The organism is Bacillus pfraonensis, from assembly GCF_050768835.1.
Taxonomy (GTDB): domain Bacteria; phylum Bacillota; class Bacilli; order Bacillales; family Bacillaceae_G; genus Bacillus_A; species Bacillus_A pfraonensis.
Genome location: NZ_JAHCDO010000009.1, coordinates 173,014 through 230,684, shown reverse-complemented (window position 1 = coordinate 230,684; position 57,671 = coordinate 173,014). Strand labels below are relative to the sequence as shown.

The window sequence follows — 57,671 nt, the reverse complement described above, 5'->3', positions numbered from 1 at the left end:
TGTTACATCATCCATTGGTGGATTGTGTAAACCAGCGCGAACATTTAAATAATAGCGGTGCAGTGGATTCTTTTCAGATAAACTTTTTGCTCCTACAATTCTCATTGCCTTATCAACAATTGATATCGCCGCATTCGTCGCAATATATTTCGCCGCTGCTAATTCCGCTTGCAGGGATTGTTTATCTTCCGCCTCATCATATTTTTTCGCAACTTGGTATAAAAAAGTACGAGCTTGCAAGAGTTCGAGCTCTAATTCGCCTACTAATCTCCTAACGTTTGGAAGTAAACTGATTGGATGATTTAAACTATTCGGTTGATATGATTTCGCAAAATGAATTGCATAATTTCTTGCAGCCTGCGCAATTCCTAAATAGCATGCTGGTATGTGAAGTAACCATCCAATTCCTTTCGGTTTCGACTGTGAACCTTTTACATCTGTAAAAAATTTATCTGGGATTTCAACATTCTGCAGTACAAGATCATGGCTAGCGGTTCCACGCATCGCAACACTATCCCATGTCTCTTCAATCAACACACCCTTTTCATGTCTTGGAATCACAAATTCTCCTATCTCATCTCGCCCTTCAATGCTCGCAGATATAATGAAATAATCAAGTACTGGCGCCATTGTTGTGAACGTTTTTCTTCCATTTATAATCCACTTATCACCTTTTTGGACAGCGAGCGTTTCTGGCTTTCCTCCCCGCGTTGGACTCCCTGTCTTTGGTTCAGTTGCTGCCCGGTTAAAAAGAGCGCCTTTTTTTACTTCTTCACAAAACCAAGAAAACATCTCAGGTTTCCATGAGCGATTTTCCGCAAGTTCTTTCACTATTCCAAGATGCCAACCGATTGATAAAGCTGTTGCTCCGTCTCCCTCTGCAATCTTTTCTTGAAATAAAACAAAATCATACAATGAAATGGCCTTTCCTCCGACATCTTTTGGTAATGTTAACTTCGTATAACCGATATGCTGCAACTCTTTAATATTTTCAAAAGGAAAAGATCCGAGTTCACTCAGTTGATGTTCCCTTCCTGCAAATTGCGGAACTAGCTCCTTTAGTTTCTCCAATACGAGAACTTGTTCTTCTGTTTCTATAAATGATAATGTCATATCAAGATCTCCTTTACTTTAAGTAATCAGGAAGCACGAATCCTTCAAATTGTTCTTCAGATTGAATCATCTTTTTAAATTCTGGTGAATGGTACGCTTCAATTAAGTCTTTCGCAAATTGTTTTGCTTTATCTTCATCACGAACAGTAACAATAATTCTGTGTTGCGAAGGTGTTTTTTCTAATTCCAATGCTTCTTTTAACTTATGTCCAGATGAAATGACAAGGTTTCCGTTAATAATACCGTAATCTAAGTCTTTCATCGCTCTTGGGATCTGTGGTGATTCAAGCGGTACTAATTTGAAATCTTTCTTTTTAAACGTAATGTCTTTTTCAGAGATTGTTAAAATATTTACATTTTCTTTTAATTTCACCCAGCCAATCCCTTCTAAAATACGTAATGCTCGTTCTAAATTAACTGGATCATTTGGTACCCCAATCTTCATTCCATCTTTCAAATCATCTAATGATTTATGTTTTTCAGAGTATACACCTTGAGGTGCTGATGGAACTTGAATAACACTTGAAATTTTCGCATTATTTTCTTTTGCGTAAGACTTCATAAAAGCAGTACTTTGAAATATATTTGCATCAATATCCTTATTCGTTAATGCTGGATTTGTTTCGTTTGGTGAATTAAACTCAACAATTTTAATTTTGTACCCCTTTTTCTCTAAGTACGGTTGTACTGCTTTTTTCACTTGATCGCTATATGGGCCAGGTGTAAAGCCTAAACGAATCTCTTTTTGATCGCCCCCTGATTTCTGCGTACAACCAGTAATAATAAATAAACTACATACAATACTTACAAGTGCAAAAAATAAACGCTTCATCCCTTCTCCTCCTACTAAAAAACAACCTTACATATAAGAAGGTTGTCATCTCTTTTCCTTCTTATCTACTCGGAATTAGCACCTTTTTTATTAACAGATAGGTTGCTGAAGTTTCATTGGGCCGTTCCCTCCACTTCTCTCGATAAGATTATATTTGATTATGCATTCTATTGTGTCACTATTCCGATGAAAATACAAGGTTTTTTATTTAAAAATTTTCTATAATTTGTAAAGTCATAAAAAATCCGCATCATATTTGCATAAAAAAGGATAGACTCCGTAGAACCACTCTACCTTTGTCTATCCTTTTCTTTATTTTTTAATCGCCTTTCAACATACGTAAAGGTAACGATGCAACATACCCAATATAAGAACATAATTCTTTAAAGAAAAATGGAATTTCTGTATCTAATGTTTTATACGCTGACGTTGGCGTTGGTGATGCATATGCATCCATCCCAATATGCTTCGCTATTTTCATCGCTCGCTTCATATGAAGAGGATCACTTACAATCGTGTATGTATGTAAGCCATTATCAATTCCGACCTGCTTTGCATTCTTTAAATTATCTTCTGTAAAACGCGACTGTGTTTCAATTAATATATCTTCATCCTTTACGTTATGCTTTAATGCATACGCTTTCGCAGTGCGTGCTTCTTCCTGCTCTGCTTCAAATTTCGTACCACCTGTAAAAATAATTTTTTTAATACTTCCATTCTTATACAAAGAAATTGCATGATTGATTCTTTCACGAAATACAGGAGACGGTTTTCCGTTCCAAGAAGCCGCCCCTAGTACAATAGCAGCATCTGTATCCACCTCATCTGTTTTAAAACGATAACTCCAAATATCGTAAGCTGCATAACTTATAAATAGAATGATAGAACTAACCATGAGTAAGAACACTTGCAAAACTCTTCTTTTTTTACTTTTTTTATTTTGTTTCATTTGTACTGGCCCCCGTGCATTATCCATACTTCTAAAAAATAATCTATTTTAAATCATTATATTTGAGTTCATTTGAAAGAAGGCACGTTTCTAAACAATTGATTCGTGCTATAAAGGGTTTTCATTCAAATAGAGGATTTTTCATTTACTATTTTTTGTGGTTCATATTTTATGAATTTGATTTATGTACAAAATTTCTCATACAACTCTATTGTAACGAATTTCTTCACAGAAGGGAATGATGAAACAAAAGTATATAAAAAAAGGAATCACTTTGTAAGAAAAAAGAAGTGATTTTCCTAATTTCATAGAAACACACCTCTTTTTTCTATCTACTTTATAATCCAATATTTCATATGCTGTTCTTCCAGTACACATTTGAATCCTGTTTTTTCTAAAACCTTACTTGAGGCAATATTACTCTTGAAACAATCCGCTTTAATGATTTGCACCTCATTAGTCTGCTGTAGCCATTCAACGAAAGCTTTTGCCATTTCAGTTGCATAGCCATTCCCTTGATATTCTGGCACAATACTATATCCAATCTCTACTGTATCCCTTGAATCAGGTGCACCTTTACAACCCATATCACCAATAATTAGATTATCTTCCTTATGAATAATGAGCCCACTCCATTTACTTTGCTTTAGATTTTTTCGTAAACCTTCCGCAATCCACGGCAAGATATCTTTATAATCAGGCATGGGCCATTCTAAAGATACTTTATATGGTATGATTTCTTGCAGCTCTTCTCTTCCTTTTATCGTTGCCTCAACAAGTTCTAATGTAAAGGGAATCATTTTTAGTCTCTTTGTTTCAATATTTGTCATGTATGCCTCCTATTTATGTAAATCCATTTTTTTCAGTAGTTGCTCTTTCACTACTGGCCACTCACTCGAAATGATGCTATATACTACCGCATCCCTTACATAGCCACTCGGTAACTTTCTCTCATTTCGTAGTACACCTTCTTTTACAGCACCAAGCCTTTCAATCGCTCGCTGCGCTTTTTCATTTCGTAAATCTGTCTTTATTTGCACGCGTAGCATTTGCAACTCTTCAAACGCATATTGCAATAACATGTACTTACATTCCGTATTGATACTCGTTCGTTGTACACTCGGATGATACCATGTTTGGCCAAGTTCAACCGTTTTGTTATCATTTGAAATACTATACAAACGTGTACTCCCTACAACTTCATTCATTTTTTGATCTATCACAACAAATGGTAAATCCGTTCCTTTTTTATAACGTTTTACTGCCGTTTCAACATATCGCTCCATATCTTGATAGTTGTCCATTTTAGCTATTAAATACGTCCATATTTCTTTATTTCCTTCCACAATAGCAAATAATTTTTCTACATCATTTGCACTCATTAATCGTAGCATTGCTCTTTCGTTTACTATTTCCATAAACAATTCCCCTTTTCTCTGTATCTAGCTATATTATAATTCGCCTTACAACATATATCAAAATATTCAAAACTTTATTTTCTATCACTTAAAATCCAATCATACAGAAAAAAGGCTCACTTTTATAACGCAAGTGAGCCTTTTTCATCTCTCAAAGTAAATTTAATCCCTTTCCTCCGAATTATTATTTTTGTGCTCTACAATTTTTTCTAACAAATTTTCAATAGATTGCAATTTCCATTTAATTTGAAGTCCGATCGTGATGATACTAAATATGATTCCTCCCAACATTCCAAATAACAAAGAATCCATATTATCTCTTCCATTATTTATTTCAATAACCGTATACATACCGAATCTTGTACATGGTGAATGGTTCGTACCCAAAAATTTCTTTCACTAGAAATTCAAAAGGAATCACTTTAATAATATAAGAGAGACCTTTACACCCTTAAAGCAAAACATATGCAATTGGCGTAATAATCACCAATGCTAAAATTGTTCTTTGCACATACAAAATAATAAGTTCGGAAACTTTTAACGGAATATCTGTAGACAAAATACATGGAATCGATGCTGAAAAAAATAAAATAGACGATACGGATACAACTGCGATGACAAACTTAGTTACAAGTGGCGCACTCACAACAAGTAATGACGGTAAAAACATCTCCGCAATTCCAACTGATGCTGCTTTTGCAGCTAGTTCGGCTTCTGGAAGCTGCATAATCCATGTAAACGGATAAAAAATATAACTAATCCAATCGAATACCGGCGTATATTTCGCTAGTAAGATACCGATTAATCCAACGGACATAATGGATGGCAAAATCCCCATCGTCATAATGAACCCGTCTTTTAAGTTAACCAAAATATTTTTCATCACACTCGGCGCCAATTTCGATACTTCTAACGCATCTTCCCAAGCACGCTCTAACATCTTCTCTTTATAAACTGGTTCTGGAAAACCTTCTTTCGTAATATATGTATCTGGTTTCGTTCGTAGTGGCGGGATTCTTACGGTGATAGCGGTTACAATGAATGTTACGATAAGTGTGGTCCAAAAATATAAATTCCATAAGTGCATAATGTTTAACGTTTTAGCGATGATGATCATAAACGTTGCTGAAACGGTTGAAAAGCCTGTCGCAATAATGGCAGCTTCTTTAATTGTATACTTTCCTTCCTTATACACACGGTTCGTAATTAATAAGGCAAGCGAATAACTCCCCACAAAAGAAGCAACTGCATCAATTGCTGATCGCCCTGGCGTTTTCCATAATGGTCTCATAATTGGTCTACAAAATGTCCCGATAAATTCTAATAGGCCATATCCGACTAATAGTGCTAAAAATGCTGATCCAATTGGTACAAGTAAGCTTACCGACACGACTAGTTTTTCATAAAGAAACGGTCCAACATCAGGAGCAAAAAACCAAGCGGGTCCTATTTTAAAGCAGTACAATACTCCGAATACGACTCCAATAACTTTTAAGAATGAAAAACAAATATCTACAATTGATGCACTCCATTTCTTTGTATAAAATGGATATATTGCACCAATTGTCATGACAAATAAAGCATAATATGGTACAGCTGTTGGAACCGCTCCTCGAATCCAAGATACAATGTGATCAATCATGATTGATGACGTACCGTTGATTGTAACAGGTACAAAAAACATAAAGATACCAACCAAACTAGCAAGGATAAAACGAAGAATGATTTGTTTCTCCTGCCTTGTTTTTACGATTTTGTTTTCTAATTCAATTTGGCTCAATTCCTTTACACCTCCAGTTATCTAAATATTCTGTATAAATATTTCATAATCCTCTTTTTTCTGTATATAGTAAATAACAAACTTAATGTGTAAAGTGTTAACAAGCTATCCGAAAAAAGAATGGGAGCTATTTCCTCATCCTTTTTCGATACTTATTATGACCATCAACCACACCGAAATGCTCAAAACCATTGTTTTTGTAGAAGTTGTTTAGTTTCGTATTATTTGCAACACAATCCAACTTTAAATACTCTTTATCACCTTGCATATTTTCTTGTATCCAGCGCAATATCATTTTACCTATGCCATACATACTTCATATTTTTAGGTATAACAGCAAGTCTATGTAAATAAAGTGAATTAGAAATCTCTTATTCTCCAATAAATATGTCGATCCCATTCACTTTGTATAGGAGATACTGTAAAAGTAGCTATTATTTCATTAAACTCAATTTTCTAATGTGATTAAGGTTTCATAAATAGTATGAGAGACAGATACATAAAAATCATAAAAATTAACAACGAAAAAAGGATTGATACAAAAATAATAGACTGATTAGCCGGAATAAAGATACCTGCTTGAATTTCTCTTCTTTTTCTTGCATATTGAACAGTAGACAACACGCTAGTTATGAAACCAATAACACACGCAAAAATTCCAAGAACTATTACTAATATATTAACATATGAATTAGAGCTAATTTTAATAGTAAAATGTAATGAAGTCGTTAAAAAACCTACTCCTGTAATAGATATAGCAGTTCGTATCCATGCAAGATAAGTTCTTTCATTAGCTAAATACTGTTGGGCATATTTCACACTTTCTTCTGGTAATCCTTTCTTCTTATTTAAAGCTTCCATAATTAAGAAATCCCCTCCTTTATTAGCGAATTTTTATAAAGAGACATAGCAAAAACCATTACTTAATAAAAGAATCCAAAGTTTCGAAGCAAAATAATAAGATAAAAAAATAGCCCTTCGTTATCAAGCGGCAACTGTCGGGGCTAAATAGATTTTAGGAAGCTATTGACTTTTAATAGGATTGCTCTCCTCTGGAATTGGACAAATATAACTAGCACCATTTAACCTTTCTTTTAGCTCAGCTTTTGCTTTGTTGACAAGTTCCGTACTTTGCAAAATTTCGATAGCAGTAGCTGCCATTACTTTTCCAGCATGAAGCATACCTTTATGAGCAATAGATGTCCCTCCTTGCGCTACAACTTGCCAAGTATGAGGCTGCGTCCCCATCGCAAAGCAATTAGTCGCGCACTGTACAGTGGGGACTATCCAGCTGACATCTCCTACATCGGTCGAACTCTTCATTTCAAACGTTTTGTTTATGTAAGGTAAGAGTACAGTAGAAAGCTCCTCTTCTTTCAGCTGATTCATGAAATCTTTATCTACCTGTATTGGAAACATATTTTGTTTATCCGCTTCCGATAGGGTAGAGCGAATTTGACGAGCAAATTCCTTTTCTGCTTCATCAAAAGTAGGAACACCTAGCTTACGGAAGTTATTGTACATAATAGTTTCTAGCGTTTGGTTAGGAATCAGGTTGGAACATCCCTTGTCAAAAATGATATCCACTTCTGTTTCAGTCATCATGGCTGCACCGTGGGCAACCTTACATACACGCTGATACAATTCTTCTAATTGAGACATTTTCGGGGTGCGGACTTTATAGAGTACTTCCGCTTCCGCCTGCACAACATTTGGTGAGAATCCCCCTGGATTAGTAATCGCGTAATGAATACGAGCCTCTGGAACAATATGTTCACGAAGAAAGTTAACCCCAATGTTCATTAGCTCTACGGCGTCCAGTGCACTGCGTCCAAGATGAGGAGCAGAAGAGGCATGTACTGCTTTTCCCTTAAACTTAAAATACACTTGATAGTTTGCCAGATTGGTCACCGATACTACCGCGTTTATAGGAAAGGGATGCCACGAAACAGCAATGTCCACATCCTGAAACAAGCCTTCGCGAACCATAATCGTTTTTCCAGCTCCTCCCTCTTCCGCTGGACAGCCATAGTAACGAACTGTTCCTTCTATTTTATTCTCTTCCATATAATGCCGTACAGCGACTGCAGCGGCCAATGAACCCGCACCAAGCAAATTATGCCCACACCCATGACCGTTTCCTCCTTGCTGAATCGGTTGATAAATCGTCATTCCACGCTCTTGACTTAAACCATAGAGAGCATCATATTCTCCGAGGATAGCTATGATAGGACCTTCACTTCCGTAACTTCCAATAAATGCAGTTTCCATACCTGCGACTCCACGTTCCACAGTAAATCCTTCCTCTTCTAGTACCTCGCAAAGTAGATTGGCAGAGCGAAACTCCTCAAATCGAGTTTCAGCGTAATCCCATATACGGTCGCTTATATGAATAAACATTTCCCTCTTATCTTCAATAATTTCTACAATTCTTTTATGATTTAACATAGTAAACACCCCTTCTTTTGAATAATAAAACGGAGTAATTCAACATTTAGCTCACTCATCGTGACTATACCTATTTTTAGATTTTACCTATCTATGCTTTTGACCCTCGTGTATGTATTATAATAGGCAAGATTTATAAAATTATCCCGCCAAGAAGTGAAACACAAAGTTACATCATATAGGAGGTGAGGATGACCAGATTTGCTAATTCTCTCCTCTCATAATTAAATTGATACTGTCTTTTCAGCCTGTTTTCCAGATAAATGCATTTTGTTTGTATTTATAGTAAACCCGGCAATTGCAACTAAAAACGCAGAAACGATTAAAAACCAAAACGCTGCATCATAGGAGCCATTAAACAGACTAATAATGAATCCAATCACAGCTGGGGAAATCGCGCCGGCAATTTGAGCAACAAAACTTATAACCCCTGTTACAGAGCCGATGAGTTCCTTTGGCCCATATTTTAATATAATAGTAAGAAGCGTTGTTCCGATGAAAGATATAGCCATCGCAGTTAATGTAAAAAACGTGATAAAAAGCGTTATGGATGTAGCATTAAACATGAAGCTGATAAATAATGCAGTGAAAAGGGAACCTATGATAATAAGATACTTCTCTCGGCCTACCATATATTTATCAAGAAGCCAACCACTTATATTAAACATTAGAAAGCTGGCAATATACGGAATAACTATTAACCCACCTGCAGATACCAAATCAAGCCCCTTCTCCTTCACCAAGTACATCGGCATCCAAGAGATAAGACCCCAGTTTACGATACTTGAAAAAAACTTGGCAAAAATGATTTTCCCTATGTTATCTACTTTAAATAACACTCTTAAAGAAACTTTATTTAAGCGTTGGTTACTTTTTTTGGGAGTTTGGACTTCTTGAGGTTTCAAGACAAACCAGAATGCTATAGCTACTAAAATCCCCGGAATGCCAAGGCTGATAAACATCCACCGCCATCCTAGAGTTACTACCATTGATGCAGCAACTATGCTTCCCAAAACGCCTCCAATACTTTGAGCAGACATAAAAAATGAATTTGCTCTTCCTCTTTCTTTTTCATGAAAATTCTCATGAATAGACAATACTGCTGCCGAATGGAACGGCCCTTCCCCTAATCCAAATAAAAAGCGAATAAATAATAAGGAGGCAAAGGACCAAGCAAAACCTGTCATCATTGTGAACACTGACCAGCTTATGAGAGAAATAATTATCATTACCCTTGCACCAAATCTATCTGTCAGCCATCCACCTAATAGCTGCATAAAAGAGTAACTAATAAAGAATGCACTTATCAGCAATCCAGTCTGGGAAGGGCTAAGTTGAAACTCTTCTTCAATAGGAATAATCCCCACATTAATTGCCAAACGATCAAAAAAACTTAAAATCATTGCTATAAATAGAAAACCCAAAATAATAAATTTTCGCTTACCGCCCGAATAACTATCCATTCGCTTTCACCTCTTTTTTAGAAAATACTTCTAAACAAAAAGAGCTTATAGCCGAGAATATAATAAGCCTCGGCTTTTAAGTTATCCATTAGTTAATATTCGTTGCAAGCACATCTGTTTTTAACGCCTTCTTATCGATTTTTCCGATTGTTGTGAGCGGAAAGGTATCTCGGAAATAAACTTCTTTAGGTACCATATATTTAGAAGTGTTCTTCCTACAAAAATCGATGATTTCCTCTTCCGTACAGCTAACTCCATCCCTTGGAGACACAATTACACAGACTGCTTCACCCCAATCAGGATGAGGAACACCGATGCAAGCACATAATGAAACAGCCGGATGCTGATTTACCACGCGCTCCACTTCTGCTGAATATACGTTCATTCCTCCTGAAATAATCATATCTTTCTTTCGATCCACAATATATAAAAAACCATTTTCATCCCGCTTACCGATGTCACCGGTGTAAAGCCAGCCGTCACGGATTGTCTCTGTAGTTAGTTCAGGTTTTTGATAATATCCCTCCATCATAGTTGGAGATTTCACAATAATTTCTCCGAGCTCTAATGGCTCAACATCATTCCCATTGTCGTCAATAATACGTACTTCGGTCATCAAACACGGCTGTCCGCAACTCTTCAATACTTCCATGTTATTATGATAAGCCCAAATATGAGCGCTTTTAGAAAGTCTCGAAATAACGATATTACATTCTGTCATCCCATATTGCTGACGGATAACTGGTCCAAATACTTCAAAGGCTTCCTTCAAACGCTCTTGAGAAATAGGAGAAGCACCATAATAGATATTCTTGACGGAGCTCACGTCATAGTCTATTTCCTTCGCCAAATCAAGTAGTCTGTACAACATGGTCGGTACCATGAATGTAGACGTAATTCTGTATTGCTTAATTGTATTCATAATATATTCAGCTTGGAATCCACGCATAATATACACGTGTACTCCTGAAATAAGAGACCTCCAAAGTAGCGAACCAGCTGAATGTACGAGTGGGGTGCTCAGTAGCAAACGATCTTGGTCATCAAGTGAATCCTCGATGCTAGCTGAGATCATAGCAGCTCCTAGTCCTCTCTGAGAATGCATTACTCCTTTAGGTGTACCTGTTGTTCCACCTGTATAAGACAAAAGTGCGATATCTTCTGGCAAGACAGTCGGTAAATCTGGACGAACTGTCTCTTCTGGCCATTGGAATACCTCAAACTTATTAGGATAGTCGATACCGAATTTAGACAGACCGATAACGCGTACAGAACCATCTTCCGCTCCCTGCAAGTATTCAAGAACTGTTTCGACATGAGGTTGTGTTGCCATAATGACAACTTTAGGTTTTGATTCTTTCAAAATAAAATCAACCTCATGAACCCCTAGCTTTTCTCCTAACGGAACCAAAATAGCACCGCATTGCGAAATAGCTACATTGAACAGCACATTCTCCAGGCTATTTGGAATAATGGTAGCAACATGGGTGCCTCTCCCTACACCTAAACTGAGTAAATATTCAGTTATACGTCGTGATTTTTCTAACAACTCCTTGTACGTTAATGTTTCCTCTGCTGGTAATAAGGTTATCGCCGGCAAGTCCCCAAACCTGTTCATTCCTTTCAAAAGCAGTGACTGAAATGTCGTCTGTTGCATAGAAATTTAATACCTCCCTAATAGTCTATTTGTAGATTCCAACAGCTTTTATTTCTCGTAAATGATCCACTGTTGAAGATTGATAATTCAAGCTTTGTAATATTTCTTCGGTATGTTCTCCTAACGCTGGAGCTGCACTTTGACAAGTTGGAAGTGATGTAGAAAATAATGTAGGGAATCTGACATGAAGCTCTTTCTCACCTGTTTCCTGATTAAAACAGTGATAGAATATCTGTCTTGCTTTCAAATGTGGATCTCTAATAACATCAATGGCACTGTTAACAGGAGTCCATGGAATATCCGATGAACCAAAAATTTTCTCCCAATAACTGAATGGCTTAGACAGAATAATTCCTTTTATCAAATGGTGTAGCTCTATCTTTCTATGCATTCTTTCCACCGGGCTTCTCCATTGCTTCAAACTGAGGGCTGGAAATTCCTCCTGCAGACAATGTAGGAATTTCGCCCAAAATTTATCTTCATTTAATCCGAGAGCAAGCCATTTCCTATCTTTAGCTTCATACATGTCATTTCCAGGCATCACCAATGGAGACTCCCTTCCAGAAAGCGCTTTCTCGTTTTTGATCAGAGCAGGCAAGAATAATCCCACCCAAGTGACCAAAACATCTGTCATAGAAACATCGACATACTGCCCCTGCTTTGAATGTTTGGACTCCATGAGGGCAGCAAGAATTGAAAATGCGGCCATCATCCCTCCAGCCAAATCGGCTATCCGAGTAGCAGGACGTGTCGTAGGCATTTCCATTTGTGATGGAATACCAACCATACCGGCTAATGCCAAAAAATTTAAATCGTGGCCGGCGCGATCCTTATAAGGACCCGTTTGTCCGAACCCGGAAAGAGAACAATAAACAATCTGTGGATTTATTCCTTTCACCTGTTCATATCCGAATCCTAAGCGATCTAAAACACCAGGGCGGAACCCTTCCAAAAAAACATCCGCCTCTGCTACCAGCTGACAGAGAACTTCTCTCCCTTCTTCCTGCTTAAGATCAATAGCGATTGACTTCTTATTGCGATTCACCATATTGAATATCGGTTTTGCCATATCTCTTGTGATATCCTCATGCGCAATATCTTCAACCTTTATGATTTCCATTCCTAAATCACCTAGCAGCATGGTACAGTAAGGTCCAGGAAGTATCCGAGATAAGTCAATGACTTTTATCTGCTTAAAATATTCATACATTATACGTCTATTCTCCCTTCATTGTCTTATTAAAAAATTATTAGAGATCTGTTCTTTCAATAACTCTTTCGCAATCGTATTTTTTTGAATTTCAGAGGTGCCGCTAAGGATCCGAAACATACGTGCACTTCTATACATTTTTTCTACAGGATGCCCTTTTTCCAACCCTTGTGATCCGAAGATTTGGATTGCCTTATCAGCTACGCGGTTAACCACTTCCGATGCAAACAGCTTGGCCATCGATGCACCGGCACGATCTTCTTCTCCCCGATCGATTTTTTCAATCACATCATAAACCATGCATCTAGCTGCATAGATTTCCGTAGTCATGTCTGCAAGCATATGCTGGATAGCCTGAAATTCTGCAATATGGCGCCCAAATTGAACCCGTGTTTTAGCTTGTTCTATCGATAAATCAAGAAGATGTTGAGCCATCCCGACAAATCCGCAAGCATGTGAAGCGCGATTCGCATTAATTCTTTTCATTCCAAGAAGCAATCCTTTTCCTGGCTCTCCAATAATATTGGAAGCTGGAACTCGACATTGATTAAATATTAATTCAGCATGAATGCGTTCTCCTGAAATTGGGACTTGAATATTTCCTAATTCGAAACCGGGAATATTCGATGTTTTTTTGTCTACAAGAAAAGCAGTGATTCTCTCTTGCTTTTCATCCATCAATTCCTTGGCTATCACAATGGCAAAATCAGCATAAGGAGCTGCACTAATAAACCGCTTCTTTCCATTTAATATATAATCATCTCCGTCTCTAACAGCTGTCGTCTCAATTGCAAATGCATCTGAGCCCGCATTTGATTCCGTGAGAGCAAAACAACAACTAGATTCTCCAGTAACAATTGGAAGAAGATACTTTTCTCTCTGTTCTTGTGTAAAACTGTCCAGCATTTGTCCAATTCTTAGTGGTCCCCCTATTTCTCCGATAACCTGCCCCCATAATACTGCTCCCGAACGAGCCAGTTCTTCTTTCAACAAGCACAGCCCTTTTAAGCTAAGATTTTTTCCTCCAAGCTCCTTAGGTAGGTTAATCCCGTAAAACCCTAATTCTCTTGATCGTTTTCTAACCCATTTAATCGCTTCCATCGGAATATCCTCTTCGGCATTCAATTTCTGTTCTGCTTCATAAGGAAGTAATTCATTTTGAATAAAACTACACAATTGGGTATGAAGTACCTTTAAATTCTCTCCATTTGCTGTTATCATATTTTTCCCTTCTTTCTACTTGTTTGACTTCATATAGTTACATAATTAAGTGAATACCAGAATTATAATTTGTTAACTTACCTTGTATTATGATTTAAATCCCTTTATCTTTTCTGAATCTTTAGTTAATTATAGTTATAAATTTTATTTAAGTAAATTAACGATTAGTTATAATAACTTAAATAAAATTGATGTAAAAAAATAAAAAATAACATTCAACCTTGTTCCAAAAATATGATGAATAATCATTGAATAAAAAAATATTAGTACAAATATCACGAAGATACCGTACTAATATTTATAAGTAGATGCATAGAGTTCAAGACACTTGATAAACTCTTTGGCAGCTTTCGACAAGCAATGTTTCTTTGATTGTACCCATCCCATATCTAGGGAATTGTGTTCCATATTGATTAATGGAATAGGAATAAGTTCACCGCTTAGATAATATGGATCGGTGTTAATTCCAACGTCATAAGAAAAAGAAATAGCTAAACCTTCAGCCACAGTTTTTTTCATAATTTCTGTATTGTTTGTAGAAAATAAAATATTCATTTTACCAAAACGATTAAAAAAATATCGGATGAATGCATGCATGTTCGGTCCGTTATAGACTACAAGGTTCTGCTCAAGCAAATCCTGTGGAGTTACATTTTTTCGATTAACTAATGGAGAATTCCTACCAACAGTAACGATTAGTTTTCCTTTCAATAGAATTTGAAAATCTAATTCTTCTTCTTTCGGGTTCTTTTTCGGGATATGCATGAGTCCAATGTCAACTTTTTCCTTTACAACATCATCGATAACATAATGTCCTCCCTTTTCCTCGATAATAACGTTTACATTCGGATACTTTTTCTTGAATAAGGCTAAAGCTTTAGGCAAAATGGTCAGAAACAATCCTTGAGTTGATGATAGTCTCAATTCCTTCTCCATAGTATCTGAATAAGTCTGAGCCTTATCTCTTATTTCTTGAAGTTTGTTCACGACCTCATAAGCTTTTTGGATGATTTCCTTCCCCTCTTTTGTCGGTATTGTACCTGTTCGCGATCGCTTGAATATTTTTATACCCAGTTCTTTCTCCAGGTTTGTAATAGCCATACTGATTCCAGCCTGAGAGATGTGGAGGATTTCTGATGAACTAGAAATAGAGCGTGTCTCAGCAACCTTGATAATATATTGTAATTGTTCAATATTCATTGCAACCCACCCTTTTTAAGTTCCTTTTCCGAATCATGCATCTAAACAAATTCTCTTTCAATTATGTTTTTTCTAATTTCTTATAAAGTAGCTGAGTGCAATTACTTTTTTACCCAAATAGACTTTCGGAAGACTACTTTTACAAGGTTAATCCCATTACTGATTTCGTTGCACCTTTCTAAACTCCTCCTTAATAACAACTGTAAGATGTAAGTATAAACCAACTATCCGAAAAAAGATGGGAGCTATTTCCCCATCCTTTTTCGATACTTATTATGACCATCAACCAAACCGAAATGCTTAAAACCATTGTTTTTGTAGAAGTTGTTTAGTTTCGTATTATTTGCAACACAATCCAACTTTAAGAACTTTTTATCAGCGTGTTTATTATCTTGAATCCACATCAAAGCCTTTTCACCTATTCCGCTCTTCATATACTTTGGGATAATCGCTAGTCTATGTAAGTATAGTGAATCAGAAAAAACATCTTCTCCAAAAATATGGCGATCCCATTCATTTTGTATGGAAGACACTGTAAAAGTTCCTATCATTTCATTTTCTTTCAAAATGATGTAAGTATTTTTATTTATTACAGCTTCCATGATTTCTTCGTCATCTCCACCTTCTAAAAGATACTGCCACTGGTCGATTTCTTTTTCTTTTAACCACCGTGCAACTTCTTTTAGCATATGAATAATAAGAATACTTTCCTCGCTATGCGCAGTTCTAATTTGATAGCCTTCAAGGGTATTTTGATACATTGTTTCTTCCTCCTTTTTAGTCTCTCGACTTTTTATTAGAATAAAAAAGAAACAATCAATCTCCTTTTAATAAGGAATATAAAATTTCTCCTCGTAGCTTAAAAAATTCTAGATGTTCTTCAATTAACCTTTCACAATTTTTTCCTTCTAAAATCTCAAGTGTCTTCTTAACAAAATTCCAATTCAAGCAACCAGACAACCATAATAATGAGGACAGTCTTTCGTAATCAGTCGAATCTAAAAAATCACCTGCATCATATCCCTTCAAAAATGCTTGAGCAACTTTAGGACAAACTTCATGTGAGAATATCCCTTGCGTTCGAGAATACCACTTTATAAGCCACGCTAACCCTTCTATACGGTCTCCATAAGTAATTGATTCAAAATCTACAATTCCCTTCACTTTCTGATTCAAACCCCAAATAATATTTAGAGGGTTTAAGTCTGATTGTATAATGAAGTTTAAGTCTTTCGAATACGCTTTCTCAATATGATATTCTGCCACTTCTAGATAACTTTGTAATGCGCTTGTGCTCTCACTCAAAATATTACGTACAGGTACTTCGTTACGAAGTAGTTTTATGAATTCCTTATATCCATGTAAATGTGATTCCTTTAAAAAAATAGAACTTTGAAATCTGCTGGAAATATCATGACACCTTCTTGCCTCTCTGCCAAATTCCTCGGCAATATTTTCGTCACAATATGTAATATGGATACCTTCAATCCATTCCGATAATACAAATCGATACGCTTCATCATTCCATGTGAAAGAAACAAATGGTTGATTAGTAGAGGATTGTATAATCCTCATAAAAGGAATATCATGCTCCCTTACATAACGCGAAAACCTTATTTGCTCTTCTAATTGCTTGTTTGTTATATGCCCAAAAGCAGGATTTTCTGTTCGTTTTTCACCTAAAAATCTTGCGGAATATCTTTTTCCATTTACATTGATTTTATAATGGAAATCTTTATTCCAACTTCTTTTTTGTAATTCATCTTCTATTTGTAATGTGTGAATATCTTTGAAATAATGACTTACAGCTCTTGTTATCAACAACCTCATTTGTTACCCTCTTTTCTAAATTCCAGGTCTCATATGCTAATTATCATGCTCTCCATGTATACTATTTACGAAAATATTTACATCTCACCAATTGTTATACCCCTTTGTGAATCTGTAAAACACTCAATTTTATTGTAATAAATTCTAATGTACATTTTAGGTTCTAAAGTTGGGAAAATAGCAAAACATTTCAAACTTCGAATCAAACTCCCTTGTTACTCTCTTTCTTTTCAATCTTATAAAAAAATCTACAACAATGCATGTGAGTAGTTTAATAAATACTTATTAAACTACTCACATGCATGAATAATTATTACCACTCTTTAATTCTTACTTCCTTTATTTTGTCCATGTATAAGATTAAGAAGTTGAATATATTCATCTTCTTGTCCAATATCATATCGGTTTCCATCGATGATTTTCCCATACACATTTTTCATTGTAAGTAAAGAATGGATTGCGTCAGTGAGTTGATACTCTCCTCCGACTCCAGGCTGTATGTTTTTTAACAAAGGAAAAATATCTGGTGTAAAAACATACCGACCAATCACTGCAAAATTAGATGGGGGATTTACTTTCGGTTTTTCAACAATATCTGTAATTTGCATATAATCCTCTTTTACTATATCCCCTTTTATAATCCCATACTTTTCTAAATTTTCATCCGGTACTGTATGGATACCTAGTACACTACTTTTTACCTCTTCGTATATCCTAATTAATTGATTTAAAGCTGGTTCTTTATCCGAAATTACGATATCATCTGGTAAAAGTACAGCAAAAGGATCATTCCCTATAAATGTTTCCGCTAGTTTTATTGCTTCACCTAGTCCCCTTGCATATGGTTGCCTCGTATAATGAATTTGAATATCCGGAATAGAAAATTCATTTAATAAATGTGATTTCTCCTCTCTTTTTAAAAACGTTTCCAATTCTAATGAATAATCAAAATAATCAACTATTAAATTCTTTGTTCTTGAAAGAACAATTAATATTTGTTCAATTCCAGATTTTACAGCTTCTTCTACAATATAATGAATCGCAGGTTTATTTCCTATCGGAAACATCTCTTTTGGAACTACTTTTGTAATAGGAAGGCTACGCGTTCCATAACCAGCAGCTGGAATTATTGCTTTTTTTATCACGACCCTCGCTCCTTCATCCTATTTCCAATAGTATATTCAGTAATCCGTTATCCGCTCATCACTCTATCAAAAAAAGGCATTTAACTTATCTCTCCCTATCGTTTATCGTATGAATAGGGCTTTTGATATGGCACAAGTCAGACTTGTCCATCAATATAATATACAAGCAAGTACAAATTTTTAGAAAGGTGCGTGTCTTCTTATGGACATATGTATAATAGGTTCTGGCTATGTTGGACTAACTTCAGCAGCAGTATTAGCAAATTTAGGACACCATGTTGTTTGTGTTGATAACGACCAAAGTAAAATTGATATTCTTCAAAAAGGCGATCTTCCTATTTACGAACCGGATTTAAAAGAGCTTCTATATAAAAATAAAAATCGTTTAAAATTTTGTAGTGATGTTGGTCAAGTCATTCATCAAACGCCGGTTATTATGATTGCTGTTGGAACTCCTTCCGCTCCCAATGGAAAAACAGATTTACAATACATTTATTCTGTTATCGATACAATAGCTCAAAACATAAAATCATATAAAACGATTATCACAAAAAGCACAGTTCCACCTGGTACAAATCAACTCATAGGTGAAATGCTCATAAAAAAAGGGATAGACTCTTCACTTTTTAATATTGTTTCTAATCCCGAATTTCTTCGAGAAGGATCAGCCGTCCATGACATGCTCTTTCCAGATAGAACAGTGGTAGGTATACAAAAGGGCGATACAAAGTCGCTTGAAATTATGCAAGAAATATATAAAGATATTAAAGCTCCATTCTTTCATACCACTTTAAGTAGTGCAGAAATGATTAAGTACACTTCCAATGCTTTTTTAGCTACAAAAATATCTTTTATCAATGAAATTGCTAGAATTTGTGACGCATATCAAGTTGATATTACGGAAGTAGCAAAAGGAATAGGGTACGATTTCCGAATTAACCCTCATTTTCTCCAAGCTGGAATTGGATATGGTGGCTCCTGCTTCCCGAAAGATTTGAATTCATTAATCTATACAGCAAAGAGCAGACAAGTCGAGCCTCTCATTTTGCAAGCTGTACAATCTATTAATTCCACACAAGTAGACTACTATATTGAAAAAATTAAAAACAAATTTAAAGACCCTACTTCAAACCGAATAACAGTCTTAGGAATCTCATTCAAACCTCTTACAGATGATATACGCTATTCGCTTGCTATTACACTGATTGAAAAATTAATTCCTCTTGGTTACGAAATTCATACCTACGATCCAAAAGCCCACCTTCCTTCTCCTCTAAAAAAACATGTCACGGAGCATGCTCATTTGAAATCTTCTATTATAAATTCTGATTGTGTAATCATTGCGACAGAATGGAATGAATTTAAAACACTTGATTGGCAACAAGTAAAAAAATTAATGCGAGGAAATACAATTGTTGATGGTCGGAATTGTATTGAAAAAAATGAAGTAGAAAAACATGGTTTACAATATATAGGAGTTGGTCGTCCATGAAAATCCTTGTTACAGGCGCAGCCGGTTTTATCGGTTCCCATCTATGTCAAGCATTACTCAAAAACGAATCCTATCATTTAATTGGGATCGATCATTTCATCGGTCCTACTCCCATTACATCAAAACATCAAAATATACAACAATTCAAAAATCACCCACGGTTTCAATTTATACAAGGTGATATTTTAACTACAGATTTATCTAAGCTTTTACAAGATGTAAATATTGTCTATCATTTAGCTGCAATTCCCGGTGTACGAACAAGTTGGGGGAAAGATTTCGATCCATATGTGACCAATAATATTCTCGCTACACAGCGCTTACTTGAAGCCTGTAAGCATATAAATTTAAGTAAATTTATTCATATCTCTACTTCTTCCGTTTATGGTGAAAAAACAGGATCAGTTTCTGAAGATTTGTTTCCTACTCCTTTATCACCATATGGTGTGACAAAATTAAGCGGAGAACATCTATGTCATATATATCAAACAAACTTCCATATACCGATTGTTATTCTAAGATACTTTACAGTATATGGACCTCGCCAACGCCCTGATATGGCGTTTCATAGACTAATAAAACAAATGTTAGAAGATAAACCTCTTACTATTTTTGGTGACGGAACTCAAACACGTGATTTTACTTATATCGATGACTGTATACGCGGTACCATAGCTGCATTAGAAACACAAAATCATATAACAGGTGAAATCATCAATATCGGCGGAAAAGAACGAGCATCCGTTTTAGATATCATTTCCTTGCTAGAGAAAAAACTCGGTAAGACAGCAAAAATACATTTTCTCAACGCAGTACCTGGAGAGCCTAAACACACATGGGCGGATATTTCTAAAGCAACTTCCCTCCTACAATATTCCCCTTCCATTTCGTTAGCTGACGGGTTACAAGCAGAGATCAATTATTTAAACCAACTCTACAACAGAGGATAACTTATGAAAATATCATATATATCTACAGAAAAGCTGCCCTCTCTAGCAATTAGAAGTGAAATCATCCAAGTTGCAGCATCCAGCTGATAGGCTAGAACATATGTATGAAAATTTTGTAAAAACAATCGATTCTCCTCAATCCACATGCAAATAATCTAAAATAAAACAATACCCCCTTATTTGGGGGTATTGTTTTATTCTTCATCTTCTTCTTCTTCGTCTTCTTCTTCGTCATCGCCATCTTCTTCGTCTTCTTCTTCATCTTCATCTTCTTCTTCTTCGTCTTCTTCTTCGTCTTCTTCTTCATCTTCTTCTTCGTCTTCTTCATCTTCTTCTTCGTCTTCTTCATCTTCTTCATCTTCTTCTTCGTCTTCTTCGTCTTCTTCGTCTTCATCTTCTTCTTCTTCATCGCCTTCTTCGTTTCCTTCTGCTTCGCTTTCGTCTTCTTCTTCGTTAGTGAAATTCACCTCTGACTCATCTACATACTGAAGTTCGACTTCTATACCATTGTGTGATCCAGATTGAATTGCATCAACTAAAACTCTTAAAGCTTCCTGTAAATCATTTCCTGAATCAAAGTTAAAACCGTTTTCAAAATCCAACTTTATTTCTGCTTTTTTCACTTCAGACATTGATAAACCTCCTTTATTATAGTTTCATAAATATAGTATGTTAAACTCATATCAAAAGATTGATATACTTGCGGACTTTTTCTCTTTACTTCCTTTTCTTTTTAAAAATTTGAGCACCTTCTATTAGCCTTGGAGCTACTGGTTGATTAGGTGCAATAATCTTGATTTTTAGTTTCGGTTTTTCCGGTTCAAACGAAACTAATTCTTCTTTCTCTTCCAACTCAATTATTTCATCCGTTACTTCGTCGTTCACCTCAGTATTTACTTCTTCATTTATTTCCTCATTTACTTCTTCATTTACCTCAGCATTACTACCAACTATTAGCCTTGGAGCTATTAATTGATCAGGTGCAATAATCTTAACTTTTAGTTTCGATTTTTCCGGTTCAAGCGAAACTAACTCTTCTTTCTCTTCCAACTCAATTATTTCATCTGTTATTTCGTCGTTTACCTCAGTATTTACTTCTTCATTTACCGCTTCTACTAACTCCTCACTTGTTGCAATTTCTTGGTTATTATCCACCTCTTTTACATCGAGAAAGCTAATTGTTGGTAATTCAACTAACTCCACTCCTTTAACAGCTGCTAAATTTTCTACTACAGATAATTCATTCAACACAATATCTTGAGGTTTATTCATCGTTTGTTCATATTCTGAAAGAGCCCATCCCATTGGACCAGGTGGAGAAAAAATAAATTTGTCTAGGTCAAGAAGTGGGATAACCATTTTCTCCTGTTTATATTTCATTTTATTTCCCTCCGCTTCCACTTTTAATTACATGAAAAATATCAGGAAAATTTTGTAGAAATTCCTCTTTTGAATCCTCCAAAGCAATAATATTTTGTAATGCCCAAATATATTTTTCGTCAGACCAAGACCTCTTCTGCGCCAAGTAATATTTATGAGCAATTGCACAAAATGAATGCGGGAATGATAATTCTGTCCAAAGAACACGATATTGTTCTTGTGACAAGGGATTCTCAGAATCATAGGCCTTCAACATATGAACAGCAAAGTCAGTATCCCAAACTGACATTTTTTTCATTACTTTATTTAAAATAATACGTAAATCTCGAACTGGTAAATCATTTGTAATAGAGTGTAACTCCTTCATAAAAACAGTGTCTTCCATTTCTGTAAATCTCGCTAAAGTAAAATCTTGTTGACAAAAACCTTTTGATGCGATAACTTCCTTTGTCCATTGGCTATAGTATGGCTCATCAATTTCTTGTAATGCTTTCTTACCACGCGCTAACATTTTATCTGCATACTCTAAAAACATGATTGAAAATGGATCATTTGGAAAAGAAAGAGCAATCCTTTTATTTCCTTCTAATTCTTGTAATTTCCATCTATACAACTTATGCCACTTTCCTAATCGACTTCGTATTTTACTTTCTGGTTCTGAAATATATCCCTCGGATGCTCGTTGAAATTGCCCTGCATATATAAGCACTTTTTCTAGTTGTTCTTTACTGTAATAAATGATTTCCTTTCCCTGATGTTTATCATATAGTACATATGCATAATCACCAGCCCCAATACAAAAAGCCCCTCTCTTCGTCTTATGAAGCTTTGTAATTGGCAAACCATTGTTTAAAAGGTGTAAATGTGCTCCTGCAACAAATAACATTCTTTTGGGGTTCATATGTGCTTGTTTTAATATTTTTACCCCTTCATTTGTTTCTACTTCCCAAATTGTTCTTCCACTTCTGCTTGATTGTAACGTAATATTATTCGGCTCAAATGGATAAAATTGCAGTACTTTCTCTAAATGTTCATACTCTAAACTAGTTTCCTCTCCCAATTCCCTCATCCTCTCTTACTTCTTTCTAGATACTTCTTCATATACGCCAAGTAAATTCATAGCAACACGATTCCAACTGAAATCCTTCTCAACTTTTAATCGTCCATTTCTTCCCATTTGTTCGCACTTGCTTCTATTATTTAATAGATTAATAATCTTTTCAGCATATACATCAGGATTCTCGAAGTCATGCACAATATAACCATTTTTCCCTTCAACGATTACTTCTGGGTTACCACCCCGGTTACTCGTAATAATAGGTAAACCTGCAGCCATCGCTTCATAATGCACCCTAGCTAGCGGCTCTTGCCACTGTGAAGAACAAACGAAAAGATCTGACATCGCATAGAGAGTCGGTATATCCTTCGGCTTTACGAATTTAATAAAAGTTACATGTTCTTTATACATCGCACCTAATGTATACAAATGCTTCACATAATTATTTAAGTTGTCATCCCCAAACCATTTTGACCCAATAAAAACCATCATAATATCTGGGTGCTGTTCAATAATTTTGGGAAGTGCTTGTAGCAATATATGAGGTCCCTTTACTTTACTCAATCGACCAACAAATAAAACTACTTTTTTATTCTGGAAATTCAACTCTTTTTGAACATCTCTTCTTACTGCTTTCCCCCTCGCTGTCCAAGCAGGAGTATATTGATCTAAATCTACACCCGAATATACTGTCTTTGTCTTATTTTTCGCTGCTGGGAAACGAGAAGTAATTGTCTTACCAATATAATCACTTACTGTTACAATTTTTGAAACGACTGAAAGACATGCCTCCCCTTCCTCATCACTTATTTTTTCATATGCAAACATCTCATTATGCACACTTAATACAAATTTTGTTTTTGGCGCAGCATCGTATAAAACTTTCATCCAGTTTGGACGATTACATAAATGAACTACATCATAATTTTCCTTGCTTATATGTTCAACAATACGAGGAACATACTCATCTTCTGAAAAACGTATATACCGAACACCTTCTCTTTTTTCAAAATCTTTCAAATCCGGATCATTTATTGAAATAATTGTCACATCTTTTCCTTTTGAAGCAATAATAGAAGCAACGGCATCCATATAAATTTGAATAGCTCCTCCTCGTATTGCTGGTACGGGTAGTTTTTCAGTAGATATTATTGCAATTTTCATACGTTAACCCTCCATTTCACAAAGAATACAACCCTCTTCAACATATGTTACGAAAAAGCTCTTACCATTGTGAGTAATCGAGCACCTTTTTCCAAATACCAAACACAAAATAGGTAAAAGCTCTACTTTTTATCCTTACAGGCGAATGGCTAGAACAACCAATTGTCTTGTACCATAAAGTAATAAGAGAATGTATAAAGGATGGTGACATATATGGAAAAACACACAGAAGAAGCAGAATATATATTATCGCCTGAAGAGGAGAGCAAATTACTATCGTTAGCTGAAACAATGATTCAAGATTGGGATATTACTGTAAATGCCATTGAATTAATACAGGGGGGACAACTTGCATTAGTATGGAAAATTCATACACCGGATGGACCTGTTTGTTTAAAAAGAATTCATCGTCCAGAAAAGAAAGCGTTATTTTCTATTCATGCACAAGATTATCTTGCAAAAAAAGGAATGCGTGTTCCAAGTATTATTCCTAACAAAAATAATCAGTTATACACAAAACATGGCCCATTTTTATTTGTCGGATACGAATGGATTGAGGGAAGACCTTTCGAACTTACTATGCAAGAAGACCTTGAAATGATTATGAAGGGATTAGCTGACTTCCATCTTGCGTCTATTGGTTACAGGCCACCACCAGGGGTTCCTATTTTCACAAAACTAGGACGTTGGCCAAACCATTACATCAAGAGATTCCAACAAATGGATGTTTGGAAGAACTTAGCTGAAAATACTAAGGAAGATCCATTTTCGCAATTGTACTTAGCTGAAATTGATCCTTTTATTCTAGAAGCACAACATACACTTCAGCGACTATTAGCTTCTGAATATACAACCTGGACAAATCAATTACAATCAAACCCTAACCTGTGCCATCAAGATTACGGTACAGGAAATTCCCTTCTTGACCCAAATAATCAAATTTGGGTAATTGATTTAGATACCGTGTCTTTTGATCTTCCGATTCGTGATTTGCGTAAAATGATTATTCCTTTATTAGATACAACGGGAGTTTGGAATGAGGATCAATTTAATATTATGATTAACGCTTACGAATCAATTTCTCCTCTAACAGCTGAACAAAAAAAGATCATGTTTATCGATATGCTATTTCCATATGAACTTTACGATGTAATTCGTGAAAGATATGTTAGAAAATCTCCTCTTCTTGCTGATGAACTCGCCGGCGCTATGGAATATGAGAGAATAAAATCTAAAGCTTTAAATACTTTAATTGAGAAATTTTAAAATCTAGTACGTGAAACTAAAAAATAAGAAGCCTACCAAATAGATGTTAGGCTTCTTCTACTATCATTTTTCAATTTCTAAGTCTAAAAACTATATTTCTACATCACTGATTTCGCTGCGCTTCTTTAAATTCTTCCTTAATTTGAGCAAGTGTTCCTTCTTCTGTAATTAATCTGTATGCTGCATACGCTAATGCTTTTGCAGATGTAATTAATGCTTTATCGCCAAGTTCCGAACGAGCTGCTTCTCTAAATTCATTCGTATGAGCAATTAAATTGTCTGGACCAATTTTAATGTAAGGATGAATTGTTGGTACGACTTGACTTACATTCCCTGCATCTGTTGAACCGATTCCAAGTCTCTCTTTACGATTTACATCTTCACCAAGGTTTTCTAATTCCTCAGCAATCACTTCATTAAATGTTTTTGTTACTAATAATTCATCAATTTCATTTTGGAACTGATTGATTTTTACTGTTGTTCCTGTTGCTAATGCGGATCCCTGTGCAATATTTCGTACCTTTTCAGTTACTTCAGCACATCTTTTACGCGTTGCTGCGCGAATGAAAAAGCGAGCTGCTGCGTAATCTGGAATAATATTCGGCGCCTTTCCACCTTCAGTAATGACACCATGAATTTTCACATCTGCTGGAAGTTGTTGGCGAAGTGCATTAATCCCACTGTAAAGCTGAATAATCGCATCTAATGCATTAATTCCTTCCTCTGGTGATGCTGCCGCATGTGCAGACTTTCCATAAAAATGAAAATCAAGTGGATCAACTGCTAGCGATGGACTTGTTGTTGCTGTTTTTCCACTCGGGTGAATCATAAGTGCTGCATCGATATTGTTAAACAAACCTGCTTTCACATAACTTGCTTTGGCACTTCCATTTGGTCCACCTTCTTCTGCTGGTGTTCCAAATACGACGATTTCACCTCCAATTTCTTCAATTGTTTCTGATAATGCAATCGCTGCCGCAACACTTATTGTGCCAATTAAATTATGACCACACGCATGACCTAATCCAGGCAAAGCGTCATACTCTGCTAAAAAAGCAATTGTAGGTCCTTGCTTCCCTGAGCTTTTCCGTGCGATAAAGCCTGTTTCATGTCCTGCTATATTGTGTTGCAGTTGAAAACCTGCACTTCCTAGTAATAAGCTTAATGTTCTTGATGCAAAGAATTCTTGATTACCAATTTCAGGGTTCTCATGTATATCATGACTTGTTTTTACATACGTCTCTTTATTTCTTTCTATGCTTTCAGTAATACTATTTCGGTGTGACGTTACTTGTTTTGTTGTCATTTTCCTATTCCTCCTTTAAATTTACATATAAAAAAGCCTCTCTCTAAAAGATAGAAAGAGGCTTGAAAAATACAGATTCAAAAATGCCTTCTTTCTTATCTTTCAAGTCTTTCACTTGCTGGAATTGGCACAGTATTCATATTGAATCCGCTGCCGAGGTTTCATAGGGCCAGTCCCTCTACCTCTCTTGATAAGAAAATCGTTTTTATTTTCATAAAATTATATTAAATTATTTTCATTCTAGTTTTATTCCGACTAAATGTCAAGGAATTCCGATTTGATTTTACCGAATATCTAAAAATCCTTTTAAAACGCCAATCGTTTCAGGAGTATGCATTCTCGCACATATATAAGGGAATTCTGGACTTCCTTCAAACGTCATTTGTGACGTTAACGGCGCACCTACCCAAAAGATTTCATCATCAATACATATAAATGGAAGTGATTTATTTTGTCTTTGTACTCTTACATTTTTTAATGGAATGGGTCCATCGCTATATATTGTGACTTGCGCCACTGTACGCATTAATGCCTGCCATACTCTTTTATCTACCTGTCTTGTACTTGGAAGCGAAATAATAATTTTTTGTTTTGCTGACAAAATATCTTTTAACAATACTTTTGTCTCTTCCAAATTCATTTGCATAAACCATCTCAAGCGCTTTGTAATTTTTCGTTCGAACAACGGACGTGATGACCTGCGATCATACACATTTCCGTGTCTTTCTATGTGAGAAGTTAAATGAGATAACGCTTGTTTTCTCGAAAGATTTTTCCGCATATATTGGCAGTCCGATAACTGAATGAACTTCCCTCTTGCCCTCGTTACCGCAACGTTTACAAGACGATGATTTTTATGATCAAAAAATAACACACCAGGTCTTTCTTGCGGATAACTATCTACTGTATCAAATATCATCATGTCTCGTTCAGACCCTTGAAATTTATGAACAGTTGCCGCTAAAACAGGTGTATTTCGATACTTTGTTTTTTGCAATAGTTCTCTTATGCATGTTGATAAGAAACGGGACTGTGCGCGATATGGTGTGACAACTCCAATGGATTGAACACCATCTAATAAACCGATTAAAATCATTTGCATCGCAACAAGACCGGACATCATATTAAAACGTGAACCAGAAGCTGCATCTTTTAAAGAATAGGCTCCCATCAAACTAGTATCAAATAGAGCAGTCGCTTCATTTGCAAATGGCTGTAATTCCGCTAATTCCTGCCTTGCCGAAACAGAAGGATGGTCGAACACTCTATTCTTATAAATAAATGAGTTTGTAAATTTAGATATATCCTCATGCATCCGTCTTTGTTCTTGCAGCATAAATAAATTTGGATGTGCTTCATAACTATTTACAGATTGGACAATGCCAGCATGATAAAACATATCTTCCCCTAGCCATTTTCTAACAAGCTCATGGTTTGCCATCGCAATTGGAGGCAACTGTAAAAAGTCACCACAAACGACAATTCTTTTACCAAGAGAAGCAGCTAATGCGAGTTGCGGCACATATGCCATACTCACTTCATCTACAACAACTAAGTCAAATGTTCGCTCATAAATAAGAGAATCAATTGCGCATTTGGATAGCGTCGCACCAATTACTTTTGCATTTTCAATATATTCTCTTTCTACTTCTTTAATTTTCGCTCTTTGTTTTCTGAGGTCTCCTTCAATTTCTTGCATACGCTTTTTATCAGAAGCAGTTGCTTTATACGATAAGATTTTTTGTCGAAGATCTTGACGCATTTCCTCTAAATAGAGCTTTTCTTCTCCCCATGATCCATTCGTTGTTTCCACTAGTCTAGAAGCTAGTAATGTATCATGATTCCGTATATGTTCATGTTGGCTAAATCCATACCGGACGATTTCTCCTGGTGTCCATTTTTCTTTCTTTTCGATTTGCTTTGTTACTTCACTCATTAATACATCAACCGCTGCATTACTATGAGCAAGTACAAGTACTGATTTTCCTTTTTGATAATGCGCGGAAATAATACGTGATAAATTATAAGATTTCCCCGTTCCTGGTGGTCCCCACACATACGTCGTCCTATTGTAAAAAGAACGATATGCCAGTTCATTCTTCGGATTTTTCATCTTCTCTATATGCTTTGGCGTACTCTTTCCATCTAAAAGACGTTTTACACGCTGACGCTTTTGCTTATCTTTTCGAACCTCTTTCAAACGTTCTTGTAGCTGTTCTAATAGCTGCCATGGTTCACTATATAAAACCGCTTCTCTTATTTCGCCTTGTATATAATCATTTAATTTTAGTTCAATTTCTAATCCATGTACAGATAATACTTCTCCGGTTGCTTCCTCACCATCAAATTCAATTCGAATGGGAGTACCATCAGGTAAGCTTACTTCCGAAATAAGCTGAAACACATACACCGTACTTTCATAATCTGTATATAGAAAACGACCATTGATAATAGATAGTTTACTACCGCCTATCGTTTTCCAATGTTTAATTTCATATGCTAACGCTTGATGCCACTCTTTCATCGTTTCCGTTAATGAAGGAGTTTGCGAAGTTGTGTTCATCTTTTTGTCTCCTTCCTTCTCTCCAAACATACTTTCTCACTATATCATAGAACGCCATACAATTTGTAAGGTTTTTATCTTGCTTATTTTCTTAATTTTCAATATTATGATACATATGAAATTTATCCCGCACTAACGGGCAGTAATACCCCACCTCAAAATTCGGTGCAAGCAATGTCCCGCTCTAGTGGCTAGAATCTCCGGTCGTTTCGCTGAGGCAAAAAGCATCTCTCTGTCAGGGGCGCGGGCGTCCTGGATTCTGAACGAGCCGCTTCCGCTTTTCTAAAGAAGTTAGGCGGGAGATAAACTGCCCGTAAATGCCCGATTGGTGAGGGCTGATAATCAGTTGGGGATGCTCCCACTGATTAAAGTTTCACTTTATAGAAAGAAGGAATTCATCATGCCAATAAGAAGAATCGAACATGTCGGAATCATGGTTGCAAACTTAGAAACATCGATCTCATTTTATGAAAAAGTGGTTAGGCTAAAACTGATCAAACGTATGGGGCACCCAAATCCAAACTTAAAACTCGCTTTTTTAGGTGTAGAAGAATCACAAGAAACAATTCTTGAATTAATTGAAGGCTATAACCCTTCTCTTCCAACAGAAGGAAAAGTACATCACATTTGCTTTAAAGTGGATTCATTAGAGGATGAAATTGAACGACTAAAAAAATTAGAGGTTACTTTTTTATTAAGTAAAGAAATTGAAACATTACCTGATGGAACGCGTTATATTTTCTTCGCTGGTCCTGACGGAGAGTGGATTGAGTTTTTTGAGACGGAGAGATAATTATACTTCTTTTCAATAAAAAATCAGCACCACTTATTTTGGTGCTGATTTTCTTACATATTAGGAAAATAGTGATGTATTCGCATATAGCGCAGGTGAACCGCCTGAATGTACAAATAAAATGTTATCTTCTTTCTTAAATGTACCTTTTCTGATTAAGTCTATTAGTCCCGCTACTGCTTTTCCTGTATATACTGGATCTAGTAAAATCCCTTCTGTTTTTGCTAAAAGCTGAACAGCTTCTACCATTTCAGATGTTGGTAATGCATAACCTGGCCCAACATATTCCTCAAAACATGCCACTGCCTCACGCGGAATAAAGTTTGGAATGCCAACGTGTGCTGAAGTTTCTTCTACAAGCTTACATACTTTTTCTTCTTGTTCAGCTTTTCCGCGGCTCACATTGATTCCGATTACCGGTATCCCCGTTTGATTTCCATAAAATCCAGTGATTAAACCAGCATGCATACCTCCGCTACCACTTACACAAACGACCGCATTAAAATCAATTCCTTGCTCAAACGATTGCGCCATAATTTCCTCTGCACAAGCAATGTATCCCATTGCACCGGTAGGATTAGATCCTCCAACTGGAATGACGTATGGTGTATCTCCTTTTTCGGTTACTTCTTTCGCTACTTTTTGCATCTCATCCATAAGGTCAGTTCCGTTTGGCACAACGATTACATTTTCAGCACCTAATAAATGATATAAGAAGTAATTCCCATTAAAATCTGGTTTTTCTTCCGGTTCAAGTCCTTCTTCTAATACAAGAATGCACTTCATTTTCTCTTTTACCGCAGCCGCTAATGTTAATCGGCAATGATTGGACTGAATACCACCAGCAGTAATTAGCGTATCTGCACCTTTCGCTTGTGCATCCGCCACAAGGAATTCTAATTTTCTCGTTTTATTTCCGCCAGCTGTTAAACCAAGTAAATCATCTCGCTTAAAATAAATAGAAGGTCCTCCTAGCACTTCAGAAAAATGATTTAGTTTTTCAATTGGCGTGTATGATTCTGTGTATTTTTTTCTAGGGAATTTTGCTAAGTTCATATTCTTTCTCCTTTATATCTCTCTTCATTCTCTAATTGCTGCTCTCCGCTATATGTATGGGGATTAAAGCAAATTATTTTCAGGAAACATTTTTCAGTATACTGGATTCATCCAAGTAAAGCGACTCTAATGATGAAAAACACTGTTAAAAAATATAAAAAAGAGCTTTTCCCATAAATAAAGTCGTTTCATATTTTAATGCGATACACCTAAAATTTTTAATGACTATATAGCTAAAGATTTAATTTCACAAATAGAATATAACGTCATCAAAAGAGAATATGGTTAAAGACATACAAGTTTTTCAACAAAGATATAGCGCAAAAATTCAAAGAAAATAAAGAAGAAATATTAAAATGGATTACATAGATTTAACTTTCTCCAACGCCCTTAACACGTGCTGCCTATTGTGAAAAAGTATTACTTAATGAAGTTATATTAGGATTAAAACAATATGTCATACATGGTGCCGGGTTAGATACTTTTAGCTTTCGACATCTAGAATTCAAAAACATCCTAAAAATATTTGAAATTGATCCCCCTGCTACACAGGAATTTAAAAGGAAATTCGCATTAAAATGAGAAATAATACATTACTATCGATTTATGAGGGGGATTATGTTGAGCAATCAAGTTTTAAATCTTACTAAAACAATTCATAACATAATAGATAAGCAATTTTCTGGAGCTATTTACATCAAGGATAACCATGAAGTCCTATTTGAATCCGCATTTGGTTATGCGAACAGAGCTGATCAAAAATTGAATACTGTTCATACACGCTTTGGAATTGCATCTGGCTGTAAGTTGTTTACAACTGTTGCGATTTGCCAACTCGTTGAAAAAGGTTTACTATCCTTCGAAACTCGTCTTGAAGATTGTTTGAACATACAATTTCCGCATTTTAACAAAGACATAACGATTCATCACCTTTTAACTCACAGTTCTGGAATACCAGACTATTTTGATGAACAAGTAATGAATAACTTTGAAGACCTTTGGAAACAAACACCTATGTATCTTTTGAATGACGTAAAAGATTTTCTTCCTTTATTTCAAAATGGGGAGATGATATTCCAACCTGGAGAAAAATTCCACTACAATAATGCTGGATTTATTGTTTTAGGTTTAATTGTGGAACAACAATCAGGACTTTCTTTTACCGACTATATTAAAGCAAATCTCTTCCAACGATGTGGAATGAATGATTCAGGATATTTCCCTTTAGACCGACTCCCTAAAAACACTGCCTATGGGTACATAGATAATAAAGATGGAACATGGAGAACAAATATCTACTCGATTCCAATAAAAGGTGGAGCTGATGGAGGCGCTTTTATCACACCATCAGATATGATCAAATTTTGGGAGGCATTGTTTACTCATCAGCTTTTAAGTAAAGAATGCACAGAAACACTTTTAAATTCACAAATCCATGTGAAAGATGGGGTAGATTATGGATATGGACTTTGGATTACTAAAAACGAAGAATCTATAATTAAGTATCATGTAATGGGATATGACCCTGGCGTAAGCTTCCATTCTGCTTTTTATCCTAAATCAGGAATCAAGTTAGCAATCCTTTCAAATAAAAGTTCTGGAGCCTTTGAAGTAATGAAGGGAATCGAGAAAATTTTTGAGATATAATTAAACTTTTTTATCAAGGCAATTCGTATCAATTTGAATAAACCTTATACTAAAGCAACATCAATACGTATACCGTCGCTGGTACACACCGCTTGAATAGTCGTCAAACAAAGATTATAGAGCAAAAGGGTGATACATATTATACATGACTAATATGTATCACCCTTTATTTTTATAGATTTATATCATTTAGATCTTTATACTTGTAAAGAACGCCCTTTATATAAGGCAGAGTGTTTGTACTATTCATTAGCTAAGAACCGAACAATTTGCGTTAAACCAGGTTGCAAATTCATTTCCCCTTTATGACGTACATATACCGTTTGATCCCCTTCAAACTTAGGGAGGTGTGCTGGATTATACGTATGCCATTCATTCGTTCCTTCTATAGCATATTCCATATACTGCGTTGCACCAACAATCAAATTCTTTATATCATCAGCTGTTACATCTGGTGCCATTTGCGTAATCTTTCCATCATGAATCGATAACTTTTTAATCGCTTTATCACGTTTATAATCATAAGCAGTTACCATTACATCGTTACCATACGCTTTCACCTGTAATCCTTGCTTGAAAGAATAATCATCCGGTGCTACCTTCTCACCACCGTTCGGTCCGGCTGACATCCAGCCCGTTTCAATACCGCCCGTATTAACCACTGTAAACCCGCGTTCATCTCCGCCTTCAAATTTCTTTTTCCCAGCCCAATCCGGTAAATTTAAGTCCCAATGCGTGTGGCTTGTAAAGAAAACAACTTGAGGATAGTCTTTTAAAATATCGTATAACTTATCTACATTTAAATAATCTTGTAAATACGGTGATTGACGTGATCCCGATACAGTATCAGGAAGAACATGATGAGAGAAAATGAAGATTGGTTTATTTTTATCTTTTTGACTATACAGTTCTAAATTTTGTTTAAGCCAGCCAAGCTGTTCATCACTAAGATATACCTCATCCCACATTTTTGGATCATGATATTTCATATATTTCTCTGTTCCTAGAAATAAAAGAGGATATCCATCTAATTCTTTTTTATGATATACCTTTTCTTCACCACTGAATTGTAAATATCGGTCAAATAGTGATTGTTCTGATATACCATTTGGCCATGTATTTTGAGCAAGTTTACCGTCAGCTGTCCATTTTGGTGCGTAAAACTCATGGTTTCCTACTGTAGACCAAACATTTTCTGGGAGCTTATTTTTATGTAATACACGTTTCACATCATCGTATTGGTATTGCAATCCTGTCCCTGTAATATCACCATTCATAATTAAAGCACGGTAATGAGGCGTTACTTTATTCATATCTTTTAATACATGGTCAAAATCCCCTAAGTCCCCTTGAATATCACTCACTACATTGAACATCGTTGCTGATTTTCTCACCCGGTCCTGTTCTTTCGTCTCAGCATTCACTGAAAAAACTGGCAATAATGCTGTAATAGCTGCCAATGATAAAACTGTCTTTTTCACGTGTTCTCCCCCTAATCATATGATAATCCCATTGACACGTGTTGTTTTATTCTCAGATGCTTGTCCCATTCATAGTATAAAGAGAGTTTGTAAAAAGCAGTTAAATACAGTTTTAAGTATTCTTTAAGAAAAACTATTTTTCATATGAATCCCAAAGCAAATTTGCAGTAGGAATATATGAATTCAAGTACAGAAAATATAAATTCTATGTAAAAATGTAAAGAATCATTGTGTGTTTTTTCGTGCAGAAATCATATAACCAACTTGGTATTGTGGTATTTTATAACTTTTGAATGTGAGTATCTTTAAAACCTGTTTTATACTTCAGTCCATATCCTAGCATACGATCCATTCCAATATGAGCCGTCCAAATGAGGCCGATCATCAAAATCACATCTAATTTAAAAAACACCCCAATTCCCACTAGTAATATAGATACTACATATGTATGAAACAAATTATAAATCTGCGCCCCAACCTGGTCATTCAAAAGATATGCAAGCATTGAAATATCTGGTGCTAGAAGCAATAAGAAAAATATAAACCAACTAAAATCACATAATGAATACGTATATATACTTGTGACTAAAACAATAAGCCCTTCAAGATGTATGATTTTCTTTTCCACACTTTCCCCTCCAATCATTCGAATAACAGAATAATAAAATTATTATAACATTTAAAGTTAAATGAATGTAAAAAAGCACAGGAATCTCTCCCTGTGCTTTTCCCTATCATACCTATACTAATTTCCCATCACGCAATGTTAAAATGCGATCACATACATCAAGCATTCTCTCATCATGCGTAATCATAATCGCTGCTTTTTGACTTTCTTTTACTTCTCGTTTCATCATTTCAACAACTTCGCGCCCACGTTTTGAATCAAGGCTTGCTGTTGGTTCATCCGCTAAAATTAAATCTGGATTATTCATGAAAGCACGTGCAATTGCAACCCTTTGTCTTTCACCGCCGGATAATTGATTTGGGTAATGGTTGCTTCTCTGAGATAATCCAAAAGCTGCTAACAAATGATCTGCACGCTTTTCAGATTCTTTTTTGTCTTCTTTCTTTAATTTTGCAATGTAAAGTAATTGTTCTTTCACATTTAAATAGGGAACAAGATTTGCAAATTGAAAAATGAAACCCATCTTTCTTAAACGAATGTCTGTCATTTCCTTTTCTGATAAACGCGTGATATTTTGCTCGCGAATATAAATATTCCCTTTTGACGGCGATAATAACGCTCCCGCAATCGATAATAGTGTACTTTTCCCTGATCCAGAGGGACCAACAATGCCGATAAATTCCCCTGCCTTCACATCAAGTGAAATTGGATATAGAGCCGTTACTTCTGTATTTCCTTCTCCATATACTTTACTTACTTCCTCTAATTTTAATAATGAAGTCATTACATGCCACCTCCAATTGCTTCTAATGCATCAACCTTTAATACTTGATATAAGGAAATAAGCGTTCCAAGAATACTAATAACGATAAAGATTCCTGCATATTGACCAATCATAGCCGTTGTTAATAAAAACGGCATGCTTTCCGGTAAAATCTTTTGCAATCCTTCTACTAATACAATGCTGATCCCCATCGCGACAACAGATAAGAATAATGCTTGCACAACTAAACTATTTGCTAAATACGAATTTTTCGTTCCAATTGCTTTTAGTACGCCTAATTGCTGTGTTTTTTGTAGTGTAATGACATAGAAGAATACACCGATTAATAAGGCAGCAATCACAAGCAAGAATGCAATGATCATCGTTAATGTTCCTTGTTCCTCTTTATACCCTGGAATACTTTGAAGAACTTCTTTTTTCTCGATTACATGTGCATTTTTCACTTCTTTATCCGTACGAAGTGCAATTGCGCTATAATCCTTTTGGTTTGGCTGCGCGATTTCTCCCCATACATCTTGATTCACATACACAACTGGTGTGTGACTAAACATTTGGTCTTTCGTAAAACCAACAATTTTGAATTCTTTTTTAGAGACCGGATCGATAATTGTATCTCCAATATCTATGCCTTTTTCTTTAATTGATTCATCAGCAACCATTTCATCTTGCGCTGTTCCTAATGCATTCCCTTGTACAATCTTTGGTTCTAAGAACGTATCACGTTCGCTTGCAAAAATTGCAATATCAACCTTTTTTGAACTACCCTTCTTTTCATACGTAGAAACTTTTACATGAAATGGTACAGCATCTTTCGCATCTACTTGCCCCACTACCGCATCTACATCTTCTTTCTTCATTTGTGAACGGAGTAATTTATTTTCGGCATCATCTGCTAAAACAAATTTGGCTGCATCCATATTTTGAATGGAAGAGGCATTATCATATGATAAACCATTTGCTAATCCTGAAATCACAAGGACTAAAAATGATAATAAAACCATGATGAGTCCGATTAATCCATATCTTAATTTTGATTGTCTTAATTCACGCAGAGCTAAAAACATTTCGCTCGCTCCTTCCTATTTCTTTCTATGTACTCATCTTAAAAAAGAAATATGAACGGAATATGAACAGAAGATTACAAACAAAGAGACTGCTTTTGTAGCAATCTCTTTTTATTCACTCACTATATTGTTTTTCTTCCTCTAACTTATACTTTAAAATATGTTAATTTGTATTTTTTCATATATCTTCTTATTCTTTTTACTTCACACAAACGACTCGTCCCCGCGTTATTCCTCTTAATTGTACAGGCGTTAATTGAAATACTGCTTTCGGATGCCCCGCAGCTGCCCAAATCTCATGATATTGTAGAAGATCTTCATCAATAAAAGTCGTGATTTCTCGAACATGTCCAAATGGAGGGACACCGCCAATTACAAATCCAGTATGTGTACGAACAAAGTCTGCATCTGCCTTTCCGAGCTTTTCACCAAGCAATTGGCCTATTTTCTTTTCATTTACTCGATTAATTCCACTAGCTACAACGAGAATGGGTTCATTAGAATTTTTCAATTTAAAAATAATCGATTTAGCAATTTGCGCTACCCCACACCCAATGGCATCTGCAGCCTCTTGCGCCGTACGGGTACTTTCTGGCAATTCTACTACTTCATTTTTTAAGCCTAATTCTATTAATTTATTTTGTACAATTTGTGCACTTTCTTTTAACATATTGATCACTCCATTCTGTACCTACTATGTTATTCCACATTTTTATATAACTTCCTATAAAGAAAAACTAAAAAACATTTCTAATAACACGGTCATTCACATTATAAATCGCATTCTTAATAGAAAAAACGCTCAGAGATACACTATCTGAACGCTTTTGTATTTCGCTTATTCAGTTAAAGCTCCGGTTTGTTTCGTAACTTCAGACAATATTCCTTTTAATTCCATTAAATCATTTATTACAAAATCAGCCTGTACAAGTTCATCTTCCTGCGCAAAATCAAAATTACATCCAATTGCAATTAAACCATTATCTTTAGCTGCATTTATATCGGATAGGCGATCTCCAACTACTGCTGCCTGTTTTATATCATATTTTTGTATAATTGTTTTAACTAAATCACCTTTATTAAGCGTTTGGATTTGCTGAATACTACATGTTTCAGTAACCCAATGATCCAATTTATAGTAACTCACAATTGCTTGCAAATACTCCGTTAAACCGTTACTCGCTATGTAAATGGCACAGTGATTCTCTTTTAGATAACTGAAAACTTCCTTTACATGAGGATATAAATCCCCTTTCCCACTTCTTATGTTTTCAACTAATCTTTCCAGAAAATAAGCATCCGTTTGTTCCCTTATTTCATTTGAATGATGAGGTAACAAAGCTTCCCAAACTTTTGGCAAAGGTGCACCCATTATTTCACGGTATTTATCAATAGGGGTTGCTGCATCCCATAAATTGAGTGATCGCAAATGGTTATACGTATCATCAAGTGATAATTCTAAAATTTTTTCTGTTTGAAATAAAGTTCCATCCATATCAAAAATCAGTGCTTGTAACATTTCTTTCTCCCCTTTTTATCATTGCTAAATAACTTCTAAATTTTAATATAAAATTACAGAAATTTCCCTTTTTTATTATCTAGAATGTTTCTCCCCGAAAACGGAATTACTTATTTCAAATAACTCTTCTCATCATTTAAGAATTTCAATTCGAAACTTCGTACCTTCCCCTTTCTTACTCTCCACTGAAATTGTCCCATGATGCAGTTCAACAATTTTCTTCACACTGGATAACCCTAAGCCGCTTCCCTCTATATTACGAGCCCTTGCTATATCCACTTTATAAAACCGATTAAAAATGTACCATTAAATAAAATACATGGAACTCAAGCTCATGGCTTCATTAACAATTTCTATATTGAGGTTGAATATACCCTAATTGTATTCCTTTTGTTACAGCTTCTAATGAGGATGAAACATCTAATTTATTAAATATATGTTGAATGTGGTTTGATATTGTGCGTTCACTAGCATATAACATAGTAGCAATTTCTTTACGCTTATATCCTCCACATAGTAGCTGTAAAATTTGTTTTTCACTATCCGTTAATTCTTCAACATAATCCGTGGACATTGGAAAATAACATGCGCCTTCGTTAATCTTAATTAAAATTTCCAGCAACTTATCTGGCATAATATTTTTATTAATAAAGCCACTTACACCAACTTTTTGAGCTTCATATCGGTAAACAGGTAAATCATAACCTGTTAATATAACTACTTTCGTTTCATATTTACTATCTAAAATACTTTTTGCTATTTCTAAACCATCTTCGCTACTGATATTGTTTAAATTTATATCTACTAAAATAATGTCTGGCTTAAACTCTTTTATGATTGTGATAACATTTTCAACATTTTGCAATGAATAGAATTCATCTATCTCAGGATAATCTTCTAAAGCTATTTCCAAACTTTTTGAAAACAAAGCATGGTCATCTATTAATAAAATATTGATAGGAATCATCTCCTTTCATAGGAATAAAAATAAAAATACATAAACCAGAAGGCTCGCATTTTGAAATTGTCATATTACCGTTTAACAAAAATAGTTGTTCTTTAATAGAATTCAATCCTCTATGTTCATTAGGAATATGATGCTTTCCCATACCCACCCCATTATCTTTTACGATAAGCTCTATTTCGTTATTTTCTTGTACCAAACTCAAAACTAACTGAGAGCATTCAGAATGTTTGAATGCATTTGTTACTAATTCTTTTAAAATTCGATATATAACAAGATTATACGGTTCAACTAAGAATAAATTTTCATTGCAGTTAAAAGATATATCAATATTTTTCATTCCGTACTTTTGCTGGATCATCTCAAGCAAATTGCTATAATTCTTTTTTAATGTGAGTGTCTTTAATAAAGTTGGATGGTATTCTTGCATTTGTACGCGTATAGACTGATTTAAGTCATCCAATGTTCTTACTATTATTTTATGAATTTCTTCTTTGTTAGATTTATTCATCATATTTTTAACCGCTAATATATCTTGCAATATTTCATCATGCAGATAATTAGAAAACTGACTTTTCAACTTCTCCTCTTTCGCTATCTGCAACAGATTGTGAACATAAGAGCTTTCCGGCACAGCTCTGGCTTCTTCTGTATCCACATTTACGATTTTATTTTTTACGTCTTGAAATAATAGTGTAAAATAAAGAAGAACAAACCAAAAAATCGTATGTATAATGATAAAATAGGTAATCATATTAAATCTAAACAGCATCCCAAGGGAACTTATAAAAACAATACAACATAAAAACATGAATACCATTTTTTCTTCTTTTAAAAGAAAATATTGTTTTATAAATAGATGGCTTTTAAAAGCAATGGCATGAATACTGAATAAAGGTAATAGGATCACGATATACCACCCTAAATTACTTAAATATTCAGGGCTTCTTGCAAACAACAGAGCATACACAATAAAGAGAGCGATAAGAATAGCAAAGGATTTAAGTAAATGATTTTTTTCGCTTGTGAAGATAAATTTGATTCGTTTTCGATGTTTCAAAAACAGAAAAATAATACATAAAAAACTAAAAATCCATTGACACAAAAATAAAACGGCAAATAGTTTTTCGTTTATCAATTTCGCAACCAGCGTTGATACACACATAACCTTTAAAATCCAGTCAGTTTCTTTTTTATAAGTATAAATAGAATCTTGGAAAAAGAATACAAGCAAAAATTGTACTGTCTTATATAGAATGACTACACTAAGTAATATACTTAGCGTATAAAAAATGTGATTCCCATTAAGTGTAAGTAAAAATTGCCATGAAGCAAAAAGCAGCAATTTCGAGAATTTTGATAACGTGTTATTTTCTTTTATGTTTACAAAACTAATATAGGCCCCATATATGACCATTATCGTTATAAGTGTTAGTGGAAGTAACTTTTCTGTTCCTGCAATATTCCCTTGCAAAAATTCATAGCATAAAAAAATAATCATACAAAGTTGATTCATTAAAATAAAGATTTGTTTTTGCTCATAATACTTTTTCATAGGCTCACTTACCTTTACTAGATTACATACAGATAAAGCTGATGCTTGTTTATTATCATCAGCTTTATCTGTAAATTTTTACTTTTTATTGTTAAATATAATTTTATAGCAAGCTCTTTTTGTTAACAAATAATAAATGATGTAAACCACTGTAAAAATAGTTACCGCAAAAAGAATCGGTAATATAAAGGCACTGCTTTTTCCTAATAAATCGTCCATTAAAGCAGTTTTATATGCTATCAATGCAAAAATACTATGTGCTATCCCTAATGTATAAGGGATGCTAAATAACGTAAAGATTTCTTTTCTAATTATCTTTTTGATCTTTTTCTTGTTATATCCCATTCTTTGTAAAATAGTAAATTCATCTTTATTTGACATCATACTCGAAAGATTATGGAAATAGAGTATGCTACCTGTTGCAATAAAAAAGATGATAGTAACAAAACTAATGAGCAGAAATGTTGAGCTATTTTGTTCAATAATATAATCATTCTTTTGATAACTACTTGTAAAATAGATATTATCTTTAAATAGTGGAACTAAGTTTTCATAAACTTCTTTGTTATCTCTCATATCTGTTCCGTTCATACTCATCACAGCCTTTTCTGGAAGCCCTAATGCTTTTATTTCTTTGTAAAGTTTGTCAGAAATAATAAGGGTCCCTACACTATTTGCAAATCCAATTGGATTAAGTAATGTAGTCTCTTTCACTTTTACATCCACACTATTCGTAGATGTTACGTTCAAAGTATATGTATTCCCTTTATCTAACTTTTCTTTTTCAGGCCTATATTTCACTAAAATACTTTCATGTTTAGCTAAATTTTCAAATTCTACATTTTTCCCCTGAAAATTTATTAACTCCCTGTAATCCGACTCAGAGATAAGATCAAATCCATGCTCTTTCTTTACACTGTATTCTTTAGGCAAATTTTCAGAAGAGGATGTTCCTTGAATAATAGTTGTTTCTTTATAATTTATGTTTTCTTTTCCAACAGTATCTTGCACAACTTTAATTGCTTTAACAGCCAATTCTTTATCTTCTACTGGAAACTCAATAGCTGACGGTACAATACGTTCTGTAGCAGCAACTGGATAGTAAAGCGTTAGTACAGTGGAGCCAAATATAGCTAAAGTTCCTGTAGCTAATAGAGTTAACAAAATTAAAGTTTTTGCCTTCGAACGGATTTTAAATATAAAGTTCGAAATGATAATAATATTCGATTCCTTATAAAACCATTTTTTCTTTTTCTTCAATTTTTGAATAGCAAAAGGTAAAAAGGAGTGAATAAAGAAAATCGTCCCTAATACCACACTTAACATTGTTACAAGTGCGATTGGTGAAAACCCTATCTTTTTCCACAATGATTCGGTTCCTCTTATAATATCAATAGCTAAGAAATAGCCTATCAAAATCAAGAATAATCCTAATAGGGATAAAAATGTACTAACTTTCACCTGCTTTTCTTCCTTTTTCTCCATGCGTACCAAAGTAAGTAAGGAACTTTTTCGAAGGATTATCCAGTTTGATAAAAATAAGACGGTCAAAACAGCAAATATAAAAATAAAAGTAAATCGTACCGAATCAAGATTAATTAATGGCACTTCAGACGTATTAATGTTTAATTTTAATACTCTAACTATCACCTCGATAATTCCTTTATGAGCAACTGCCCCCAGCACGATACCTACAATTAGAGCAGTAAAACAAATTATTATATTTTCAAAGGTTAGTAATTTTACCATAGTTGACTTTCGATAGCCCAAGAGTGAATAAATTCCCAACTCTTTCATTCTTTTTTTCATAAAGAAAGTATTGGAGTATGACATATAGAATAGTACAAATGCCATAACGAAGATTGCCACCGTTCTCGACATTGTTTCTACTCTACCATCAGACGAAATCTTTTCCATAATAATATCGTTCATGGAAAAAGAAATAAAGGCGAAAAATACCATCAAAACGAAAGCCACTGAAACGAAATAAAACGAATAGAAGGAAAAGTTATTCTTCAAATTCTTTGTTGCTATTGTTAATAATCCCACAGTCGTACCTTCCTTTCACACCCTTAGTTATATCGCTTTTCATCAATTTTTGAGATTTCCTTTAATATCTCTTCAAAAAACTCTTTTCTATCCTTTTCGTTTCTTTTTAATTCTTTTAAAACATTTCCATCCTTGAATATTAGGATTCTACTCGAAAAACTTGCTGCATAAGCGTCATGAGTTACCATTAAAATGGTTGTATGAAAATCCTCATTAACCTCTCTTAACTTTTGAAGTAGCTCTGTTGCAGAGTTCGAATCTAACGCACCAGTTGGTTCATCTGCAAATAGTATACTTGGCTGTTTCGCAATCGCTCTTGCTGCCGCAACCCTCTGTTTTTGTCCTCCAGAAAGTTGACTAGGGTACTTTGATAATTGTTCGAATATGCCAAAACGCTTTGCCAAACTTTCTATAGTCGATTGGATTTCGTTTGGAGATTTGTTTAACAGAGTAAGTGGTACAGCAATATTTTCCTGTACCGTTAAACTATCTAGTAAAAAATACTCTTGAAAAATAAAACCTAAATGATCCTTCCTAAAATCCGCAGTTTTGTTATCATTAAGTGTTTTAATATTGATACCATCTATCAAAACCTCTCCATCTGTCGGTGTATCAATAGTTGATAGTATATTTAATAAAGTTGTCTTCCCAGATCCTGAAGCACCCATAATACCAATAAACTCACCTGATTCAATATTAAAAGATACTTGCTTCAGTCCAGGCAATTGATTATTATTATAAATTTTTGTAACATTTTTCGCGGATAATAATGTATTCATCCTATTTGCTCCTTCCAATTTATTGATATATTAATTTTATTCTTCAATATATAAAGAAGCATGAGTAAAAAACGCAATCTTCTACTTACATTACAAATTCACTTTATTTGTTCTCCCGTTTAACTGTCTCACAGATAACAAAAATTTTTCATTTTCAAATGAATAATCCCAACAATCAATCTCATACGATTTACATATTTTTAACATTTCATCCTCTATATAGCCTCCTATAAAAAAAGACTGATTTAAAGATTCTCTCTTCAAATCAGCCCTTCTCATTATTTAGGAATTTCAATTCGAAATGTTGTACTTTTCCCTTTCTTACTCTCCACTGAAATTGTCCCATGATGCAGTTCAACAATTTTCTTCACAATGGATAAACCTAAGCCACTTCCTTCTACATTACGAGCCCTTGCTGTATCCACCTTATAAAACCGATCAAAAATCCGCTCTATTTCTTCTTGCCCCATACCAATCCCATTATCTGAGATGGAAACCACTACACTCGTTTCCAACTCCCTAGCAGCAAACTCTATCGTTTCGCCTTGATCTGTAAACTTTATACTATTTGTAAATATATTTGTCCAAACTTGATGAAGTAAATTTTCATCGCCTGTTATATTGATGTTAGGCACATCAAATTCAATCGCTATATCTTTTTCACGCCATTTCCATTCGAGCATAAAAATGACATCTTTCATTTGCTTGTGCAAATCAAACTCTTTTATTTGCAGAACCTTTTCCTCTTTATCTAATGAAGCAAGCGTCAGCAACTGTTTACATAAACTAGACATTCGTTTACTTTCAGCTTCAATAATTTGCAAATAATGTTTCCGTTCCGTTTCTGTCATCTTTTCTGACTGTAATGTCTTCGAAAAACCTTGAATAGAAGATAACGGAGATTGAAATTCGTGAGATACGTTGGAAACAAACTCTTGTCTCATTTGATCTAACTCTTTTATACTTTTTGTCATCTTTTTAAAACTTGTAGATAATGTCCCAATTTCATCTTTGCGTCCTTCGTCTAGTTCAATATCATATTCACCACTCGCAATTTTCTGCGTCGCTTTTGTAAATGTTTGAATTGGACGAACGATATAACGCGCTGCAATCGCAATAAAAATGATACTTAATACAACAATAAACCCGAGTAATAGCGCCAAGAAAATCCTCATTTCACCAAACTGCTGCTGAATATCAGGGCGAATAAATAAAGCATATTGCTTATCATCATGTTTCAGCGGAACCCCTACACTATTAATTAATTCATTATCAAAAAAGCCTGTTATAAATAAGCGTGTTGGATAGGTAGAAACACCATTATATGTTTCACCTTGTAAGACTTTGTTAATAGTAGCATCACTAATCTTTATCGTCCGAAAAGCATTCCCAATTCGTTTTCCTTGTTTTTGATCATCTACTACATAAATCTCATACCCTAATTTCGCAATGGAATGTAAATACTCTTCTCGATTTTCTACAGTTTGTTTTTCATATAAATACTTTACTTCCTCTGCATAACGTAAAATCTTTTCACTATTATACGGTTTTAATTTCACTTGATAATATACATTTGTTAATAAAAAACCAATCACACTACTAAGCAGCATGATCCCAATCGTAATCAATACAAATCTTGAATAAAGTGATTTCATCTTATTTCAGCTCCAACTTATAACCAAGTCCACGTACTGTTTTAATTTGAAAATCATCTGTTCGTTTTGAAAAACGATCGCGAAGACGTTTTATGTGAACATCCACCGTACGTTCATCCCCTTCAAAATCCATCCCCCAAACAAGTTCAATTAACTCTTCTCTTGAAAATGTTCTACCAGGATAACCTGCAAGTTGTGACAGTAATTCAAATTCCTTTAAAGGTAATAGAATCGTTTGTTCATTACATTTCACTTCGAAGCTTTTTCTGTCAATCGTTGTTCCATGTAATGTAATAACATCTGCGCTTAGCATTTGATAACGACGAAGTAAAGCTTTCATGCGAAAGATCACTTCTGCTGGTTCAAATGGTTTTACAATATAATCATCCGTTCCTGAAATAAATCCTTTTTCTTTATCTACTAATTGATCTTTAGCAGTTAATAAAATAACAGGTATATCATGATATTTTCTAATTTCTTCGCATAAAGTATATCCATCAACAAACGGCATCATAATATCGACAATAGCAAGGTGGATATTTTCCTTTTCTAATATAGATTGCGCTACTTTTCCATCCTCAGCTTCAAAAACTTTATACCCTTCCTTTTGTAGGTGGTAATGTAATAATTCTCTAATGTGCTTATCATCATCTGCTAATAAAATATGTATCATACTCATTAAGTCCTTCCTTGTTTATCCTTCTACACCATAACATTAAGAAACAATTGTGTTTTTTGCAAGGAAAAGAAAATTACTACTTTAAAATACGGGCACACAAATTTCACAATGATGATTATTCACCATTTTAACTACATACCTTTCGATGATTGGTCTTGTTTCATCAAATCGATATCTTTGTCTTGATAATTCTGGAAAAATATCAATCCATGCTTTCTGAACTGCTTCTGCTGTATGGTTAATTTTAAAAACAGCATATTTCCCTCCAACAATATTACCTTGTCTTACATAGCCATCCGTTACTGAATATTCGTTTGAAACAACTATGCAAGTATCATAACGACAGTTTTCAGGTTTAGTAGTTTCAGGATTATCCTGAGCAATTCCAAAAATTATCGAGTCGGCATTAAATAATTGGTTAGATTTTGCCCATTCTTTTAATTTTTCCATTGTTCGCACATTGTTAATTCCATAAGGGCCTATCTGCCTTATGTAAGCAATTCGATATGCTAGAATCTTTTCAATCATCATATCCATTATTTGTTTGCCCCCTTTAAATAATATATAAAGTGAAACTTTAATCAGTGGGGGTTTTCTTCATTCCCCACTGATTATCAGCCCTCACCAATCGGGCTTTTACGGGCAGTTTATCTCTCACCTAACTTCTTTGATTCTACCGAATTTTGAGGTGGGAGTATTACTGCCCGTTAATGCGGGATAACTTGTTCACTACAAGATTAATACGATTTAAAATAAAATGCACAGCATTTTTTAAAATTATTTACAAATATTTTAAATATTTACATCTATCATTTTTTAATAAGTTTGTCTCCTTTCAATTCTGTCCATGTATTCCCTTGTTATTTTGTCATTCCCTCCCCAAATCCGGCCCTCCTCTTCCTTCCCTTATTCTTCTGAACTATATAGAAAATCACTTTAGCCATATCTGAAGACGTATCGAATCCTTGTATGACAAGGAATTGAAAGAGCATTGGACAAAAGAAAAAAGACAGCACGTAATATGCTGTCTTTCCCTCTATTCTAAAGAATGTATAAAAAGTCCACTACGAAGCTTCGGTTCAAACCATGTTGACTTTGGTGGCATCACTTCTCCCGCATCAGCAATTGCTAATAAATCTTCCATAGATGTCGGATATAAAGCAAACGCTACTTTATAATTACCAAGATTCACAAGGCGCTCTAGCTCTTCTAAACCGCGAATACCACCAACAAAATCAATGCGGCTATCTGCACGTGGATCGTGAATTTGTAATACTTGACTGAGTAAATGGTCTTGTAAAATAGAAACATCTAAACGTTTTACAACATCATGTGCATCAAACGTTTCTTCTTTTACGATTAATTTATACCATCTCTGATCCAAATACATACCAAATGTTTTTGGTTCAGTTGGTTTATGTGGAGAGACACCTATTTCTTCCACATAAAAATATTGTGAAATCTGCTGTAAAAACTGTTCTTCTGATAAACCATTTAAATCTTTCACAACGCGATTGTAGTCCCAAATTGATAGTTCATCATGAGGGAATAAAACAGATAAAAAGACGTTAAATTCTTCTTCCCCCGTATAACTTGGATATTGTTCTCTACGCATAAGTCCAACTTTCACGGCAGATGCTGATCGATGGTGTCCATCCGCAATATATAAGGAAGGAATCTCTTCAAATAATTTTACTAACGCAGAAATCACATCAGCTTCTGCGATTTTCCATATGACATGCTCCACACCATCATCCGCAGTAAATTGATAAATTGGCGTATGATTTTCTTGCCAAGTTGCAATTAACTTTGTTACTTCTTCTTTCGTACGATATGTTAAAAATATCGGTCCCGTATTTGCATTACATACATCTACATGACGAATGCGATCTTGTTCTTTTTCATGACGAGTTCGCTCATGTTTTTTAATTGTATTGTTCGTATACTCATCAATTGATGTACAAACGACAAGTCCAGACTGCGTTCTCCCTTGCATCGTTAATTGATAAATATACAGACATGGCTCTTCATCTTGTATCAATACTTCTTCTTTCATTAAACGTTGTAAATTTTCACTTGCCTTTTCATATACACTGTTATCATATGGGGAAACAGCTGGGTCTAAGTCTATTTCTGCTTTATCAATATGTAAAAAGGAATATGGATTTCCCTTTTCAACTTCTCTTGCTTCTTCACTATTTAACACATCATACGGCAATGCTGCAACTTGTGCAGCTTTATCAGATACTGGACGAATTGCCCTGAATGGTCGAATTGTCGCCAAATTTCTCTCTCCTTTATACAATCATTCGAACAGCTACTATACCTGTAATTTTCTTTATGTTTTCAACTACATTTTCTTTAATTATATCATCAATTCCGTTATCGATATCAATCATTGTATATGCAAAAGAGCCTTTACTACGGTTTATCATATCCGCAATATTAATATGATGTTCTGCTAAACATCCTGTAATTTGCCCCACCATGTTCGGAACGTTTTGATGCATAATTGTAATTCGTTTCTTTCCGACATAAGGAAGTTCTACATTCGGATAGTTTACTGAATTACGAATATTTCCTGTCTCCAAATAGTCACGTAACTGGCGGGCAGCCATAATTGCACAATTCTCTTCAGATTCATATGTGGAAGCGCCAAGGTGAGGTGTTGCCGTTACATTTTTCATTTTTATAACATTCTTATTTGGAAAGTCAGTTACGTAATGATTCATAATTCCTTCTTCTAAAGCTTTTGCTAATGCAATTTCATCCACAAGTTCTCCTCTTGAGAAGTTAAAGAGACGAACACCTTTTTTCATCGTTTGCACTGCGTGTTCTCCAATAATACCTCTCGTTTGATCTGTCAGTGGAATGTGCAATGTAATATAGTCACATGTTGAGAAGATTTCATCCAAGCTAAATGCACGTTGTACATGTGTTGATAATCGCCATGCTGTTTCAACAGATATATATGGATCATATCCAACAACATCCATACCAAGGGATAATGCATCATTTGCGACAAGAGCGCCAATTGCACCAAGTCCAATCACACCAAGTCGTTTTCCTGCTATTTCTGAGCCAACGAATTGTTTTTTTCCTGCTTCTACAAGCTGTGGAACTTCTTCACCTTCTAATGCTTTTGTCCAGCCAACCCCATTTATTATATTACGTGATGACATAATAAGACTCGCTAGAATTAGTTCTTTCACTGCATTCGCATTTGCTCCTGGTGTGTTGAAAACAACGATACCTCTTTCTGTACAACGTTCTACAGGAATATTATTTACACCAGCTCCCGCTCGTGCAATTGCCTTTACATCCTTTGAAAATTCCTCTTGATGCAAAGAGAAACTTCGGAGTAATATACCATCTGGATGCTCTAATCCTTCTCCCACTTCATATCGTTCTTTCTCAAAAATTTGCAAGCCTTTTTCAGCAATTTGATTTAATGTTTGAATGCGCAACATTTCCCCATCTCCCTATCTATTCTCTAGCTCAAAATCCTTCATGCAATCTACTAATCTTTGAACGCCTTCAACTGGCATTGCATTATAAATACTCGCTCTCATTCCCCCTACAGAACGATGCCCTTTTAACGTAACAAGACCTAACGTTTTCGCCTTTTGTAAAAATTGCTCATTTAAATCATTGGATGGTGTTGTAAATGGAATATTCATAAGCGAACGGTGCGCTGGATCGACCGGTGAAGTAAATAATTTTGATTCATCTAAAAAATTGTATAGAATCGCTGCTTTTTTCCTATTTTGTTCTTCAATCGCAGGTACGCCGCCCTGCTCCTTTAGCCATTCTAGTACTAGCTTCGTCACATAAATACTAAAGGATGGTGGTGTATTATATAAGGAATTATTTTTACTGTAAGTTTCATAGTTTAACATTGTAGGGCAAGAAGGATTCGCTTTACCAATTAAGTCTTTTCTAATAATCGCAATCGTTAATCCTGCAGGCCCTAAATTTTTTTGTGCTCCCGCATAAATCAAAGCAAATTTCTCTACATCGTATTCTTCTGATAAAATATTTGAAGACATATCAGCAATAAGTGGAATATTCTCTAACTGTGGTAACTCGGCGTATTTCGTGCCTTCAATCGTATTATTCGTTGTTATATGTACATAATCTAGTTCTTTTGAAACCATTGAACTATCTACATGTGGAATCGTTGAAAAATGCTTTTCCTTCGATGAAGCAATAACTTCTGCTTCCCCAATTTTTTGTGCCTCCTGTAAGGCTTTTTTAGACCATGAGCCTGTGATTATGTATCCAGCTCTCTTATGTTCAGTCATTACATTTAATGGAACCATTGAAAACTGCAGGGATGCCCCTCCTTGTAAAAACAAAACATCATAATTCTCAGGAATGTGCATCAATTCACGAAGCAAGCTACTTGCTTCATCTATAATATTTTGAAACTGCGAAGATCGGTGACTCATTTCAATAACAGACATGCCTGTCCCGTTATAATTTAAAAGCTCCTTTTGCACTTTTTCCAAAACTGGCAAAGGGAGTATAGATGGTCCTGCTGAAAAATTGTAAACCCTCTCCATCACTCTTACGACCTCCCTGTTTCTATATTTGTTAATTTTTAAACTTTCTGAATTATAACCCATATAAAATATACGGTCAATTTGTTTTGCTTTATTGGGTTGTAAGATGCAATGGAACCGTTTGCAGATGTATTTGTATTCATAAACATACAAAAAAGTGTTAAGCATTCTATCATGCCTAACACCCCATCCATAAATTTATAAGAGCTAATTGTCCGTAAAGAACCGATCATAAATTTGATAAATAGCAGAAAGACCAAAAAGCCAATAAATAGTATCCACAAGAGCTGGTGTAGAACCAAACCATTTCTCAACTACATTATAATCCAGCGCCACAAACAACCAATTCAAACCGCCAAGAATCACCAGAATTACTGTAAGGTAAGACAAAAATTTCATTATGATTGCCCCCTAGGTGATAAAATGGTGAAAGGCCTTTCACTAAAATATATGTAACAAATCTCAAAACTTGCGCGTTTCTCATTAATTTATTTTTTTATACCAGTCCTTTATAACCATTTCAGCTTCCTTACTATGAATTTGATATGCGTGAGTTTGATCATTAGAACCAATAAACCATATGGAAAATCCTTTAAAGTATGGTTTCGGCTCTAAAACATCTCGAAATGTACGCCAACCATTCGATTGCACCTCTGAGGAGAAGACCTTTGAAACATCTGGATTCCATGGATTTCGCAACCCAAATTCTCGTGCAGGAATATTAAAACCTCCAAAGTAAATCGGTTTTCCAGTTACATTATGCAACTGTTCAAGCTGCTGAATCACATTTTGCCCACGATTGTAAACTGTCGTCGCATATAAGCTTTTCTTTATTTCTTCGTATGTTGGATTTTTCTCATCTGAAACTTCAAACCAACTATCAATGCTCACAATATCTACTTTTTTTAAATACGGGCGATGTATTTTTTCTATAAATTTCACTTCATAAGATGGATCCCAATTTGCAGTTGACCACCAATTCATCTGATATAGAACATTTCCTTTATACCGCTGACGGACAAAATCAATCGTATCATTCCAATACCCTTCTGCATATTCCATATTAACAAAATTAGAAGCAACCTTTAATCCGTAAATATTGTACTTACTTGTAATCGTTTCAAAAATATCCTGTAACACTACTGTCTTCCAATTCCAAAAGAAATCATTTATATTACTTGGATTCCACTCCGTTTCCCCAATATTGCCTTGTTGAATATATGGAAATGGTTCAACTATGACTTGAATATTACGTTTTAATAATTCCTGAATTAAGTGAATCGCTTGTTGTTTTTGCGCCTCATTGATTTCCATTTTTGAAGCACTCACATGGGGAATATCTACTTGAATTGGTACATTCACCGTATTTAAATTCAAACGTTCCACATCTTCTAAAACTTTCGCTACATTGTCTACTTCCCATACTGTTACATTTCCTGCCTTTATTTTTCCAGGTTGTACAGTAGATACATCCGCCTTCGCAGACCCTTGGAAACAAAAAGAAAATAACATGATACATACTCCTAAATTACCTAATCGTCTTCTATTTTTTTCATAAACATTCTCCTATAATAAGTATTTATATTGGAATGAATGCTAGGATGTTATTTGCGGAGAACCTTTTAATTTTCTAAAAGCCAACCCACCAGAAACTATATACAAAATAGCCGGCAAAGATAAAAATAAAAACGAGCCTCCTATCGTAATAACACCAATACCAATCATCAATCCCCCATATAACTTATGATTCATTTTATTAACACTACAACTTAAAACGATTGCTCCAATTTGGAGGATAAAAATGAGGAATGGTATTATCAGTAACCACGTTATCGCTTGGTGAATAGCCAGAATAAAAGCATATATAACAAATACCGCTGCTCCCAAGAATGTTCCCATTATAGAACCAATCAGTCCTGTAATGAATTCAGATCTTTGTTGTTTCATGCTGCAATTTCCCCTTACTAAAAAAGTATCGTATTCCAAAAAGTATCATAACAAACAAGCTTCCGTCACATTGTCGGATTTTGTCGTACAAAAACAAAAAAAGGGATAATTCCTCCATCCCTTTTTGCATTGCATACATGACTATGCTGTTTCATTTTCACTTTTCTCTCTTCTCACCTTATGTGTTTCTAAATCTGCCAATCTAACCGGAATTGGTAATCTACTTTCTTTCCCTATTAAACACGATACAATTTGAACACTCGTATCTAAATCGATATTATTTCCGCAAGAGACAAAAATAGGCTTTACATTCTCTTTCGTTCTTAGAGTCCTTCCATATACCTCGTCATCAATCATAATATCACTAAAAGCAAATTCCTTATTCTCTGGCATAATAAAATCAACATCTTTAATCTTAAGATAGCTTTTCGCTACACCGATTGTAGGCTTTTGTAAGAAAAAAGAGGCATGCGTTGCAATCCCCATATGTTTATAGTGTAAATAGCCATTTCCATCGAACATAACTATATCTGGATTAGAAGTAAGTTTTTTGGCTGCTTCTATTACTAAAGGCAACTCACGAAACGCTAAAAAACCTGGTATATAAGGCACTGCCACTTCCCCATAGCTATAAACCTTCTCCACTTCCTCCTTCGTATGATAATCAATCACAACAATACAACACGTTCCGTAGTGCTTATCATCTTTTTCCCAATATGCTAAATCTACTCCAGCAATTAAACTGACATCTTCTAGATAAAAGTTATTTTTCAATTCAATGCTATGTATGAGTTTATCTTGAATTTCAGAAAATTCTTCTTCTGAATGTAGATGAAATGAATGTATTTCTCTAACTTCCATGTTCTCATCCTCTTTTTATTATTATTTATACAAAACGGCTCCTATGTATTTCATTTCATAACGATTTTCATTTTTATTTATTATTTCACCACTATATTCATAGTTATATATCATAATAATCGTGTTATACTTCATCTCTAGTATATTTGAAGTAAGTCTTTTCATCTGTGGTATCACAACTTCTTCATAAGAACACCCTGCTAGTAAAGTTTCTAGATGATTACTTCGTTTGAAATAAAATTCTTTTTCGATAAAGCCTTCATCAATATCATACATACAAATATGAAAATCTTTTATAAATGATGATGGTATGGAATCACCATCCTCTGTATATTTTATACGGAAATAATCCTCTAAAAGATCTTCAGATTCCATATTTCCTAGCCATAATGAGACCATGCCTTCTTTTTCCATGCATACAATCTCCATTCATATATCGTTTTTTTAACACACAAAAGTAATTCTCAAACCCTCTACTTACTACACTTCAATACTAATCACGATACTACATGTAAAGCACTAGCTTTAAACGAATCCATTTAATTCTAACAGTTTATACCACTCGTCCTCTTCACTTCCAATAGGATTCGTTATTTCACCCGATTCCATAAAAGACAGCCCGATATCAATGTATTTACTTCCTAAAAAATAATCTTCTAAAAAACTGTTAAAATTACCGTATGATTCAATCACAAAATTTTGATCAATTAAATCTCCAAACAAACAAGATACTTCTCCATCCACTTTATTAATAAATAACGGATAGTTTTCTACTGCCCCTATGCAAATCCATTTATCATCTCTAACTGGCATCTCTTCCACATAAAACTGAATACTTTCAAGTTTTTGATGGCCGTATATAGTAATTACTCCACCATTCAATATTTTGTATTTTCTTGTAATAAAATAATAATCTTTTAAAATATTATCTACTAATTTTTCAGCTATTTGGTTTTCTTCTTCTACAATTTCACCAATAACCAAACTAAATGGATCTTTCCCTAAAGCATTTTTCATTACATCAATTTTTTCTAGTACTAATTAATCATCTTCATTACCTCTTAACTTATATCTTACATGGAACGCTCCATTATATATTTTCGCTAAAGCATGGAAATAAGTTCAGCTAAACTATTACTAATCACTTCAAAACTTCCTCTTTCATAGTCTTCTATCTTCACCTGTCCATTTTCATTATCTACAACAATTAAAAGTCCATTACACTCCATACCTATAGGAATATTCTTTAACTCATTATGGTGCGCTTTTTTGTAGCCTTGTAAAGAAGTATAAAAATCTCGAAGTTCAATTCCTGGTATAACAGAATTTAATTCTAGGTTATACTCTAAATAATTGCCAGCTAAATCTAAAAACCAGTAGGAATTATAGTATTCTTTAATAGAATGATGGAATTGTATGGCTAAGTCCCTTTCTATATTAGAAAAATCATGAAATATATCTTTTTCGGTAGGCTTCCAAAAGATATATCCCTCTGTATCTGGTTCTCCTTCATATATAAAAGAATCTGCTTCTTCTCTCCACACAGATTTTGGTAATGAATGATTATAGTGTTTCCATTCCTTAAGTAATGTATGAAAATACTGTTTCATCTCTTCTTTCATTTTTATTACTCCTAAACTATTATTTAGAATTGCACAAAAACTACAACTGGATTATCAGTATGCCCTTTATAAACCAAACAAATTAAAATTCATAATGCTATGTTATTTTAATGGTACAAAAACTCGATAACCTCTTCTGTTATATTATCAATAAAATAACACCTTCCCTTCTCTACCACTAGTTGTAGGTCACTACCAACTGGAAAGGAATACACCGCTAAAATAGCAGGTTCAATTTGAGCTACTGTATTAAAATCACATACAACCAAGTTATCTGGATCATTTACATAATCATCATCATCAATATCCGAAAAAAATCTCCAGCCATTATCAACACTCGTTACAGATTCATCTCTAACCAACCATTTTAACCTTCCATTCTCCTCCAAAATGTTTTTTGATACGATACAGCCGCCTGCATTTTTAATAAACTCTGACTTTATGTAAATGGACATATTCTCTCACCCTTTCCATTGTTTCTTTTTATGATTGTTTACCTTATACACTCTCATCAATAATTTTGAACCCACTATATTCAATTAAAGCTCTAAACACATCACTCCCTCCGTATGGCCAAGCATAAGGATAAAATTCAATTCTCCCAATATTGTTTGTTGCCTTTTCACAAGAGACGAGTTCATATTCCCCAGAGGCAAACGTATCAATCATAGATTCAAAATCCCATGGAGTTCTTAGTTTAGGGTCTGTTAAACGTTTTTCTACAGGAGTTTGTTCCCATAAAACCTGGTAATTTTGTAACTCTTCTTCCGTCGGCCACCAAAACTGTTTTAACACCTCTTCCTCAAAATACGCTAACCACATAGAATCATTACAATCTATCATCTCTTTTTCTTTCTCTTCCTTAAGTTTATAAAAAAATTCTCTTAGCCTACGAAAACGAGCCTCTTTATGTATTACAAATTCAAAATAACAATTCGTCATGTATTCACCCCTATATGTGTATAACTATGAAATTCTCCTTCTCTAAATTATAGCATTCCATAATTTGCTTATGGTATAGTTATAAGACTCTTACATGTGTAAGAGTCTTATAACTTCTATTTTGGTTTTAAGGTTAATGTTTTACCATCTATGCGATCTGTACGAAGTGTAGTCACATGATAGTTTCCATTTACCCAATCTTCTATTTGATCATGATACCAGTCACTTTTAAAATGTCCTGATTGTCCTGGACCTACAATATGATAGCCATTCGACATATCCTTTGTATCTATTACAAATCGCCAAGATGCTCCATGATTCACAATGCCATCATCTCCATAACTTGCTGCTTGGACTGTAATATTACTTCCTCCAATTGGTACAGGTTTTTCACGATTGAAAAAGAACGCGAGTACATCAGATGATTTTGAAACAGGGTGTATAAACGAAAGTTGATGATATGCTCCCCACTTCCATTTCGTTACGTCTCGTCCATATTGTTTTTCAAGCTTTTTCATTACCTTTGAATACGACATATGTAAAACTTCTGCGAAGCCTCCATGTTTAGAAAACCATACGCTATTTTCTCCATTCATTTGTTTCCGTATCAATTCATCAATCACTTGTTGCTTGCCTTCAAACAATTCCATTACATCCTTCGGTATTTCTTTTGAAAATAGAGTATTAGATATTTCCTTCATCCATAAATGAAAAATTAACGGGGCCGCTTGATCTTTACTATCGTAAAAATCCCAATTTGTTAACTCTTTTATTCCCTGTTTCTCCACGTCTGATACGTTTACTTTATCCAATTCTTTTAAAAACACGGGAACAAACTCTCTTGCGTGAAGGTTCTTTTGATCCATTTGCAATGTTTGTAAATCCGCTACAGTCAATTTATCCTTTTCCTGTAAAAACTCTTGAATACGCATTTGACGATACGGCTGCGCCCAAATATGACTAATATGATATGGATAATCATCATTTATAATTTTATTATTGGCTGTCGAAATAAATCCCTGCTTTGGATTTATGACCTTCGGAAGTTTATCAAACGGAATGTAGCCGTCCCATTCATATTCATCTGTCCACCCAGGAACGGGTAAAATCCCATCTCCCTTTTTACGTATCGGTATGTTTCCATTGGCTTTATAAGCAATCGTGCCATCTGTGGATGCAAATAAAAAGTTTTGAGTAGGAGTATGAAAATCTTCCAGCGCTGATTCGAATTCAGTCCAATTTGTTGCTTTATTCATATTGAGTACGGCCTTTAATTCCGCTGAAGGTTCGAGTGCCGTCCATTTAAGAGCAAAAACAGCCTCATCTTTATTTTTATAAGCAAATTCCGAAATAACAGGACCGTGTCTCGTAACCGTTACTTCGTGTGGAATTGTTTTTCCGCCATTCACCTTTATCGGTTCCTTCACAATCGTAGCTTTTTCTCATTTTTCGTTATACAAAAATTCATTTGGATTGTCAGGGTTTCTTTTTTCAATATATAAATCTTGTACATCCGGACCTGTATTCGTAACACCCCAAGCAATTTTTTCATTGTGTCCTAACATAATACCGGGAACACCCGCAAAAATAACGCCGCTCACATTTATGTCTTTCATCTCTAAATGCATTTGATACCA

At 34.7% G+C, this 57,671-nt stretch carries 53 protein-coding genes, 3 pseudogenes and 2 riboswitches (2 of these 58 only partly in view); of the genes and pseudogenes, 6 read left to right on the top strand and 50 right to left on the bottom strand.

What is annotated here, in order from left to right; all coding sequences use genetic code 11:
* The 16 genes from KFD70_RS11055 to KFD70_RS10980 form a co-directional block, all read right to left on the bottom strand.
* Positions 1–1,113: the 5' portion of an acyl-CoA dehydrogenase family protein gene (locus KFD70_RS11055; protein WP_336452243.1), read on the bottom strand. Its footprint begins 48 nt before the window's first position; the window shows 1,113 of its 1,161 coding nt (coding positions 1–1,113); it begins with the start codon at positions 1,111–1,113; its stop codon lies off the left edge, out of view.
* A gap of 13 nt (positions 1,114–1,126) precedes the next feature.
* Positions 1,127–1,945 carry a MetQ/NlpA family ABC transporter substrate-binding protein gene (locus tag KFD70_RS11050; RefSeq protein ID WP_431613191.1) on the bottom strand — a complete coding sequence of 273 codons (819 nt, stop codon included), beginning with the start codon at positions 1,943–1,945 and terminating at the stop codon, positions 1,127–1,129.
* Between the two features lie 58 nt (positions 1,946–2,003).
* A riboswitch (SAM riboswitch) is annotated at positions 2,004–2,094 on the bottom strand.
* A gap of 170 nt (positions 2,095–2,264) precedes the next feature.
* A complete protein-coding gene (locus tag KFD70_RS11045; protein WP_336452245.1) occupies positions 2,265–2,894 on the bottom strand; it encodes a YdcF family protein in 630 nt (209 codons plus the stop codon).
* A gap of 332 nt (positions 2,895–3,226) precedes the next feature.
* Positions 3,227–3,724 (bottom strand): GNAT family N-acetyltransferase, encoded by a 498-nt coding sequence (locus tag KFD70_RS11040; protein WP_336452246.1) that lies wholly within the window; start codon positions 3,722–3,724, stop codon positions 3,227–3,229.
* Positions 3,725–3,733: 9 nt separating this feature from the next.
* Positions 3,734–4,312 (bottom strand): GNAT family N-acetyltransferase, encoded by a 579-nt coding sequence (locus tag KFD70_RS11035; RefSeq protein WP_336452247.1) that lies wholly within the window; start codon positions 4,310–4,312, stop codon positions 3,734–3,736.
* 451 nt (positions 4,313–4,763) lie between these two features.
* Positions 4,764–6,092: a YjiH family protein gene (locus KFD70_RS11030; protein ID WP_336452248.1), complete on the bottom strand. Its 1,329-nt coding sequence runs from the start codon at positions 6,090–6,092 to the stop codon at positions 4,764–4,766.
* Between the two features lie 465 nt (positions 6,093–6,557).
* On the bottom strand, positions 6,558–6,953 hold the full coding sequence (locus KFD70_RS11025) for a YidH family protein (RefSeq protein WP_336452249.1): 396 nt from the start codon (positions 6,951–6,953) through the stop codon (positions 6,558–6,560).
* Positions 6,954–7,115: 162 nt separating this feature from the next.
* Entirely contained in the window at positions 7,116–8,540 is a 1,425-nt protein-coding gene (locus KFD70_RS11020) for a M20 family metallopeptidase (RefSeq protein ID WP_431613190.1), read from the bottom strand.
* 224 nt (positions 8,541–8,764) lie between these two features.
* Positions 8,765–10,003 carry an MFS transporter gene (locus KFD70_RS11015; protein ID WP_336452251.1) on the bottom strand — a complete coding sequence of 413 codons (1,239 nt, stop codon included), beginning with the start codon at positions 10,001–10,003 and terminating at the stop codon, positions 8,765–8,767.
* Between the two features lie 88 nt (positions 10,004–10,091).
* Positions 10,092–11,660, bottom strand: coding sequence for a class I adenylate-forming enzyme family protein (locus tag KFD70_RS11010; protein WP_336452252.1), 1,569 nt, complete (start codon positions 11,658–11,660; stop codon positions 10,092–10,094).
* Positions 11,661–11,685: 25 nt separating this feature from the next.
* Positions 11,686–12,870 carry a CaiB/BaiF CoA transferase family protein gene (locus KFD70_RS11005; RefSeq protein ID WP_336452253.1) on the bottom strand — a complete coding sequence of 395 codons (1,185 nt, stop codon included), beginning with the start codon at positions 12,868–12,870 and terminating at the stop codon, positions 11,686–11,688.
* A gap of 18 nt (positions 12,871–12,888) precedes the next feature.
* A complete protein-coding gene (locus KFD70_RS11000) occupies positions 12,889–14,091 on the bottom strand; it encodes an acyl-CoA dehydrogenase family protein (protein ID WP_336452254.1) in 1,203 nt (400 codons plus the stop codon).
* Between the two features lie 291 nt (positions 14,092–14,382).
* Positions 14,383–15,291, bottom strand: coding sequence for a LysR family transcriptional regulator (locus KFD70_RS10995; protein ID WP_336452255.1), 909 nt, complete (start codon positions 15,289–15,291; stop codon positions 14,383–14,385).
* A 245-nt stretch (positions 15,292–15,536) separates the two neighbouring features.
* Positions 15,537–16,052, bottom strand: coding sequence for a GNAT family N-acetyltransferase (locus KFD70_RS10990; RefSeq protein WP_336452256.1), 516 nt, complete (start codon positions 16,050–16,052; stop codon positions 15,537–15,539).
* A 55-nt stretch (positions 16,053–16,107) separates the two neighbouring features.
* Positions 16,108–17,121 carry a phosphotransferase enzyme family protein gene (locus tag KFD70_RS10985; protein WP_336452257.1) on the bottom strand — a complete coding sequence of 338 codons (1,014 nt, stop codon included), beginning with the start codon at positions 17,119–17,121 and terminating at the stop codon, positions 16,108–16,110.
* Positions 17,122–17,444: 323 nt separating this feature from the next.
* Entirely contained in the window at positions 17,445–18,266 is an 822-nt protein-coding gene (locus tag KFD70_RS10980) for a UTP--glucose-1-phosphate uridylyltransferase (RefSeq protein WP_336452258.1), read from the bottom strand.
* A gap of 202 nt (positions 18,267–18,468) precedes the next feature.
* Here KFD70_RS10980 and KFD70_RS10975 point away from each other — a divergent pair, with 202 nt between their 5' ends.
* Both KFD70_RS10975 and KFD70_RS10970 read left to right on the top strand, forming a co-directional pair.
* On the top strand, positions 18,469–19,758 hold the full coding sequence (locus KFD70_RS10975; protein WP_336452259.1) for a UDP-glucose dehydrogenase family protein: 1,290 nt from the start codon (positions 18,469–18,471) through the stop codon (positions 19,756–19,758).
* Positions 19,755–20,708: an NAD-dependent epimerase/dehydratase family protein gene (locus KFD70_RS10970; protein ID WP_336452260.1), complete on the top strand. Its 954-nt coding sequence runs from the start codon at positions 19,755–19,757 to the stop codon at positions 20,706–20,708. Before KFD70_RS10975 ends, KFD70_RS10970 begins: the two co-directional genes overlap by 4 nt.
* 194 nt (positions 20,709–20,902) lie before the next feature.
* Here the strand turns inward: KFD70_RS10970 and KFD70_RS10965 are convergent, their stop codons facing one another.
* The 4 genes from KFD70_RS10965 to KFD70_RS10950 all read right to left on the bottom strand — a co-directional run bounded on the left by KFD70_RS10965 (position 20,903) and on the right by KFD70_RS10950 (position 24,309).
* Entirely contained in the window at positions 20,903–21,340 is a 438-nt protein-coding gene (locus tag KFD70_RS10965; RefSeq protein ID WP_336452261.1) for a hypothetical protein, read from the bottom strand.
* 85 nt (positions 21,341–21,425) lie between these two features.
* Entirely contained in the window at positions 21,426–22,088 is a 663-nt protein-coding gene (locus KFD70_RS10960) for a hypothetical protein (protein WP_336452262.1), read from the bottom strand.
* Position 22,089: 1 nt separating this feature from the next.
* Positions 22,090–23,157, bottom strand: a complete 1,068-nt coding sequence (gene cotS, locus KFD70_RS10955) for a spore coat putative kinase CotS (RefSeq protein WP_420792348.1) — start codon at positions 23,155–23,157, stop codon at positions 22,090–22,092.
* Between the two features lie 6 nt (positions 23,158–23,163).
* Positions 23,164–24,309, bottom strand: a complete 1,146-nt coding sequence (locus tag KFD70_RS10950; RefSeq protein ID WP_336452264.1) for a glycosyltransferase family 4 protein — start codon at positions 24,307–24,309, stop codon at positions 23,164–23,166.
* A gap of 201 nt (positions 24,310–24,510) precedes the next feature.
* Between KFD70_RS10950 and cotI the strand changes: the two genes are divergently transcribed.
* Entirely contained in the window at positions 24,511–25,575 is a 1,065-nt protein-coding gene (cotI, locus tag KFD70_RS10945; protein WP_336452265.1) for a spore coat kinase CotI, read from the top strand.
* Between the two features lie 103 nt (positions 25,576–25,678).
* On the opposite strand, the gene KFD70_RS10940 is transcribed toward cotI, so the two are convergent.
* Both KFD70_RS10940 and KFD70_RS10935 read right to left on the bottom strand, forming a co-directional pair.
* On the bottom strand, positions 25,679–26,881 hold the full coding sequence (locus KFD70_RS10940) for a M20 family metallopeptidase (protein ID WP_336452266.1): 1,203 nt from the start codon (positions 26,879–26,881) through the stop codon (positions 25,679–25,681).
* Between the two features lie 92 nt (positions 26,882–26,973).
* Positions 26,974–27,078, bottom strand: a riboswitch (SAM riboswitch).
* An 86-nt stretch (positions 27,079–27,164) separates the two neighbouring features.
* The gene (locus KFD70_RS10935; protein ID WP_336452267.1) at positions 27,165–29,474 is read right to left on the bottom strand and encodes an AAA domain-containing protein; all 2,310 of its coding nucleotides are present in this window, start codon (positions 29,472–29,474) and stop codon (positions 27,165–27,167) included.
* A gap of 370 nt (positions 29,475–29,844) precedes the next feature.
* Between KFD70_RS10935 and KFD70_RS10930 the strand changes: the two genes are divergently transcribed.
* Positions 29,845–30,237: a VOC family protein gene (locus KFD70_RS10930; protein ID WP_336452268.1), complete on the top strand. Its 393-nt coding sequence runs from the start codon at positions 29,845–29,847 to the stop codon at positions 30,235–30,237.
* A 60-nt stretch (positions 30,238–30,297) separates the two neighbouring features.
* Here KFD70_RS10930 and cuyA read toward each other — a convergent pair whose 3' ends face one another.
* Positions 30,298–31,293 carry a D-cysteate sulfo-lyase gene (gene cuyA, locus KFD70_RS10925; RefSeq protein WP_336452269.1) on the bottom strand — a complete coding sequence of 332 codons (996 nt, stop codon included), beginning with the start codon at positions 31,291–31,293 and terminating at the stop codon, positions 30,298–30,300.
* A gap of 202 nt (positions 31,294–31,495) precedes the next feature.
* Between cuyA and KFD70_RS10920 the strand changes: the two are divergent.
* Both KFD70_RS10920 and KFD70_RS10915 read left to right on the top strand, forming a co-directional pair.
* A pseudogene (locus tag KFD70_RS10920) lies at positions 31,496–31,860 on the top strand (class I SAM-dependent methyltransferase); the annotation flags it as partial.
* A gap of 39 nt (positions 31,861–31,899) precedes the next feature.
* Positions 31,900–32,940, top strand: a complete 1,041-nt coding sequence (locus KFD70_RS10915; RefSeq protein WP_336452270.1) for a serine hydrolase domain-containing protein — start codon at positions 31,900–31,902, stop codon at positions 32,938–32,940.
* Between the two features lie 242 nt (positions 32,941–33,182).
* Here the strand turns inward: KFD70_RS10915 and KFD70_RS10910 are convergent, their stop codons facing one another.
* From KFD70_RS10910 to KFD70_RS10780, 27 genes and pseudogenes are all read right to left on the bottom strand, one after another.
* Positions 33,183–34,421: a DUF4073 domain-containing protein gene (locus KFD70_RS10910; RefSeq protein ID WP_336452271.1), complete on the bottom strand. Its 1,239-nt coding sequence runs from the start codon at positions 34,419–34,421 to the stop codon at positions 33,183–33,185.
* A 280-nt stretch (positions 34,422–34,701) separates the two neighbouring features.
* Positions 34,702–35,049 carry a DUF4260 domain-containing protein gene (locus KFD70_RS10905; RefSeq protein WP_336452272.1) on the bottom strand — a complete coding sequence of 116 codons (348 nt, stop codon included), beginning with the start codon at positions 35,047–35,049 and terminating at the stop codon, positions 34,702–34,704.
* Positions 35,050–35,161: 112 nt separating this feature from the next.
* Entirely contained in the window at positions 35,162–35,833 is a 672-nt protein-coding gene (locus KFD70_RS10900) for an ABC transporter ATP-binding protein (RefSeq protein WP_336452273.1), read from the bottom strand.
* A complete protein-coding gene (locus KFD70_RS10895; RefSeq protein WP_336452274.1) occupies positions 35,833–36,897 on the bottom strand; it encodes an ABC transporter permease in 1,065 nt (354 codons plus the stop codon). Before KFD70_RS10895 ends, KFD70_RS10900 begins: the two co-directional genes overlap by 1 nt.
* A 199-nt stretch (positions 36,898–37,096) precedes the next feature.
* Positions 37,097–37,567, bottom strand: coding sequence for a YbaK/EbsC family protein (locus KFD70_RS10890; protein WP_336452275.1), 471 nt, complete (start codon positions 37,565–37,567; stop codon positions 37,097–37,099).
* Between the two features lie 168 nt (positions 37,568–37,735).
* Complete coding sequence (locus KFD70_RS10885; protein WP_336452276.1) at positions 37,736–38,416, bottom strand: HAD family hydrolase; 681 nt, start codon at positions 38,414–38,416, stop codon at positions 37,736–37,738.
* 132 nt (positions 38,417–38,548) lie between these two features.
* A pseudogene (locus tag KFD70_RS10880) lies at positions 38,549–38,716 on the bottom strand (ATP-binding protein); the annotation flags it as partial.
* 43 nt (positions 38,717–38,759) lie between these two features.
* Positions 38,760–39,383 (bottom strand): response regulator transcription factor, encoded by a 624-nt coding sequence (locus KFD70_RS10875; RefSeq protein WP_336452277.1) that lies wholly within the window; start codon positions 39,381–39,383, stop codon positions 38,760–38,762.
* Positions 39,352–40,935 (bottom strand): ATP-binding protein, encoded by a 1,584-nt coding sequence (locus KFD70_RS10870; protein ID WP_336452278.1) that lies wholly within the window; start codon positions 40,933–40,935, stop codon positions 39,352–39,354. Before KFD70_RS10870 ends, KFD70_RS10875 begins: the two co-directional genes overlap by 32 nt.
* Positions 40,936–41,013: 78 nt before the next feature.
* A complete protein-coding gene (locus KFD70_RS10865; RefSeq protein ID WP_336452279.1) occupies positions 41,014–42,984 on the bottom strand; it encodes an FtsX-like permease family protein in 1,971 nt (656 codons plus the stop codon).
* A gap of 23 nt (positions 42,985–43,007) precedes the next feature.
* Positions 43,008–43,763: an ABC transporter ATP-binding protein gene (locus KFD70_RS10860; protein ID WP_336452280.1), complete on the bottom strand. Its 756-nt coding sequence runs from the start codon at positions 43,761–43,763 to the stop codon at positions 43,008–43,010.
* Positions 43,764–44,041: 278 nt separating this feature from the next.
* Positions 44,042–45,418, bottom strand: a complete 1,377-nt coding sequence (locus KFD70_RS10855; protein ID WP_336452281.1) for a sensor histidine kinase — start codon at positions 45,416–45,418, stop codon at positions 44,042–44,044.
* Between the two features lies 1 nt (position 45,419).
* The gene (locus tag KFD70_RS10850) at positions 45,420–46,097 is read right to left on the bottom strand and encodes a response regulator transcription factor (RefSeq protein WP_336452282.1); all 678 of its coding nucleotides are present in this window, start codon (positions 46,095–46,097) and stop codon (positions 45,420–45,422) included.
* A gap of 81 nt (positions 46,098–46,178) precedes the next feature.
* Positions 46,179–46,634, bottom strand: a complete 456-nt coding sequence (locus KFD70_RS10845; RefSeq protein WP_336452283.1) for an AraC family transcriptional regulator — start codon at positions 46,632–46,634, stop codon at positions 46,179–46,181.
* Positions 46,635–47,133: 499 nt separating this feature from the next.
* Positions 47,134–48,381 (bottom strand): DUF1015 domain-containing protein, encoded by a 1,248-nt coding sequence (locus tag KFD70_RS10840; RefSeq protein WP_431613189.1) that lies wholly within the window; start codon positions 48,379–48,381, stop codon positions 47,134–47,136.
* Between the two features lie 13 nt (positions 48,382–48,394).
* On the bottom strand, positions 48,395–49,567 hold the full coding sequence (locus tag KFD70_RS10835; protein ID WP_336452285.1) for a 3-phosphoglycerate dehydrogenase family protein: 1,173 nt from the start codon (positions 49,565–49,567) through the stop codon (positions 48,395–48,397).
* Between the two features lie 12 nt (positions 49,568–49,579).
* Positions 49,580–50,662, bottom strand: a complete 1,083-nt coding sequence (gene serC, locus KFD70_RS10830; RefSeq protein ID WP_336452451.1) for a 3-phosphoserine/phosphohydroxythreonine transaminase — start codon at positions 50,660–50,662, stop codon at positions 49,580–49,582.
* Positions 50,663–50,869: 207 nt separating this feature from the next.
* Positions 50,870–51,061 (bottom strand): DUF378 domain-containing protein, encoded by a 192-nt coding sequence (locus KFD70_RS10825; protein WP_241816663.1) that lies wholly within the window; start codon positions 51,059–51,061, stop codon positions 50,870–50,872.
* Between the two features lie 84 nt (positions 51,062–51,145).
* On the bottom strand, positions 51,146–52,174 hold the full coding sequence (locus tag KFD70_RS10820) for a glycoside hydrolase family 113 (protein WP_431613188.1): 1,029 nt from the start codon (positions 52,172–52,174) through the stop codon (positions 51,146–51,148).
* A gap of 84 nt (positions 52,175–52,258) precedes the next feature.
* Entirely contained in the window at positions 52,259–52,609 is a 351-nt protein-coding gene (locus KFD70_RS10815) for a hypothetical protein (protein ID WP_336452287.1), read from the bottom strand.
* A 141-nt stretch (positions 52,610–52,750) separates the two neighbouring features.
* Entirely contained in the window at positions 52,751–53,470 is a 720-nt protein-coding gene (locus KFD70_RS10810; RefSeq protein ID WP_336452288.1) for an endonuclease V, read from the bottom strand.
* A gap of 21 nt (positions 53,471–53,491) precedes the next feature.
* The gene (locus KFD70_RS10805) at positions 53,492–53,884 is read right to left on the bottom strand and encodes an immunity 22 family protein (protein ID WP_336452289.1); all 393 of its coding nucleotides are present in this window, start codon (positions 53,882–53,884) and stop codon (positions 53,492–53,494) included.
* Between the two features lie 111 nt (positions 53,885–53,995).
* Positions 53,996–54,487, bottom strand: coding sequence for a hypothetical protein (locus KFD70_RS10800; protein ID WP_336452290.1), 492 nt, complete (start codon positions 54,485–54,487; stop codon positions 53,996–53,998).
* 86 nt (positions 54,488–54,573) lie between these two features.
* On the bottom strand, positions 54,574–55,092 hold the full coding sequence (locus KFD70_RS10795) for a SecY-interacting protein Syd (RefSeq protein ID WP_336452291.1): 519 nt from the start codon (positions 55,090–55,092) through the stop codon (positions 54,574–54,576).
* A gap of 107 nt (positions 55,093–55,199) precedes the next feature.
* On the bottom strand, positions 55,200–55,547 hold the full coding sequence (locus KFD70_RS10790) for an immunity protein Imm33 domain-containing protein (protein ID WP_336452292.1): 348 nt from the start codon (positions 55,545–55,547) through the stop codon (positions 55,200–55,202).
* Positions 55,548–55,590: 43 nt separating this feature from the next.
* Complete coding sequence (locus KFD70_RS10785) at positions 55,591–56,034, bottom strand: hypothetical protein (protein ID WP_336452293.1); 444 nt, start codon at positions 56,032–56,034, stop codon at positions 55,591–55,593.
* A gap of 116 nt (positions 56,035–56,150) precedes the next feature.
* Positions 56,151–57,671 (bottom strand): annotated as a pseudogene (locus KFD70_RS10780) (penicillin acylase family protein) (it continues 867 nt past the right edge of the window).

Coding starts and splice junctions, on each gene's coding strand:
- KFD70_RS11050 (WP_431613191.1), bottom strand. CDS start 1,945: ATGAAGCGTTTATTTTTTGCACTTGTAAGTATTGTATGTAGTTTATTT.
- KFD70_RS11045 (WP_336452245.1), bottom strand. CDS start 2,894: ATGAAACAAAATAAAAAAAGTAAAAAAAGAAGAGTTTTGCAAGTGTTC.
- KFD70_RS11040 (WP_336452246.1), bottom strand. CDS start 3,724: ATGACAAATATTGAAACAAAGAGACTAAAAATGATTCCCTTTACATTA.
- KFD70_RS11035 (WP_336452247.1), bottom strand. CDS start 4,312: ATGGAAATAGTAAACGAAAGAGCAATGCTACGATTAATGAGTGCAAAT.
- KFD70_RS11025 (WP_336452249.1), bottom strand. CDS start 6,953: ATGGAAGCTTTAAATAAGAAGAAAGGATTACCAGAAGAAAGTGTGAAA.
- KFD70_RS11020 (WP_431613190.1), bottom strand. CDS start 8,540: ATGTTAAATCATAAAAGAATTGTAGAAATTATTGAAGATAAGAGGGAA.
- KFD70_RS11015 (WP_336452251.1), bottom strand. CDS start 10,003: ATGGATAGTTATTCGGGCGGTAAGCGAAAATTTATTATTTTGGGTTTT.
- KFD70_RS11010 (WP_336452252.1), bottom strand. CDS start 11,660: ATGCAACAGACGACATTTCAGTCACTGCTTTTGAAAGGAATGAACAGG.
- KFD70_RS11005 (WP_336452253.1), bottom strand. CDS start 12,870: ATGTATGAATATTTTAAGCAGATAAAAGTCATTGACTTATCTCGGATA.
- KFD70_RS11000 (WP_336452254.1), bottom strand. CDS start 14,091: ATGATAACAGCAAATGGAGAGAATTTAAAGGTACTTCATACCCAATTG.
- KFD70_RS10995 (WP_336452255.1), bottom strand. CDS start 15,291: ATGAATATTGAACAATTACAATATATTATCAAGGTTGCTGAGACACGC.
- KFD70_RS10990 (WP_336452256.1), bottom strand. CDS start 16,052: ATGTATCAAAATACCCTTGAAGGCTATCAAATTAGAACTGCGCATAGC.
- KFD70_RS10985 (WP_336452257.1), bottom strand. CDS start 17,121: ATGAGGTTGTTGATAACAAGAGCTGTAAGTCATTATTTCAAAGATATT.
- KFD70_RS10975 (WP_336452259.1), top strand. CDS start 18,469: ATGGACATATGTATAATAGGTTCTGGCTATGTTGGACTAACTTCAGCA.
- KFD70_RS10970 (WP_336452260.1), top strand. CDS start 19,755: ATGAAAATCCTTGTTACAGGCGCAGCCGGTTTTATCGGTTCCCATCTA.
- KFD70_RS10965 (WP_336452261.1), bottom strand. CDS start 21,340: ATGTCTGAAGTGAAAAAAGCAGAAATAAAGTTGGATTTTGAAAACGGT.
- KFD70_RS10960 (WP_336452262.1), bottom strand. CDS start 22,088: ATGAAATATAAACAGGAGAAAATGGTTATCCCACTTCTTGACCTAGAC.
- cotS (WP_420792348.1), bottom strand. CDS start 23,157: ATGAGGGAATTGGGAGAGGAAACTAGTTTAGAGTATGAACATTTAGAG.
- KFD70_RS10950 (WP_336452264.1), bottom strand. CDS start 24,309: ATGAAAATTGCAATAATATCTACTGAAAAACTACCCGTACCAGCAATA.
- cotI (WP_336452265.1), top strand. CDS start 24,511: ATGGTGACATATATGGAAAAACACACAGAAGAAGCAGAATATATATTA.
- KFD70_RS10940 (WP_336452266.1), bottom strand. CDS start 26,881: ATGACAACAAAACAAGTAACGTCACACCGAAATAGTATTACTGAAAGC.
- KFD70_RS10935 (WP_336452267.1), bottom strand. CDS start 29,474: ATGTTTGGAGAGAAGGAAGGAGACAAAAAGATGAACACAACTTCGCAA.
- KFD70_RS10930 (WP_336452268.1), top strand. CDS start 29,845: ATGCCAATAAGAAGAATCGAACATGTCGGAATCATGGTTGCAAACTTA.
- cuyA (WP_336452269.1), bottom strand. CDS start 31,293: ATGAACTTAGCAAAATTCCCTAGAAAAAAATACACAGAATCATACACG.
- KFD70_RS10915 (WP_336452270.1), top strand. CDS start 31,900: ATGAGGGGGATTATGTTGAGCAATCAAGTTTTAAATCTTACTAAAACA.
- KFD70_RS10900 (WP_336452273.1), bottom strand. CDS start 35,833: ATGACTTCATTATTAAAATTAGAGGAAGTAAGTAAAGTATATGGAGAA.
- KFD70_RS10895 (WP_336452274.1), bottom strand. CDS start 36,897: ATGTTTTTAGCTCTGCGTGAATTAAGACAATCAAAATTAAGATATGGA.
- KFD70_RS10890 (WP_336452275.1), bottom strand. CDS start 37,567: ATGTTAAAAGAAAGTGCACAAATTGTACAAAATAAATTAATAGAATTA.
- KFD70_RS10885 (WP_336452276.1), bottom strand. CDS start 38,416: ATGTTACAAGCACTGATTTTTGATATGGATGGAACTTTATTTCAAACA.
- KFD70_RS10875 (WP_336452277.1), bottom strand. CDS start 39,383: ATGATTCCTATCAATATTTTATTAATAGATGACCATGCTTTGTTTTCA.
- KFD70_RS10870 (WP_336452278.1), bottom strand. CDS start 40,935: ATGAAAAAGTATTATGAGCAAAAACAAATCTTTATTTTAATGAATCAA.
- KFD70_RS10860 (WP_336452280.1), bottom strand. CDS start 43,763: ATGAATACATTATTATCCGCGAAAAATGTTACAAAAATTTATAATAAT.
- KFD70_RS10855 (WP_336452281.1), bottom strand. CDS start 45,418: ATGAAATCACTTTATTCAAGATTTGTATTGATTACGATTGGGATCATG.
- KFD70_RS10850 (WP_336452282.1), bottom strand. CDS start 46,097: ATGAGTATGATACATATTTTATTAGCAGATGATGATAAGCACATTAGA.
- KFD70_RS10845 (WP_336452283.1), bottom strand. CDS start 46,634: ATGGATATGATGATTGAAAAGATTCTAGCATATCGAATTGCTTACATA.
- KFD70_RS10835 (WP_336452285.1), bottom strand. CDS start 49,567: ATGTTGCGCATTCAAACATTAAATCAAATTGCTGAAAAAGGCTTGCAA.
- serC (WP_336452451.1), bottom strand. CDS start 50,662: ATGGAGAGGGTTTACAATTTTTCAGCAGGACCATCTATACTCCCTTTG.
- KFD70_RS10825 (WP_241816663.1), bottom strand. CDS start 51,061: ATGAAATTTTTGTCTTACCTTACAGTAATTCTGGTGATTCTTGGCGGT.
- KFD70_RS10820 (WP_431613188.1), bottom strand. CDS start 52,174: ATGTTATTTTCTTTTTGTTTCCAAGGGTCTGCGAAGGCGGATGTATCT.
- KFD70_RS10815 (WP_336452287.1), bottom strand. CDS start 52,609: ATGAAACAACAAAGATCTGAATTCATTACAGGACTGATTGGTTCTATA.
- KFD70_RS10810 (WP_336452288.1), bottom strand. CDS start 53,470: ATGGAAGTTAGAGAAATACATTCATTTCATCTACATTCAGAAGAAGAA.
- KFD70_RS10805 (WP_336452289.1), bottom strand. CDS start 53,884: ATGGAAAAAGAAGGCATGGTCTCATTATGGCTAGGAAATATGGAATCT.
- KFD70_RS10800 (WP_336452290.1), bottom strand. CDS start 54,487: ATGAAAAATGCTTTAGGGAAAGATCCATTTAGTTTGGTTATTGGTGAA.
- KFD70_RS10795 (WP_336452291.1), bottom strand. CDS start 55,092: ATGAAAGAAGAGATGAAACAGTATTTTCATACATTACTTAAGGAATGG.
- KFD70_RS10790 (WP_336452292.1), bottom strand. CDS start 55,547: ATGTCCATTTACATAAAGTCAGAGTTTATTAAAAATGCAGGCGGCTGT.
- KFD70_RS10785 (WP_336452293.1), bottom strand. CDS start 56,034: ATGACGAATTGTTATTTTGAATTTGTAATACATAAAGAGGCTCGTTTT.